Source organism: Qipengyuania sp. S6317L1 (assembly GCF_023015615.1).
GTDB lineage: Bacteria > Pseudomonadota > Alphaproteobacteria > Sphingomonadales > Sphingomonadaceae > Erythrobacter.
Window position 1 is genome coordinate 456,066 of record NZ_JALKAJ010000005.1, and the last position, 57,100, is coordinate 513,165.

Sequence of the window (57,100 nt, forward strand, 5' to 3'; positions counted from 1 at the left end):
CCCTATCGCGGGTTCCTGCCTTCGACTGGTCGCCTGATCGAATATTCGCCAAGCGTCGAGGGGTGGAGTGACGATGGCGAAGTTGCTGGCAAACCGCGCCGCGGTGTTGCGCGTGGAAACGGCGGCGTACGTGTGGATGACGGCGTGTTCGAAGGGGGCGAGGTCTCCATGTTCTATGACCCGATGATCGCCAAGCTCATCACCTGGGCACCGACACGCGAAGAGGCGGCAGACCTTCAGATCGAAGCGCTAGATTCGTTCCGCATCAAAGGCCTTGGCCACAACGTCGATTTCCTTTCAGCCATCATGCAGCACGAACGTTTCCGTTCTGGCGAGCTCACCACAGGCTTTATCGCTGAAGAATATCCCGAAGGGTTCGAAGGCGCGCCAGCGAGCGAAGATCATTTGCGTCAGCTTGCCGCGCTTTTTGCAGGCGCAGAGTTCGACCGGCAGGTCCGTTCGCGGCAGATTTCAGGGCAATTGAATGGGAGCGCGAACCCTTCCTCGCATTGGATGGTAAAGATCGGCGGCCAAAGCTTCGATGTGACGCTCGAAGAGGGCGGTGCAACGGTCGACGGCCATCGGATCAACGGCACATGGGATTGGGCCGTGGGCAAGACTTTCGCCAATGTCACGGGCGATGCGATCAGCAATGGGGAAATGGTCGTTCAGGTTGAGCGTGTGGGCGTGCGCTGGCGCATCACTACGCGCGGCGCAAGCCATGAGGCGCTCGTCTTGCCTGCAAGGCTTACCGCGCACGAAGGCCATATGATCGAGAAAGAACCGCCTGATCTTTCCAAGATGCTCATTTGTCCGATGCCTGGCATGCTTGTGAAACTGCACGTGAGCGAAGGTGAAACGGTTCAGCCCGGACAGCCACTCGCCACGGTTGAGGCGATGAAGATGGAGAACATCCTGCGCGCTGAAAAAGAGGCCACGATTGCCAAGATTAACGCGGCTGAAGGCGAAAGCCTGGCGGTCGATGCGGTGATCCTCGAACTCGAGTAATCGGCGAGCCGAGGCTCCTACAGTTTGATAAAATAGAACCCGGTTGGCGTAAGATGTTAACCGCGTATCGAAATATCTTGCGCCAAATCCTTCCCGAATTGGTCAAAAGACACAGTTTTGCACGAACGAACTAGCTAGAATTGCCTAATTGATGGAGACTTGCCCCTGCGACTCGGTGGGGCGAGTGGAAGTCCAACCCTCTAGGAGGACGGTTTCATGGCTAGAAAAGGGACAGGGTTTTTCGACCGCAAGGGGCATTTTTTCAAAACGGCCCGTGAGGCAACGGCTAGCGATTTTGCCGGTTTGCTCGGACAAATCGGCGAAGGTGAGAGCCTGGCACCGGGTATAGCTCTTCTGCTTTTGGACAAGCGTGAAGAGATCGAGCGGCTGTTTGCTGAACACGATGCGATGATCGAAGACGAAAACGCCTTGGCGCTCGGTATTTCGGAGAAGGTGACGCAACTGCCGCGCCCGGTAAGCTGAACTTAAAGGTTCGCGTCAAAATCTGTCGTTGAACCCATATTGGCTACGTTCACGCCCCGTGGCAGCGAATCCGTGCGCAAGGGTCCGAAGCAAAAGCAGAATCTCTTGTGCTGGCTAATTATTGGATCGTTAGGCGCAGCTTCGACACGGGCGTATGAACCTAAAGATACGCTGCGAAATGGGCCAAAAAGCTGCACACCCGTTCTGGATTGCGCGGCCGCGGTCATGCTCAACTGTTGTTCCTTAAACAGAGGGCTGCTTTCTTGAAATCTGAAGATAGCGAGCTGGCACTAGCTGCATGATCGGGATTGACTGATCGCGTCATGCAAGCTCCTTATCCAGAAATGCGGCAACATCAGAAAGCTCGACATCGCGCGCCATGTAGGCCTCGCCAAGCCCTTTCAAAAGAAGAAATGGGAGCGTGCCCGAGCCTTCCATCTTTTTGTCATGGCGCATGTGATCGACCAGTGTCTCACCATTGCATGTAAGGCCAAGGGCTGTGATCTGCTTTGGCAGTCCGCTTGCACCGATTGCTGTGGCTGCGCGGCTTGCATCGGTATCTGAAATTTCGCCCCGGCGGGCCGAATAGCGCGCGGCCAGCACCATGCCCAGTGCGACAGCTTCACCGTGGAGCAGGCGATCGGAAAAACCCGTCTCCGCCTCCAGCGCGTGTCCGAAAGTATGACCGAGGTTGAGGAGTGCACGAACACCCGAAGTCTCGCGCTCATCCTCTGCCACGATGCGTGCTTTGGCGCGGATGCTGGTGGCGATGGCGTATTCAAGCGGCTCAGGTTCACGATCGAGGACTGCGCGAGAGTTGGCCTCGAGCCATGCAAAAAACTCGGCATCGCCTAAAAGGCCGTATTTGATGACCTCTGCGTAACCTGCTCGCATTTCGCGATCTGGCAAGGTGGCAAGGCTGTCGGTGTCGGCAAGCACGAGTGAAGGTTGGTGAAAGGCGCCGATCATGTTTTTGCCGGCGCTCGTGTTAATTGCGGTTTTTCCGCCCACCGAACTGTCGACTTGGGAAAGCAGCGTGGTGGGCAATTGCACGAAACCGCACCCGCGTTTGAGGATCGCGCTGGCAAACCCGACGAGATCGCCCACTACTCCGCCACCAAGTGCAAACACATGGTCAGAGCGCGTGATGCCCAGGGAAAGCAGCCAATCGGTGAGCCTTTCCAAACTGGCCCAACTCTTCGACGCTTCGCCCGAGGCAACATCGTACCATGCAACCTCAAGACCCGCAGCGCCAAGCGATGCCTCGATCCGGGCACCATGATGGGCGCGTGCATTCACGTCAGCGACAATGGGAACAGGGCGCGAGGCGTGACTTTCCAGAAATGGCGCGGCCAGCTGCGCTATATCGTCCAGAAGCCCTGCGCCCACCAGCACATCGTAGGAACGTCCACCCAGCTCAACCCGGATGGTTTCAGGCGTGTTTACAGCCATTTATCAATCGCTTTCAGAATGGACCACGCGGTTTCAGCATGGGGAGTGTTTGCGCTTGTGACCTTCACTTGCGCCTGGGAATAATACGGCTCACGCGCTTCATACAGATTGGTCAGGATTTCTTTCGGGTCGCCGTTTTGAAGCAAAGGGCGCGTGTCGCGGCGTGAGGTGCGCTCAACGAGGATGTCGATGTCCGAGTGAATCCACACCGCGATGGCATTGTCGAGGATCACCGCGCGGGTTTCATCATCGACAAACGCGCCTCCGCCTGTGGCGATGACCCCGCCGGTCTCCCCAATGAGGCGGGTGATGACGCGGCGTTCGCCATCGCGAAAATAGCTCTCTCCGAACTCTTTGAATATTTCCGAGATTGAACGCTGCGCAGCTTTTTCGATCTCCTCATCGGCATCGACAAAGCCGCAGCCGAGCAATTCGGCGAGTTTGCGTCCAACCGTCGATTTGCCGACCCCCATAAGACCGACGAGCACGATCGGCCTGTCGAGCCGTTTGGCTATCCGGGCTATCTCAGCTGTGTCTAATGGCGTTTCTTCACTCATTCGCGTCTCAGGCATCGCTATTTTTAAGCGTCTGGTTTCAACTTCTCTGTTCCATGCGGGCCTAGACTTGGGGTAGGGCTCACGCAATATGTCTGACGATGCAAATACATTGGGTGCGCCATCTTCTCCCCGAACCAAACGCAAGCTCGCGCTTTATCTATGCGCTGGGGCGGTCGTGATCTTGACCCTTGCTTATTTCGACGGCGGTGAAGAGCCATTGCGCCCGATTGAACAGTCCGTCTCACTTGCCTCCCTTGCGGTGGCGCGGTCATGACGCGGTCAATGAACCGGAAAATAGCGCTGCAATTGTCGGGCGTGGCGGCATTTGCGATGGCAGGAGCGTTTGGCGGCGCTGTTTTGGGCGGCTTCGCAATGGCGCAAGATGCACCCGAATCGCTGTTACCACCGGGCTTTGATGATCCGGTTCCCGCCCCTGCGCCTGCACCACCGCCCAGCGTTGGGCCTCCCGCAGGTCCAGCCCCCGCGGCCCCTGCGCCGCAAGCGGCTCCGTCTGCACCGGGTTCTGCGCCGGTCGTTCAGGCGATACCCGATGTGCCCCGGCTATCCGCTGAAGAGGCAGCCGGACTTCCAAGCCTTGAAGAACTGGAGGAGCTCACCACCGACGAGCTTGACGATCTTCTCGGGCTCAAGCCGCAATATGACATTCCCCCTGCCGCACGGCGCTCGCTTGCACGGGTGGGGGTTTTGTCACCTGCCGAAGGCGGGCTTGCGACAGGCGCGTTGGCCAAGCAACCCAGCGCGCTTGTCCGCGCTATCCTTGCCGGGACAAAGGCGCCGCTGGTTTCGCGTTGGGGGCACATTCTGGTCCGTCGCGCCTTGGTCAGCCGCTACGCAGCGCCTGAAGGGATGAATCCGGTCGAATTTGCGGCGCTTAGAGCCGGTGTCCTCAATGCCATCGGCGAATTCGGTCTGGCGCGGGCACTGGTTCAGGATATCGACACGGGCAATTGGAATGCCGGCCTGACCGATCAGGCTCTTGTCGCTTACATTGGTGCGGGCGATGTGGTGGGCTCATGCCCGGCAGTGCGCCTCCAAGGGGCCGATCGCGACGATCCGCAATGGGTCATGCTGCGGGCGATCTGCAACGCGTATGCGGGCGAGGGCGCCTTATCCTCGCGACAGCTCAATACCGCGCAAAACGAAGAGGTCGCGCCTGAGATCGATCTTCTGCTTGCGCAGCGCTACGCAGGCGCCGCCGGGCGCGGCCGGGGCGGGACCACGGTTTCGTGGGAAGGGGTTGAGGGCATCACTCCGTGGCGTTTCAGTCTCGCCAATTCGGTGGGTGAAACCATTCCCGAAGAACTTCTATCGAGCGCTGTGAACAGTCGTTCAGGGGGCTATTATCGCCTCGCCGGAGCCGCGAGTGCCGCAGTGCCATTGGACCAGCGCGTCGATTTTGCCGACTATGCGGCGACGCGGGGTGTGTTTTCGTCCAAAGCCTTGGTCAGCCTCTATTCCGAACTTTACAATAACGAGGGTTTAGGCGGTCCAGCAGCGCAGCGTGCATCGCGGCTTCGCGATGCGTATGTCGTTCTTGACCCGCAGGCTCGCATTACCGCCATGCGCGGGCTGTGGGGTGATCTTGACGGGGAAAGCGGCACGCAATTTGCCGGACATATCCTCACCGCATACGCCGCTGCACGCATCCCGCCGTCGGTCGACGCACTCGGCGATGCCGATCAACTCATCGCCTCCATGCTTGCAGCCGGGCTTGAGCGTGATGCTGCGGCCTGGAGCCCGTTTGTCGAAGAAGGCACTCTTGGTTGGGGTCTCATTGCGCTCGCGGACCCATCAGGCGGTGCGGCCAGTGTCGGGGCCGTCGATGAGTTCTTGAGCGACGATGATAGCGATGGGCAGCGCAAATCGGCTTTCCTGATCGCGGGGCTGGGTGCGCTTGGCCGTTTGCCCGCCGGTGATCTCAATGGCTATGGGGCGCAGGTCGGTGTTGATTTTGCCCGGCAGACCCGCTGGACCCGGATGATTGATCGCGCAGCGGAAGTAAAGAATCCGGCAATGGTCGCGCTGCTTGCCGGCCTTGGTATGCAAGGTGACGAATGGTCACAGATGACGCCTGTGCACCTTTACCACCTCGTCTCGGCCCTTAATCGCGTGGGACTTGAGGCCGAGGCTAGAATGATCGCCGCAGAGGCGGTCGCGCGCGGCTAATCGCGTGTCGGCGGCGACCCGCGATTTCCTCGATATGCTCGCAGCAGAGCGGGGAGCATCGGCCAATACCCTTGCCGCCTACGCCCGTGATCTGGATGGAGCAGAGGAGCTTTTGGGCGATCTGGCGAAGGCTCCGCGCGCTTCGGTCGCCAAGCTGGCAGACGCATGGAGCGATCTTGCACCCTCGACCATTGCTCGCAAAGCGTCCGCGCTCCGCCAGTTTTTCGGTTTTGCCGTTGACGAAGGCTGGCGTGAGGATGACCCCTCGGGCGCATTGCCGGCACCGCGAACCCGCCGCCCGCTTCCTAAGGTGTTGAGCCACGAAGCGGTAGATGCACTGTTCAAACGTGCCGAGCTTGAGGCAGCAGCCGGTAAGCCCACCGCAATCCGCCAATTGGCGCTCCTCGAATTGCTATATGGATCGGGCCTTCGCGCAACCGAACTGGTGAGCCTGCCGCTCAATGCAGTCCCGCGCGATGCGCCGCTTCTCACCGTCATGGGGAAGGGCGGCCAGGCGCGCATGGTCCCCATCAGCGAGCGCGCCAGGCAAGCGATCTTCACATGGCTGGAAGTGCGACCGAAAGATCCGGCCTCGCGTTTCCTTTTCCCTTCGCGCGGGGGCAAGCCGTTGACGCGCGTGCGCTTGTTTCAGATGCTAAAAGAGCTAGCCGTGCGCGCCAATCTCGATCCTTCCGGCATCAGCCCTCACGTTCTGCGCCACGCCTTTGCAACGCATCTTCTTGAGGGCGGGGCGGATCTGCGCGTTTTGCAAACGATGCTTGGCCATGCCGATATTGCGACAACGCAAATATACACCCATGTCGATGCCGCCCGTCTTGTGGAGTTGGTCAACACGCGCCACCCTCTTGCGAACAGGCCTCTTGCGAACAGGCCTCTTGCGAACAGGCCTCTTGCGAACAGGCCTCTTGCCCAACGCAGCGCAAAGCCCTAGCGAAAATCCATGATTTCTTACCTCGAATTTGAAAAACCCATCGCCAGCCTCGAGCAGCGCATCAAGGAAATGCGCACGCTTGAGAGCGACGACGGCGTCGATGTGGCCTCAGAGATTGAGCGGCTTGAGTCGAAAAGTGATGCACTGCTCGCATCGACTTATGCCTCGCTTTCCCCCTGGCAAAAAACCCAGGTGGCGCGCCATCCGCAGCGCCCTCACTTCCGCGATTACATCGAGCACGCTTTTACCGATTTCATGCCACTTGGCGGTGATCGCACTTATGCCGACGATGAAGCAATCATGGGCGGCTTTGCCAAGCTGGGAGATCGCCGTGTGATGGTGATCGGCCATGAGAAGGGCAACGACACGCAAAGCCGCATCAAGCATAATTTCGGGATGGGCAAACCCGAAGGTTACCGCAAGGCGATCCGTTTGATGGAGCTTGCCGGGCGCTTTGGTCTGCCGGTGGTGACGCTTGTCGATACATCGGGCGCTTTCCCTGGCATCGAGGCGGAAGAACGAGGACAGGCGGAAGCGATCGCGCGCTCGACCGAGGCGTGCCTTGCGCTTCCTACGCCCATGGTCTCGATTATTGTAGGTGAGGGCGGTTCAGGCGGCGCCGTGGCGCTTGCAAGCGCAGAGCGGGTCCTGATGCTCGAACACGCGGTTTATTCGGTGATTTCACCGGAAGGCTGCGCGTCGATTTTGTGGCGCACTTCCGAAAAGGCTGCCGATGCAGCGCAGGCCATGAGAATAACCGCGCAGCACCTCAAACGCCTTGGTGTGATTGACAGAATTGTAAAAGAACCTGTCGGCGGCGCGCATCGAGATGTTGCAGGGACGGCTGCAACACTCGGAAGGGTTGTCGGCGAAGAGCTTGATAAACTTGGAAAAATGGAAAGCACGGAAATTTTGGCTCTGCGAGAGAAACGCTTTTTGGAACTGGGCGGCTGATCAATTGTCTGTGAGGTAGGGGCTGTCATGGCCGCTACGGGTGTGCTTCATTTGTGAGCGACATTCGGTTTCAGAATTCAGGAGAGCCTCATGACCAATTTTCTTCGCAAGACAAAACTCGCAGGGGTTGCTTCGATCAGCCTCGCGCTGACCGCATGTGCGACCACGCCCATTCCGGGACAGACCGAGGCAATCACACAGAGCGAAGCGCAACAAGGTGCGCAATATCACCCGCAGCTTGTTGCGGAATTTGGCGGCGAGATGTCGGGGCCACTTGCGCAATATGTCGAAGAAGTGGGGAAGAATGTCGCAGTCCAATCAGGGCTTGGCGGCGCTCGTGACAGTTTCGACGTCACCCTTCTCAACAGTCCGGTGAACAACGCTTTCGCCGTGCCCGGCGGCTATGTTTACACCACGCGGCAACTTGTCGCGTTGATGGAGAGCGAGGCTGAACTTGCCGGTGTTCTTGCCCACGAAGTCGGCCACGTGACCGCGCGTCACTCCGAACGACGCATGCGAAGAGCGCAGCGCAATCAGCTGCTTGGCGGACTTGGCGCGATTTTGTCGGGCGTGCTTCTGGGCGACAGCCAGCTTGGAAATCTGATCACGCGCGGGGCCGTTACTGCGCCGCAATTCCTCAACCTTGCTTATTCTCGCGAACATGAGGAAGAATCGGACCGGCTCGGCATCGATTACATGAGCCGCGCTGGCTATGATCCAAAAGCGATGGGCGACCTGCTCGAACGGCTTGCGCGCCAGAACGAGCTTGATGCGCGTCTGCAAGGACGGTCCAGCGCGAGCCCGCCGGTTTGGGCAAGTAGCCACCCCGAGCCAGCAGCAAGGGTCAGGCTGGCGGATGCCTATGCGGAAGGAAAGCCGGGAACCGTCAGCAATCGCGACGCCTTTCTCGACCAGATCGACGGTATGATTTATGGCGACGATCCTGAACAGGGCCTCGTGGAAGGACGTGATTTCCTTCATCCGAACCTGCGTTTGCGCTTCACGGCGCCCGAGGGTTTCTACATGCTCAACGGCACAAGAGCGGTGAGCATCAATGGTGAAGGAGGACAGGCACAATTCACGACAGCGCAGTATTCCGGAGATCTGCAGCAATATATTATGCAAGCGTTCTCGGCTCTGGGCGGTGAAGACAATAGCCTCCAACCACAGCGAATCGAACGAACGCGCGTGAACGGGCTTGATGCAGCTTATGGACAAGCGCGGTTGAGCAATGGCCAGTCACAGGTTGATGTGACTGTTTTTGCTTATGAGTTTGCCAACGATCGAGCCTATCATTTCGTGACGTTTACGCCAGCTGGCGGGACGAACCCGTTCACAAGCATGTATCAGTCCGTAAGGACGCTCTCGTCGACCGAAGCAGCGCAGGTCATTCCGCGCACGCTTCGGGTTGTGACAGTGCAACGCGGTGATACCGTCTCGGGACTTGCAAGGCAGATGGCTTATGAAAACGCACGTGAAGAACGTTTCCGTGTGCTCAATGGCCTTGATGCGACAGAGCCGCTGCGTGCTGGCGACCGGGTGAAACTGGTGGTTCGGTCGCGATAAGCGACCGGGCCTTCGCCCTGATTCAAATCTGAAACGCGCAAAAGAAAAGCGGCGGGGAAATCCCCGCCGCTCTCTTTTTCGCTGGTAAGCGAGGTCGGTTTAGGAAACCGTACCAGTGCGCATACCTTCTTCGACGTCGCCGAAGGTGTTCGAGATGGTGCCGCCAAGTGCGCCCATTGCGGTGATTGCAGCGACAGCGATAAGAGCAGCGATCAGGCCGTACTCAATTGCAGTTGCGCCTTCTTCGTTGCGTGCAAGCTTGTTGATGAATTGCATTTCTAGTCTCCTGGTTTTGGTCTTCGGTACCCGTGTCCAGCTGAGTGGTTCAGTCGGACGATTTGTGGAATTAAGTGTTAGCTCTTTACAAAACCCTAATTTGCTTCAGTCGTTCTGGGCCTCAGCCCATCACAGCCACACTTTCCTCCACCACATAGTCCCACGTATTGCTGGTAATTTCCGCTACGCCATTCACCGCAGCGATCATTGCAATCACGATAAGACTACAGATCAGCCCGTACTCAACGGCGGTGGCCCCGGAATTGTCGTTCCCAATGTGCTTAAGGAAGCTGGTCAATTTCATGTGGTCACCCGTTAAAACGCTTCTGACAGCGCCTAAAATTGCGCCAACGCGTTAAAAAAAGACTAAGAGAGCTGCCCGAAGTGGAAAAAAAACCGACATGACAGCCGATCCGATATACGTAGTGGCAGGAGCATTGAGCAGCGGCGAAGACCGTTTCCTTATGCATCTAAGGCCCGAAGAAAAAGCGCATGGCGGCCTATGGGAATTTCCGGGGGGGAAGGTGGAACCCACTGAAATACCGGTAGAAGCCCTCATAAGGGAACTTCACGAGGAGCTTGGTATAGTTGTTGAAGCTTCTGCCTGTGAGCCCGCAGGTTTTGCTGAAGATCGCCGCCAATCGGGGCAGCGTCCGATTGTCATTCTGCTTTACACTATTACCGATTGGATCGGCGAACCGCGCGCATTGGAGGGCGGAGCGGTGAAGTGGTTTTCGCAATCGGAGATAATGGAACTTGCAAAACCACCACTGGATGAAAGCCTGTCCGCGCGCCTGTTTCGTGCGTGAACCTCGCAAAAGGAGGCTTCTCACAAGGGATCATCAAAATTTTTGGCTAATTGAGCGCTTTTTCCCGAAAGAGGGTGTTGCCAAGTGTGAAAGGTCGCCGTATGTGCCGCATCTCTCGCGCGCCAGTAGCTCAGCTGGATAGAGTACCTGACTACGAATCAGGCGGCCGGAGGTTCGAATCCTTCCTGGCGCGCCAAGAAAACCCATCCCCGCAAAACGGGGGTGGGTTTTTTTGTTTGTGCGCACGTGCGTGCGGGATCGTCCAACGCGGAACCTTTGGCGGCCGTGGCGGTAGATATGGTGAAATTAACGCTACCCCCACGGAGTTACCATGAGCGACCAAGCCAAGATCCTGACCCGCATCGAAGAAGACCACAACCGCCAACGCGAATTGCTGGACAAAATCGCCGAGACATCAGGCGACAGCGAAGAGCGTCGCAAACTGTTTGAAGAGCTCAACGCAGAGCTAAAAAGCCACGCGGCAGCCGAAGAACAATCGCTTTACGCGGAAATGATCGCAGAGCCTGATGCCAATGACGAAACCCGTCACTCCGTTGCCGAGCACCATGAAATTGACGAAATGCTCAATGATCTTGCTGCGACCGACATGAGCTCGCCGGGATGGTTGTTGAAGTTCAAGGAGTTCGACCACCGCTATCGTCACCATATCAACGAAGAAGAGGAAGACCACTTCCCTGACTTCGAAGAACTGATCGACGAAGAAACCGACGCCAAGCTTACCAAGACGTTTGAAGAGCGCAAAAAGGTCGAAAAGGAAGAGGCCGAGATCACGCCGGTCGCGGCGGATGACGCCAAGGAATAAATCCACCAAAGCCGTACTAGGCCACGAAAAGCCCTCCGCTCACGCGGGGGGCTTTTTTATGTCGAGCATTTCGGCCCGTGCCTGACCGGGTTCTGCGCCCAACCAATCTTCGTGCAATTTTCAGCTTTTTGCCTATATCAATGGAAGGGGGCAGCCTATCTCGGTTGCAATCGATACATCGCCTCGAAGAGATTGGGCTTCACGTGCAAACTTTGCACGGAACGATCTGAGCGCGCAGCGATTTTTACCCTTGGGATGTCGAAAGGAAGTATAACGGGCCGCAAGCCGGGTCGACTTGCTTGCCAGGAATATGCCGCTTGTCGGCAACAAAAAGGTAATGCCATGAACTACATGAACCCGCACGATGCGGCTGATTTTGATCCGGAGAATCCATTGAGCAAACCCGATGTGCCCGAAGATGTTCAAGAAGCTGTGCGTACGTTGTTGCGCTGGGCGGGCGATGATCCCAGTCGTGAAGGATTGATCGACACACCCAAGCGCGTCGGCCGCGCGTGGCTGGAATACTGCCGCGGCAATCAGGAAGATCCTGCCATTCACCTCTCGCGCATTTTCGAAGAGGTGGGCGGTTATGAAGAGATCGTGCTTCTCAAAGACATCCCGTTCCAATCGCATTGTGAACACCACATGGCGCCGATCACAGGCAAAGCACACATCGCTTACTTGCCCGATCAAAAGGTCGTCGGCATTTCAAAGCTTGCCCGCGTGCTTCACGGCTATGCCAACCGCTTGCAGGTGCAAGAGCGTCTGACGGCTGAGGTTGCCGAGTGCATCTGGAACAATCTTGAACCACGCGGTGTCGCGGTGGTGATTGAAGCTGAACACGGCTGCATGACAGGTCGAGGTGTGAAAGTGCACGAGGTCGAAATGTTGACCAGCCGCATGATGGGCTGTTTTCTCGATGACGCGGCAAGCCGCAAGGAAGTGCTGGGGCTGATGGGTTATTGAGGCGCGGGGGCTTCGGCTTCGATCAACTCGTCGATCCACGTGATCCGGGCTTCTAATTGAAGCTGGGCGCCCCTGGTCGCCAACGCTCCCATTGTATCTGCATCTTTTTCGCATCGTCGCATTTGCAGCTTGGTCTGTTCCAGCCCTTGTTCTGATAGGCTTCGCCATCTCCGCAATAGTTCAAGTCTCTGATCCCGTGTGAGGTTGCCAAACGCAAAAGCTCTTGTGCGCATCGGATCTGTGTTTGCGGCAAGAGAGGTTGGATTGCTATCTTCGACCCACCGCTTCATTTCATCTGCGCCTGCTGCTGTTAAGCTCAGAAGGATAGTTCCCCTGCGATCTTCTGGCCTTGCGTCCTCACGCAGCAACCCATCCTTGGTAAGGCGTTTTACCAGCGGATAGACTGCGCCTGCGCTTGCACTCCAGCTGTGAGTGGCGGCTGCCTCGAACTCTTTTCGTATTCGGTAGGCGCTTAGCGGCTGCCGACGCGCGATCACGCTCAGAACCGCTCCCTCCAACTCGGTGAGCATTTGTTTTCGTTTCATCTTCGACACTGGCGATATAGTACGATTAGCACTAAATAGTTCGAATCGAATTATTCGCAATCACCTGAGAGTGCGCTGGATGAGAGCTTGGCTGCAAACCAAAACCGGCATGATCTGCGCGTGGGCCGCTGCATTTGCCCCGCTGTTCTTCGTGTCGGACTTGGCCGAGCTGCTTTGGCTGACATTCACAGCTGCAGCCCTGATTTTTATCAAAGCTTCACGCCAGTCGACCTTTCAGTGGGTTTACAAAAGCATCCCGATCTCAGTGGCGATTGGCAGCGCAGCGGGATTTTTGGTCTTTGCCCTCGATTTTCCTCTCACGCCGATACTGGAGAAAGCGACCTCGTCGAAGCTTGATCTATCGCAGCTTGAGGGACTTCATGGTGGCACAGGCCTTTATTTCGAGTGGATGCTCAAGGGCATTTTGCTTGGCGGAATTCTCGAAGAAGTTTTCTTTCGGGGTTTTCTTGTTGGCTGGGGCTCCGATCTTTTCGGCAAGAAGTGGGTATGGCCCGTCGCGATCATTGTCGCGGTCCTGTTTGGCCTTGGTCATTCCAATCAAGCACTCGTTGGCCAGATATTGACCGGAATCGCGGGATTGGTTTTTGGCTTCACATACGTCGCGTGTGGCTGCAAATTGCTGCCAGCTATTATTGCTCACGCGACGGCGAACGCTTTGACGATCACAAAGATCTACCTCTTTGGATTTGGCTAAGCGCGCTCTTCGGATTGATGGTTTCGAAAAAGGCCGCCAATAAGACAGGCATGAGCTACGACGATATAGAACCCGTCCTTTCCGCTGATCAACTGGTCGATTTCTTTTGCGAGGCATTCCCGGATCAGGACCGGTCCGCACACGATTTTGTCGAGATAAAGTCGGGCTTCTTGAGGCTGCGCCAACCGGCAGAGCATTCCATGCTGCGTCCTGGCGGCATTATCTCCGGTCCCACACAAATGGCGGTGGCCGACCGCGCTGCCTATGCGGTGATTTTGGCGCATATCGGAATTGTCCCGATGGCAGTGACGTCCAATCTCAATATGAGTTTTCTTCGCGGCGTAGAGGCGCGCGACTTTTTCGCAGACGCCTCGCTCATCAAGCTGGGTCGCAGGCTGGCGACAGTCGATGTGCGGCTTTGGCAGGATGACCCTGCGCGCGTTGCGGCGCAATCGACCGTGACCTACGCGCTGCCTGATCGTTAAGGGACAGTCCAAAAAAGAAAGGGCGCCTCAATCGAGACACCCTTCCTCAAAATACCAAAGTCGACGAATTACATCTGGCCGAGCATATGCTCCGCGCTCGACACCTTGAAATCGCCGGGCTCTTCAATGTTCAATTGGGTGACGGTGCCATCTTCGATCACCATGGAAAAACGCTGGCCACGCTTGCCCAGGCCAAAGCCTGAGCCGTCCATCGTCAGCCCCACTGCTTCAACGAATTCTGCATTACCATCAGCGAGCATAGTGATGTCGTCAGACCCTGCCGCCTCGTTCCAAGCGCCCATGACGAACGCATCGTTGACCGCCGTGCCGACGATCTCATCGACGCCTTTGGCTTTGAGATCATCGGCCTTCTCGACAAAGCCGGGAAGGTGCTTGGCAGAACAGGTTGGGGTAAAGGCGCCGGGCACAGAGAACAAAGCGACTTTCTTACCGGCAAAATATTCCGAGGCTTTGACGGGTTGAGGGCCGTCCGGGGTGGCTTTCACCATGTTCACTTCTGGCACTTTATCGCCGACTGAAATTGTCATCACTGTCTCCTGTATCGATCTCGCACGGGGCATACGGACTCGCCCTTAGAAGGGCGTTCCGCTTTGGGTTCCGAGCCAATATAGGGCCTTGCGACAAACTCACAAACTGTGATTTTTCAAGGGCCAACTTGGTTGATTTCGCTTTACCTCACATATTGAATTTCGGGTAAATCAGCGCAGCGATCCTCAAGGGCGTGATGGACCACACGATGCCCTTGGAAATGACAAATGACACAACAAATACGCGCCGCAGCCGGTGAAGGCTCAAGCCCGGTCAAAGGCAATGCACGGCCATGGGGAGCGGTTGCCGGGTTCGTTCTGGCCGCTGCTTTGTCCAGTTCGCCAGCAAGCGCGAAAAGCGAATTTGAGGATGCCCATTCGCTGCGGAGCCTCGACATTATGCTTATGGTGACATCGCTGAGATGCCGCACCGGGGCGCACGATTTTCGCAGCGACTACCACCGTTTCTCCGCTGCGAATCTGGAACATCTGAACGATGCGGGCAGCACCTTGAAGCGCAGCCTTGCTAATAGTTTTGGCGAGCGTAATCCGGCACGCGCGCTTGATCGCATGGGCGTTAAAATCGCCAACAGTTATGGCGACGGACATCCTTGGCTGTCTTGTGCCGAGCTAAAGCAGGTGGCGCAGGACCTTTCGCGTGCGAGCGATGCGCAAAGCTTGGTTAGAAGCGCACGTTATTTGTTGGGTGCGGCGCGTCAGCACTCCCACGACAACGCGCAAGTCGCGACGAAGAAGGGAGGCGAGGTCGCACCGCAGATCGCCCGAAGCAGCGAGAATGTTCGGCTGTCCTACGATATGAGCGCGCAGTGGGAGATCCGGCCCTAGCGGCGAACGAGCGGTGGCCTCGAAGGCGCTTCATATCAAGATATAAAGAAAACTTTATATTGTGATTGCCCGTGAGCGGGTTGGCGGCTATGGACGCGCCAGCTTTAGGCGTGTCAGGCGTGATGCCACGCAGCGCCTCCCATGAGACGACAGGAGATGGCCCGTGGCCACCGCAGTGCAATCCCACGAATATGTGATCAAAGATATCGGCCTTGCTCAATTTGGCCGCGATGAAATCGCAATTGCTGAAACTGAAATGCCGGGCTTGATGGCTCTGCGCGAGGAATACGGCGCTGCGCAGCCATTGAAGGGCGCGCGCGTCACCGGTTCGCTCCACATGACCATTCAGACCGCTGTCCTGATCGAGACCCTGGTGGCTCTGGGCGCTGAGGTGCGCTGGGCGACCTGCAACATATTCTCGACCCAGGATCACGCAGCCGCTGCGATTGCCGATCAAGGCATCCCGGTGTTTGCCATCAAAGGTGAAACGCTCGGAGATTACTGGGACTATGTCGGCCGCATTTTCGATTGGTCGAGCGAAGCCGACCCGGAGCTGACCGCGAACATGATCCTCGACGACGGCGGAGATGCAACGATGTTTGCGCTATGGGGCGCCCGCATTGAAGCCGGCGAAGAAATGCCAGCGCCCGCGAACGCCGAGGAAATCGAATTTCAGCGCGCTCTCAAAGCATTCGTTGCGGCAAAGCCCGGATATCTCACCAAGTCGGTGCAGACCATCAAGGGCGTTTCGGAAGAAACCACCACGGGCGTTATGCGCCTTTACCAGATCGCGAAGGCGGGCAAGCTTCCGTTCCCGGCGATCAACGTCAATGACAGCGTGACCAAATCCAAGTTCGACAACCTTTATGGTTGTAAGGAAAGCCTCGTCGATGCCATCCGCCGTGCAACCGACGTGATGCTTGCCGGTAAAGTCGCCTGCGTTGCTGGATATGGCGATGTGGGCAAGGGTTCTGCCGCGTCTCTGCGTGATGGCGGGGCGCGTGTCATGGTGACCGAAATCGACCCGATCTGCGCGCTTCAGGCGGCGATGGATGGCTATGAGGTCGTCTCGATGGAGGAAGCGAGCAAGCGTGCCGACATCTTCGTGACCGCGACCGGCAATGAAGACGTCATCACCGGCGAGCACATGAAGAACATGAAGAACATGGCCATCGTGTGCAACATCGGTCACTTCGATTCCGAGATCCAGATTTCCGCGCTCGACAATTACGACTGGAAAGAAATCAAGGAAGGCACCGATATGGTGACCATGCCCGACGGCAACAGCTTGCTGATCCTTGCGAAGGGCCGTCTGGTGAACCTGGGCTGTGCCACGGGTCACCCGAGCTTTGTGATGAGTGCAAGCTTCACCAACCAGACGCTTGCCCAGATTGAGCTTTTCACAAAGGCCGACGAATACAAGAACGATGTGTATGTCCTGCCAAAGCATCTCGACGAGAAGGTCGCTGCTTTGCACCTCGAAAAGCTGGGTGTTCATTTGAGCAAGCTCAGCCAGACACAGGCTGACTACATTGGCGTGCCGAAAGACGGTCCGTTCAAACCGGATCACTATCGCTACTGATTGGTGTAATTAGTCCTTTGCCGGCCATTCGCCGCGAAATTGGAGCCCCCGGTCGTCATAGGGATCAAACCCTGTGCAATTCAGGGGGTTTTTGCGTGTGCGACCCGTTGCACTTGGCGCTTCGCACGCATAGCTGAGAGAGATGGAATTAAGTCCGCTCGCTTTAGTGATTATCGCGCTCGTGCTCGCCGCGTGGACGGTGGCGGCGGCGGTGATCATGCTTCGGGCGAACGCGCAGACAAATCGGGCAAAAGCGCTCAAGGGTTCGCTGCGCCGGATGAGGCATCTGGTTGATGTCTCACCTGCAATCCCTTTGCTGGTGCGCACCGATGGCCGGATTGAGGCGCCTGAGCGTCTGGCGCGGTGGCTGGGGCTGGAGGCGATCCCGGCCTATCTGTCGCAGCTCGTAGGCGAAGAAGGGACGAACTCGGAAAGAAAAGGCCTTTCGAAAGCGCAGGCGGACGAGTTGTGGGAAAAAGCGCGCGCAACACAAAAGAGTGCAGCGCCCTTTTCCATGACGATCACGCCGCCCGGCTCCAAACGCAGCCTTTCGCTTCAAGGCTCGCTCGCCGATCCTGCCGTATCGCCCGGCGGTGCAGTCATTGTGTGGGTGTTCGATTTCACATCAAGTGAAAGCGAGCTTTCCAAGCTGCGCTCAGATGCGGCGCATGCAAAATCAGACTTCGCGGCGCTCAGCGGTCTGATCGCCTCGGCTCCGACGCCTATGTGGATCCGCGATCCCGATATGAACCTGCGCCTTGCCAATGAAGCCTATGTCGAGGCTGTTGGCGCGGAGAGTATGGAAGCGGTGATCGAAGGCCAGATCGAGCTTTTGGAAGCCCGCGATGGTCGAACGCCTGCAGAGCTTGCGCGCGATGCCTTCACTGCCAAACGCCAGCTCGATCGCATCGACGGCGTGACCATTGATGGCGAGCGGCGATCCATGCGCGTGACCGACCTGCCTTTGGGTGACGATGGCGTTGCCGGCTATGCGATTGACGTCGAGGAACAACAGCAAGTTGCGCGCGATTTCCGCGCCTTCCGCGATGCCCAGCGCGCGATGCTCGACCAACTTTCCATTGGCGTGGCGCAATTTGCCTCTGATGAGACTTTGAATTTCGCCAACCGGCCTTTCCGCAGGCTGTTCGGCTTGTTCTCCAGCGATTCTCTTGAAGGAAAGCTCGCCTTTGACCGCCTGCTCTCCGATGCGAGGGAGCGCGGCCAGACGCCTGAAGTGCGTGATTTTCCTGAATGGCGCGAAGAGCACCGCGCGTGGTTCGATGCACAGGACACCCTGGAGGAATACTGGCCGCTCCCCGGTGGGACCCATCTTCGCATCGTCGCTCAACCTCTGCCAGACGGCGGCCTCGTGATGATTGCCGAAGACCGGACCGAGCAACTTGCTCTTTCCGCTACAAGGGACACGCTGCTGCGCACCCGGACGGCAACGCTCGACAGCCTGTTCGAAGCGCTCGCGATATTCGCGCCAGATGGCTCTGTGCAGATATGGAACCGGACGTTCGCGGGCACTTGGGGGATCAGTTCGGATCTTCTCGACACCCACCCAAGCGCCGAGGGGTTGTTTGAAGCCATTGCCGCAAATCTTACAAACCCCAAAGAGGTCGAAAGCCTTGGTGCAGTGGTGCGTGCAGCCACTCTCGACCGGCGCGAGAAGAAGGGGCAGGTCATGCTCACAGATGGGCGAACACTGCGCTTTGCCGGCGTGCCTCTTCCTGACGGCAACGGGCTTTTGACGGTGCTCGACATCACCGATTCGCAAAAAGCAGAAGCCGCCTTGCGCGAACGGGCGATTGCGCTTGAAGAGGCGGACGCGGTCAAAGCGCGTTTCCTTGCCAATATGTCCTACGAGTTCCGCACACCGCTTACCACGATCGGCGGGTTTGCCGAGCTTTTGTCGAGCGGGGCAGCGGGCGACCTGAGCGAGCAGGCAGGCGAATATGTTGATGCCATCCTCACCTCTGTTGCACGGTTGACCGAGCAGGTGGAGAACGTCCTCGACCTGTCTCAGACCGAAGCGGGGTTGATGCCGATTGCAAAAGAGCCGGTGGACCTCCTTTCCTTCATGGCCGAGCTTGTGCGCAAACGTGAAACTGCGATTGTGAAAGCGGGGCTTGGCCTGGACCTCAAAGGGCGCCGTGGGCGAACCGTGGACGCGGACCCGCGTCAGCTCGGCCGGGCGATTGGCAATCTCATCGACAATGCGATTGAGGGAACGCCGGAAGGCGGACAGATCACAATCGAACTGCCCAAGCCGTCGCGCGATGACGAATGGCGCGGGCAGGTTGTTATCCGCGACAATGGCAATGGCATGACGCCCGAACAATTGCAGCGCGCGATGGGCGCTCTTCCAGAAGGAGAGGAGCCGGGTGACAGCGCAGGGGAGGGCACCGGTCTGGGCATTCGCCTCGCGCATCAACTCGTTGCAGCGCACGGCGGAACGCTTGAACTGGACAGCCAAGAGGGCGTGGGCACGATTGCGGTGATCACATTACCGTGAGCGCCGCCACCCTGATAGAATTGCCTGACCTCAATGCGATGTCCAACCTAGGGCAGCGCATCGCAGAAAGCCTTCGTGAAGGCGATGTGATCGCGCTCGAAGGAGGGTTGGGCGCAGGCAAGACCACTCTGGCGCGTGCGATCCTTTCGGGATTGGGTCACGAGGGCGAGGTCCCTTCGCCGACGTTTACCATCATCGAAACCTATGACGCACCGCCCCTTCGTGTTGCCGTCGCCCATGCGGACTTTTACCGACTCGACGACCCCTCCGAGGCGATCGAGATCGGGCTGGACGACTATCGCGAAGGCGCGGTTTTGCTTGCGGAATGGCCCGATCACGCCGGTGGGTTTGCGCATGAGGCGGCGTGTTTGTCGATCCTGTTGGAAACGCAAGGGAAGGGGCGCGTCGCTGTTGTGAAAGCGGGCGCAGATTGGCTAGGACGTATGCCATGAGCGAATTGCCTGACGGACTTGTCGAATTTGTAGAAGGCGCGGGCTGGGGGGCAGCTGCTGTAGAGCCCATTCCCGGTGATGCGTCCTTTCGCCGCTACTTCCGGTTGCGCAGGGCTTCGGGCGAAACCGCGATGCTGATGCATGCGCCGCCGCCCGAAGAGGACCCTCAACCTTTCATACTGGTCGCGGGCTGGCTGGGCGCAAACGGCATGCGCGCTCCTGAACTCCTCGCCCAAAACCCGCGCGAAGGCTGGCTGCTTACAGAAGATTTCGGCAACGACCGTATGCGCGAATGGGTGGATGCCAATCCGGCAGACGAGTTGCCTGCTTACGAAGCGGCAATTGATGCATTGGTTGCGCTCCATATGCGTCCTGCCGGACCGTTTTCACCCTACGATCTGCCGACATATCTGCGCGAGGCTGCGCTGCTGACCGAGTGGTATGCTCCCGCTCATGGGCTTGATGTCGATGTCGCACGATACAATGCGGCGTGGGAAAAGGCCCTTGCGCCTCTGATTGATCGCCAAGCTTCTCCCGTTACTGTCTTGCGCGACTATCACGCGGAAAACATCATGCTCTTGGACAAGAAAGCGACAGCTCCTCAAGGTCTGATCGATTTTCAGGACGCGCTTGTCGGCCACCGCGCCTACGATCTCGTCTCGCTTCTTCAGGACGCCAGGCGCGACGTGTCCCCCGAACTCGAAGAGGCGATGTTGGCGCGCTACATCGAACAAACGGGAGCAGACGATGATTTTCGTGCTGACTATGCCCGGCTTGGCGCTCAACGAAACGCCAAGATCGTCGGAATTTTCGTGCGCCTCTTCAAGCGCGATGAAAAGCCCAAATACCTTACCATGATCCCGCGTGTCTGGGCGGCGATGGAGCGCGATTTGCAGCATCCTGCCCTGGAGCCCGTGGCCAGATGGTTCGATACCAACATCCCTGACGGACTACGCGCCGCACACGGCGGCAATATCGCATGAGCAAGCTTGCAAGCGACACCGCCATGGTCATGGCCGCCGGCATGGGCAAGCGCATGCGCCCGCTCACTGCGACAATGCCAAAACCGATGGTGCGTGTAGCTGGCAAACCGCTCATCGACCATGCGCTCGACCGGCTTGCCGAAAGCGGCGTGACAAATGCGATCGTTAATGTCCACTATCTGGCTGATGCGCTTGAGGCGCACGTGCTTGATCGCAAAGCGCCCAGGGTGACAATCTCCGATGAGCGCGATCAGCTTCTGGAAACGGGCGGCGGTCTTATCAAGGCAGCGGACCTGCTGCCTGACACGTTCTTTTGCCTCAATGCCGACAACATCTGGCTCGACGGGCCAAAATCGGCCTTTCATGATCTTTCCGCTCGTTGGGATGCGGACAAGATGGACGCGCTGCTTTTGCTGGTGGGCCACGCGCGGGCCGAGAATTTCAAGGGCAAAGGCGACTTTCACATGGACGGTGAAGGGCGGCTCAAGCGTCGTCAGTCAGGCAGGATTGCACCCTTTATCTATACCGGTATTCAACTGCTCTCGAAACGCCTGCTTCGCGATGCGCCGGAGGGCAAGTTTTCGACCAACATCCTATGGAATCGTGCGATGGAGGAGGGGAGGCTTTACGGCGTTTCCTTCACCGGCATGTGGTTCGAAGTCGGCACGCCCGATGCCATCGCCCACACTGAGGATGCACTGAAACGTGGCTGAAGAAAGCCACCCCAATATCTACTCGATCGCCGCGCACCGCGGTTTTGCCGATGCGCTCGTGGCGGGGATTGTGCCGCGCTATTCTGATGGCGAATTGGGCCTCGCAAAGCTCACCCTTCTGGTTCCCAGCTCAAGGGCTGCGCGCACGATTTCAGAGGCATTCATTCGTCACACAGGTGCACACGGCAAGGCGGGCATGCTCATGCCGCGCATGGTCACGATCGGCGACCTTGATTTGGACGAGGCTTTGGGCGCGCTGCTCGATCCTTTGGGTGCTTCCGATATTCCCCCTTCGATTGAACCCACCAAACGCTGGCTTGAGATAGCAAAGCTGATCGAGGTTGAGCGCGCGGAACTGGGCGAAAAGCCAATGCCGGGCGCGGCTCGTCTTCGCATGGCGCGCGATCTTGCAAGGACGATGGATCGCCTGCTGGTCGAGCAAAAGGACCCAGCTGATCTCATCGCTGAGCCGGTTCTGAAGATGCTCGATGACCTCTCGAAGCATTGGCAGGACAGCCTTCGAATCTTTGCGAAGGTGCAGGCCCGCTGGCGCTCTCGGCTCGATGAAATGGGGGCGGTCGATGCGGCAACCCGGCGCAATAGGTTGTTCGAAAGGGCTGCGAAGAAGTGGCGCGCGAACCCTCCTGAAACTCCCGTCGTGGCAGCCGGGGTCACCAGCGCCTCGCCTGCGCTTGCGCGAATGTTGCGGGCGGTGGCTTATCTTCCCAATGGTGCGGTGATCCTGCCCGACCTCGACCTTACCCTGTCGGACGAAGCGTGGGACGAGCTTGGCCGCGCAGGCGCCGCGCCCGAACCGGGCGGAGAGATATTCGCCAAGAAGGATGCGCTCACCCATCCGCAATATCACTTGAAGCTGCTGCTCGAGCGCATGGGCATCGCGCGCGAAGAGGTCAGGCCTTGGCACCGCTCGGGCATGAGCGCCGCCGAGCCAGCAAGGTCGCGGGCGATCAGCTCGCTGTTCCTCCCGCCGCAAGCGAGCAAATCTTGGGTTAAGCTCGAAAAGAGCCAGCGCCGCCTCGATAAAGTGCGCCTGATGACGAGCGCCACCGCAGAGGATGAGGCGCAGGCGATTGCCATCCTTGTGCGAGAGGCGCTTGAGGAACCCGAAAAGCGCGTTGCGGTCATCAGCGCAGATCGAAGTCTTGCGCGGCGTGTTGCACAAAACCTGCACCGCTGGAATATCGAGGCAAACGACACCGCAGGCCGCGCTTTGTCACTCACCGCCGCCGGTCGAATGTTTGGCCTTCTTGCCGACCTTGTGACCCACGGGCCAACGCCTGCCCAAGTGATCGGAGCGCTCGCCCACCCGCTGGTGCACCGCGATGATCCGGACGAGCGCCGGGCTTGGCTCAGAGCTTTGCGCAAGTTCGACCGGGAGCTTCGCGGACCCACCCCTGCGCCGGGTCTCGGCCCGTTGCGCGAAATTGCGCAAAAGGCTGGCGTGGCTGAGTGGTGGGAGAGGGTTGAGGCGATCCTTTCGACCCTCACTGACTTGCCCGACGAGATGGCCTTGGCGGACGCGCTCGATTGGCTGTCTGAGGCAGGGGAGGCGCTCGCTGGCGAGGCGCTGTGGGCGCGCGAGGATGGCCGGGCGCTTTCGCAAATGGTCGAAGATTTGCGGCTCCATGCACGCGCAGTCGGCACCGTTGCTGCACCGAGTGATCTTGCCGGCATCGTGCGCGATTGCATGGATGAGATCGCGGTACGTCCACCCTATGGAGGGCACCCGCGCGTCGCGATCTACGGTCTGCTTGAGTCGCGCCTCGCACGCGCTGACCTCGTTATTTGCGCAGGTCTTAATGAGGGAAGCTGGCCGCAAGCGCCGGGGTCCGAGGCGCTGCTCGCCCCTGCAATATTGCGCGCCCTTGGTGTACCCGGAGCAGAGTTTCGCATAGGCCTTGCCGCGCACGATTTGGCAGGCGCTATGGGAGCGCCCGAAGTCGTGCTCAGCCGCGCTCAGCGTGATGCAGAGGGGCCAACATTGCCATCGCGTTTTCTCCTTCGGGTAGAGGCGCTTTTGGGCGAGCTTGCCAGGGACGCGCGCGAGGAGCGCATGGAACGCCTGCAAGCCCGGCTCGACCGCGCGCCTGAACCAGCGCCTCCCTATCCAAGGCCCAAGCCGCTCCCTTCCGCTGAGCAGCGCAAGGTCGACATTAAGGTCACCGCTTTGGATCGTTTGTTGGGCGATCCCTACCAGTTCTACGCCGCCGAGATTTTGGGCCTTAGAAAGCTTGAGCCGCTTGCTGCTGATCCCTTTGGCGATCCGGCGCTGCGCGGCACTTTGGTGCACGACATTCTTGATGCTTGGCACACGGCGAGGGTGAGCGATCCGGCCCTCAAAATCGTGCCCTTTGCGACCCAAAAGTTTGAAGAAGCGCAGGTTCATCCGCTCTTTAAAGGCCTGTGGCAACCGCGCCTTCTGGCAGCGATGGAGCGATTTGAGCAGTGTATTGATAAGGCGGCTCTTGAGGGGCGTCAGGTCGTCGCAACCGAGGCAAATGGGGCGATGATGGTGCATGGTGTCAAAGTGCGCGGGCGTGTTGATCGGATTGATCGCATGCCCGATGGCACGCATGCTATCGTTGATTACAAAACTGGCGGCCCGCCGTCTGCGTCTCAAGTGGAGAAGGGTTTCGCGCTCCAGATGGGCCTGCTCGGCCTAATTGCGCGCGATGGAAGTTTCGAGGCCGATGGCCTAATTTTTGGGGAGACGCAGCGCTACGAATATTGGTCGCTCGCAAGAAAGAAGGGCGAGTTTGGCTACAGTGATCAGCCGATGAAAGTCGGCAGTAAAAAGTCCGGCCTCACACCTGACAGGTTTCTTCCAGCCCATGAAGAGTTTCTCGCTGAAGCTATCTCAGATTACATTGCGGGCTCTGAACCGTTCACAGCGAAGGAGAAACCGGACTACAAGGGTTACACCGACTATGATCAACTGATGCGGCTTGAAGAATGGATCGTGCAGTTGAGCGAGCCCAATGCCGAACAGCGCGGGGAGGGCGACCAATGAGCGGCGCGGTCTATCCCCTCAAGGACAATCAACTCGGCGCTGCAAACCCGCGCGACAATGTTTGGCTGTCGGCCTCTGCCGGCACCGGCAAAACGCAGGTTCTGTCTGCGCGCGTGCTGCGACTGCTCCTCACCCCCGGTGTCGATCCATCGCATATCCTGTGCCTCACCTTCACTAAAGCGGGCGCTGCCGAAATGGCAACGCGCATCAACTCTGTGCTCGCGCGCTGGGTGAGGCTCGATGATGTCACCTTGATGCAGGAATTGGGCTATCTTGGTGCAGATAAGAGCACCGCATCACGCGACCACGCGCGAACCCTGTTTGCAAGCGTGCTCGATTGCCCGGGTGGCGGTCTTCGGATCGATACAATCCACGCCTTCTCGCAGTGGCTGCTCGCCAACTTCCCCGAAGAAGCAGAGCTACCCCCCGGCGCGCGGCCAATGGAAGATCGCGAGCGCGAGCTTCTGGCTCGCGAAGTGCTGGCCGAAATGCTGGGCGAGGGTGACGCAACGCTCACTGCCAATGTCGAGAACTTCGCGCGCGCCAAGCATCCCGATGCCCTTCGCTCGTGGCTGATGCGTTGCACTGGTGCGGCGGATATGTGGCTTGGGACCGATGGCTGGCAATCGCCGATGGCGACGCGGGTCAAGCGCCTGATCGATATGCCCAGCGATGCGGATGAAAGGTGGGCAGAGGAGGTGCTTCATCCCGACACTTTCCCGGATCATCAATTGGCTACGCTTAAACAGGCATTGAACGAGTGGGGCAAACCTTCAGGACAGGCGGCCGTTGAGGGTATCGAGAAATGGCTCGATACCGAACCGGATCAGCGCGGGGATGCGGTCAGTTCGCTCATTGGGGGGATTCTCAATGGAGAGGGACTTCCAAACGGTAAACTGCGATATGCGAAAAAACATGACGAGCAATTTGTCGAGCGCCAGCAAGAGGTATCGGACACCCTTGCGATCTTTAGCGAACGCCGCGCGCTCCTCAACCTCGCCGAGTTCCTCACCAGCGCGCTCGAAATGGGCCGGGCATTTTGGGAACGGTGGGAAGCGGCTAAATTGCGCGAGGGCTATCTCGATTTCGACGATCTCATCCGGCGCGCAGCCGAGCTTTTGGGCGACAAGGACGCCTCGGCATGGATACGCTACAAGCTTGATCGCAGCTTTGACCACATCCTTATTGACGAAGCGCAGGACACCAACGCTTCACAATGGAAGATTATCGACGCGCTGATCGACGATTTCTTCTCAGGCGAAGGTGCAAGCGGCGACAAAATTCGCACGATCTTCACCGTAGGCGACTATAAACAGGCGATCTTTGGCTTTCAGGGGACAAGCCCAGAAAACTTTGACCGCGCCAAACTGAAGGTCAAGAAGCGCATTGACGATGCCAAGGCGACCGCGCTCGAAATGCGCGATAACCGCCGCTTGCCAACGTGGAATGACCTTGATCTTGGGCGCTCTTTCCGGACCGCTATGCCCGTGCTCGATTTCGTCAATCGTACGATGGGGGCGATTGGGCACGCCGAATTCGGGCTCACCGAACCTTCTAAGCCTCACAAAGGCGATGATCGGCCCGGATTGGTGACATTGTGGAACCCGGTGAAGGCGGAGACTTCTGACGGAGAGGCGGAGGAACACGACCGCGATTACAATCGTGACAGCGATGATGATCATGCCGACAAGCGCGAGCAGGATTGGCTGCCTGCGCATGACACGCGAATGGCCGAGAAGATCGCGCAGCAGGTGAGCCGCTGGGTTGATCCGAGCAATCCCGAACACGAACCCTTTGTGCTCGAGAAGGGCGAGCGCCGCCATGCAACCGCAGGCGATGTGATGGTGCTTGTGCGAAAGCGCAGAGACATCGCGCGCCAGATTGTCGCCAAGCTCCATGCCAAAGGTGTCGCGGTGGCGGGGGTCGACCGGTTGAGGCTTGGCGAGCCGCTTGCGGTCAAAGACCTGATGGCCGCGCTCCGCTTTGCATCTCAGCCTCTGGATGACCTCTCGCTTGCCAATTTGCTCGCATCGCCGCTCATTGGATGGGATCAGGACGACCTGTTGCAATATGTGCCGCGCGAACAGGGGAAGCGGTTGTGGGACCATCTTCGGGGGCACGAGGATCCGCGCGTTCAACAGACCGCCGAGAAGCTTAAAGACCTGCTCGCCCGCGCCGATTATGACACGCCGCAGGACCTGCTCGCTTGGCTTTTGACCGGGCCCTGGGCTGCGCGCCGCGAATTGGTGGCGCGGCTAGGGCGAGAGGCGAACGATCCGATTGATGAGCTTCTCAATTCCGCCTTCGCCTATCAAAGCGCGCACACGCCAAGCCTTGCAGGGTTTATCGAGTGGTTCGATGCCAGCACCGCTGAGCTTAAGCGCGATGCGGATGACGCTGAGGGGCTAGTGCGGGTGATGACCGTGCACGGCTCGAAAGGTTTGCAGGCGCCGATTGTGATCCTTGCCGATGCGACCGATGACCTTGGCAAGCCGGGCGATCTCGCATTGCCTGATGATCCCTTGCAGAAGGGAGGCAAGGATCTGCGCGAGGTGCCGCTGCCTTCGTTCAAAAAGGATGAGCTGGTCGGCCCTGCTGCAGACGCATTAGAGAAAGCCAAGGCGGATGCGATTCAAGAGCATTGGCGGCTTCTTTATGTGGCAATCACGCGGGCGGAAGAGGCGCTGTTTATCGGCGGGTCACTCGGTCCAAAGGCCGCGAAGAAGGGCCCGCCTGACGATTCGTGGTATGCGAGACTAGAGCCCGTTTTCGATACACCGCTGCAAACCGACGACATATGGGTTTCTCGGCGTGAGTTCGGCGTGCGCGCTGACGCACTCGTATCTGTGGATGAAACGCGCGGCGAAGAAGCGCATCCGGAGCCGCCTTCATGGCTGACGACACCAATTGGCCCAGAGCCCAAACCACCGCGTCCGCTTGCCCCAAGTTCCGCTGGCGAGGAGCAGGGTAGCGATCCTCCGCTCGAGCCCGAATACGCCAAGGTGGCCGCACGGCGGGGCACTGTGATCCACGCATTGCTTGAGCGTCTGCCCGATGTGCGCCCTGACGAACGGCGCGACGCGGCGAAGGATTGGCTGGAACGAAGAGCAGGGGATCTGGATGAGGTTGTCCGTACCGAAATGCTCGAAAGCGCGCTTTCTGTCCTTGATAACCCGCAGTTTTCGGACGTTTTCTCTGCCCAAGCGCTTGCTGAAGTGCCGCTTGCAGCAACGGTCGATGGCGTCGTGATCGCGGGCACTGCTGACCGGCTGCTGGTCACGCCGGAAGCCGTCACGGTGGTTGACTTCAAGACCACGCGGCGTCCACCCGAAAGTCTCGAAACTGTTCCAGCGGCCACTGTGAAGCAAATGGCGGCCTATGTTTCGGCACTCGAAGCGATCTATCCCGGAAGAACCATTCGGGCAGGTGTCTTGTACACCCAGACGCCGGAACTGTTCGAGCTGTCATCCAATATGATTGACACACACAAGCGCCAGTTTGACGAGGCACAGGATAAGTTTGCGCCGCTTGATATTGAGTGAGGCGCGATAGCGACTAGATTGAACGCAACACGAAATCACGAGGAGAGCCACTATGGCCACCGTCAATGTTACCGATGCAAGTTTTGAGGCCGATGTTCTTGGCAGCGACAAACCCGTTCTGGTCGATTTTTGGGCCGATTGGTGCGGTCCGTGCAAGATGATTGCGCCAGCTCTTGAAGAGATCAGCGAAGAGCTGGGCGACAGCGTCACAATCGCCAAGATGGATATCATGGAAAATACCGGCGTCCCAGCCGACATGGGCGTGCAGTCGATCCCGCTCATGGTTCTGTTCAAGAACGGTGAGCCGGTCGCGCGCAAGGTTGGCGCTGCACCAAAAAGCCAGCTTAAAGAGTGGCTTCAAAGCGAAATTTAAGGGTTAAGGGGTCCGGTCGAGCCAGTGCGCTTGGCCGGGCCTTATCAGTCCAGCCGTCCTTCGAGACGTTTGGCAAACGCTTCCCACAAATCCGGGTGTGATGCGCCAATCATTCCGGTGCGATCGTGTTCGTCCACGCGATATTCGCTTCCATCGATGCGCGCTGCTCTTCCGCCCGCCTCGTTGAGCCACAAGACCCCCGCTGCATGATCCCAGGCGAGTGTGCGCTTGAACACCGAGATGTCGTTCTCACCCAGGGCAAGGCGCGGATATTGCTCCGCAGCGCATCGTGGGATGTCGACGAGCGTGTAGTGCGGGGTGATCTTTTCATCCATTTCTGCGCGTTGCTCGGCATTGAGGAAAAGCGTGCTTATTCCCGCCACAGGAGGGGTTTGTCCCGTGGTCTGGGCGGTGATCCGCTCCCCGTTGACGTATGCGCCATCGCCTTTGCGCGCGTGGCACAAGCGGTCCTTGATCGGGTCATAAAGCCAGCCTGCCACCGCGATACCTGCATCGGCCAACGCTACGATAATACCGAAAGGCTCCTTGCCTTTGGTAAAGTTTGCGGTGCCATCCAACGGGTCGATGATCCAGCACGCCTCCGAGAGCTTGTCGAGCACGGTTGGATCGGCTGCTACAGCTTCCTCGCCTACCACGGCCACATCTGGCGCCAGCTTGGTCAGCGCTTCGCTGAGAAATTCCTCAATCTCGCGGTCAACCACGGTGACCGGGTCGCCCTCTCCCTTCATTTCGATTTCATCCTCGGCCAGCATGCGGAAACGCGGCATCATCGAGCGTTCGGCAGCAAAGCGAAGAAGGTCGCGAATTTCGGCGTCGAGTGGGGAGAATTCGGTCATTTGCGGCCCTTATGAGCGGTAGTCGGCGTTGATTGAAATATAGCCGTGGGTGAGGTCGCAGGTCCAAACGGTGGCCGCGCCACCGCCCATGCCAAGGTCAACGGCAAGGTCGATCTCCTGACCTTTCAAATGTTCTGCCACGGGAGATTCATCGTAGTTTTCGAGCGGCAGGCCATCGCGCGCTGCCCATATTCCGCCAAACGCGATGGAGAGCCTGTCACGATCAGCCGGTTCGCCCGCCTTGCCCACCGCCATCACCACGCGGCCCCAATTGGCGTCTTCTCCCGCAATTGCGGTCTTGACGAGCGGCGAGTTCGCAATGGCGAGACCCACGCGGCGTGCGCTGTCATCATTGGCCGCGCCAGAAACGCGAACGGTGATGAATTTGGACGCCCCTTCGCCGTCGCGCACCACCGCCTGGGCTAGCGCGCGGCACACATCGCGAAGCGCCGCAGCAAAGGCATCTGCGCCCGGGCTGTCCCATCCCGTGATGCGCCGATGGCCGGCTTTGCCGGTTGCAAAGGCCAACACTGTGTCGCTCGTCGAGGTGTCTCCATCGACGGTTATGCAGGAAAAAGTCTGAAGGTTTGCTGCACTCAAAAGCTCTTGCAGAAAAGCCGGCTCTACATCGGCGTCAGTGAAAACATAACCCAGCATGGTCGCCATGTCAGGCGCGATCATGCCGGAGCCCTTGATGATCCCGCACAGTTCCACGCGATGTTCGCCAATCATGGCCGAGGCATTGGCGCCCTTGTTGAAGGTGTCGGTGGTGTTGATTGCAGCAGCAGCATCCTCCCACCCGCAAGGCTCTGCACCAAGTGCATTGGCGACGCCTTCGCGCGCCTTGTCCTTGGGTAGCGGCACGCCGATCACCCCGGTGGAAGAAACGAGAACCTCGCTCGTCTTGCATTCAAGCGCTTTAGCAACCTGCGATTGGATAGCTTCAACCGCCTCGCGCCCACGGTGTCCGGTAAAGGCATTGGAATTGCCGGCATTGACGATCAAGGCGCGTGCCGAACCTGATTTCACCTGTTCGCGGCCAAGTTCAACCTCTGAGGACGCGCAAGCCGACTGGGTGAAAACACCCGCAACGCTTGTCCCCTCATCAAGCTCCACGAAAGTCAGATCGCACCGATCCCACTCCTTGTACCGCGCCCGCGCCACGCGCAGGATCACACCGTCAATTGCGGGCATGTCGGGAAAGGGCAGGGCAAGGGGAGAAGTTGCAAGGTCCATAACGCTTGCGCCCTAGTCGCCTTTTATCGAGGCTGCAATCAGGCAGAAGGAGCACAAAGTCACCATTTATTCACCATAATTGCGCAAAGGATCTGGCTGCCGCTTGCATGGCGGTGGACGAAGCTGCCTAAAACGCCTATTTGAGCGCCCATAATGATCAAACGCCATCTCCTGACGCTGTTCGTGCTGTTGAGCGGTCTTGCCGCTTTGCAAGCGCCCGTGCATGCGTCATGCGGAGAGGCTACGGCAGCACATGCCGGCGCTTTGCATGGCAGTTGTGACGTAACGGACGCGGGTCACAGTTCCTGCGCATTCGTGGCAGAAGCGCGCGCCAAAGCGCAAGAGGAAGACGGTGAGGGGCCGAACGCCCACGAGCCTGCACGTGCGCCAGCGGCGCTCGTTCCATATATTTTCGGGGTCGATCGCGCGCTGGAATAGCGTCTTTTAGCGTTTCCAACCCCCCAAAGTCCGCAGCGTTTCCGCGCGCGGCAACCCGCATACATTACCAGCTCAATGCTCACGGTCTGCCCACATGGCGGTCCTCTGCAAAGGCAAGATATAACAAGGCTTTAGACGTTCCATGTTCAACACAATCGTAAAATCAGTCTTCGGCTCTTCCAACGACCGCTATGTCAAGAAGATCAGCAAGATCGTCGACAAGATCAACGCGCTCGAACCCATGATCGAAGGGCTCTCCGACGAGGCTTTGAAAGCGCAAACGAACAAGTTTCGCGAGCAGTTGGAAGCGGGCACCGCGCGCGATGATATCCTGCCCGAAGCCTTTGCCACCGTGCGCGAGGCGTCTAAGCGCGTGTTTGGCATGCGCCATTTCGATGTGCAGATGATTGGTGGAATCGTGCTTCAGCGAGGCGAAATCGCTGAAATGCGCACGGGTGAGGGTAAGACCCTGATGGCGACGCTGGCGTGTTACCTGAATGCGCTAGATGGCAAGGGGGTTCATGTTATCACCGTCAACGATTACCTTGCCCGGCGTGACGCTGCCGATATGGGTCGCCTCTACAATTGGCTTGGCCTGACGGTAGGCGTGATCGTCCCCAACATGATGGAGGCCGACAAGCGCGAGGCTTATAACGCCGACATCACTTACGGCACGAACAATGAATTCGGCTTCGATTACCTTCGCGACAATATGAAGCACGAAAAGTCGCAGCTGGTGCAGCGGCCCTTCAACTACGCGATTGTCGATGAGGTCGACTCGATCCTCATTGATGAAGCGCGTACGCCACTGATCATCTCTGGCCCGACCGAGGACAAGTCCGACCTTTACGTAAAACTCGATGAGGTCGCTAAATTGATCCCGGAGGATTGGTACGACAAGGATGAGAAGACCAAGAACATTCAGCTCAACGAAGAAGGGCTGGACAAGGTTGAAGCGCTCCTGATGGAAAAGGGGCTGCTTGAGACGGACAACCTTTACGACGTTGAAAACACGCAGGTTGTCCACCACCTCGACCAGGCCTTGAAAGCGGTCCATATGTTCAAGCGCGATGATCACTACATCGTGAAGGACGACAAGGTCGTGATCATTGATGAATTCACCGGCCGGATGATGGAAGGGCGACGTTGGTCCAATGGTCTTCACCAGGCGGTCGAGGCGAAAGAAGGCGTTAAGATCGAGCCTGAGAACCAGACCATGGCCTCGATCACCTTCCAGAACTATTTCCGCATGTATCCAAAGCTTGCCGGCATGACCGGTACGGCGGCGACCGAGGCAGCGGAATTCTGGGACATCTACAAGGTTAACGTGGTCGAAATTCCGACCAATCTTCCCGTCGCGCGGATCGACGAGGAAGACGAGTTTTACAAGAATACGATGGACAAGTTCGCCGCGATTGCGAAAGCAATCAAGGAGAAGAACGAAATCGGTCAGCCCATCCTTGTGGGTACTGTTTCGATCGAGAAGTCCGAATTGCTTTCGCAGTTCCTCGATAAAGAGGGCGTAGCGCACGAAGTCCTGAATGCCCGTCAACACGAGCGTGAAGCGCATATCGTGGCGCAGGCAGGCCGCATTGGCGCTGTGACTATCGCCACCAACATGGCGGGTCGCGGTACCGATATTCAGCTCGGCGGCAACGTCGATTTCCGCATCGAAGACGAGCTTGGCAATATGGAAGAGGGTCCTGAAAAAGACGCCGCCATCACCAAGATCCGCGAGGAAGTGGCTGCTGAAAAGGCCAAGGTGCTCGAAGCAGGCGGGCTTTTCGTGCTCGGCACAGAGCGCCACGAAAGCCGTCGCATCGACAACCAGCTTCGCGGACGCTCAGGGCGTCAGGGGGACCCGGGTCTTTCGCGCTTCTACCTGTGCCTCGAAGACGATCTACTGCGCATCTTTGGCCCGGACACCTTGTTCGCCAAGATGATGAATTCAAACCTTGAGGACGGTGAGGCAATCGGCTCGAAGTGGCTGTCGAAAGCCATTGAAACCGCACAGAAAAAGGTTGAGGGCCGCAATTACGATCAGCGTAAGAGCGTTGTTCAATACGATGATGTGATGAACGACCAGCGCAAGGTTATTTACGAACAGCGCGGCGAAATTCAGGAGTCCGAGACGGTCGACGATGTTGTCCTCGACATGCGCCACGACACGCTGTCGTCGATTATCTACTCGAACTGCCCCGCCGGCACCTATCCAGAGCAATGGAATGTCGAAGGGCTTAAGGAGAAGATCGACGAGGTCTTCGGCCTCAATCCGCCAATTGAACAATGGCTCGAGGAAGACGAGGTCGAGCAGGAGATCATCGAAGAGCGTATCAAGGCCGAAGTTGACGTTCTTATGGAAGAGAAGATCGCCAAGGCAGAAGGTGTGAACTGGGCCGCGCTCGAAAAGCAGGTTCTGCTTGAGCGCCTGGACTACCACTGGAAGGAGCACCTTGCGACCCTCGATGCGCTGCGTCAGGTGATCTGGATGCGTTCGGTCGCGCAGAAGAACCCGATCAACGAATACAAGCAGGAGGCGTTTGGCCTGTTTGAATCGATGCTCGACAACTTGCGTGAGGATGTGACCAAGATTCTGGTTACGTCAGAGATTCGTATGGCCCCACCGCCAGAGGCGCTGCCAGAGCTGCCCGAATTCCTGACCCACCATATCGACCCGCTGACCGGTGAAGATAACTCGAACGATGGCGATGGTTCGGAAAATCGTCTCGATATGATCGGCTCACTCGCGCCGTCGACCACGCCAGAGGCCGGCTCGGGCGGGGCGATCACCGAGAATCCCTATGCGCACCTGAACCTGTCCCGCAATGCGCTATGCCCATGCGGGTCGGGCAAAAAATACAAACACTGTCACGGCGCAGCAGGAATTCCTCCGGTCGCGGCTCCTGTCTAAGACGGGATTGGCGCAGTCGTGCCGATAATCGCCCTGCTGGTTCTGGGGTTTTTCCTCACCGCGCTCCTTTACGCGAGCGTGGGCTTTGGCGGAGGATCGACCTATTCGGCGCTGCTGGCACTTGCGGGGACGGATCACCGTATCCTCCCGCTGATATCGCTGGCGTGCAATATCGTCGTGGTGGCGGGCGCCTCGTGGAGGTTCGCTCGTGCCGGGGTGACGCCGTGGAAAGGTGCTTTGCTGCTGACCGCTCTGGCAGCTCCAGCGGCGTTTGTCGGTGGTCTTATCCCGATCGACCGCGCTAGCTTTCTGCTGCTCTTGGGCGCGAGCCTCGTACTGACCGCGCTCACCATGCTGATCCCGGTGTCCGAAGTGGAAGGCGAGGGCGCTCCCGCTCGCTTCACCAAGGCGATGCCTTTCGCCGCGGCTCCCATCGGCTTTCTCGCGGGGCTGGTGGGTATTGGCGGAGGAATTTTTCTTGCGCCTCTGCTCCACCTCACCCGCTGGAAGGGTGCGCGCGAAATTGCCGCCACTGCAAGCCTTTTTATACTGGTAAACTCGGCCTTCGGTCTCGCGGGCCAACTGGCCAAGAACGGCCCCGCCATGTTTGGCGGCGCAATGGCCGAGGCCCTGCCGCTGCTACTCGCCGTAGTCATCGGCGGCCAGATCGGGAGCCTCATGGCCTTGCGCGTTCTGCCAGTGAAATGGATCCGATGGCTGACTGCCGTTTTGGTGTTTGTTGTGGGGCTGCGGTTGCTTAGCTCTTGAAGTGCACAAGCTGCGCTATTGTCATTTCTTTCTCGAATAGTACTCCTGCTGCACAGTCCACGGGAGTGTTGAGGTATGAAAGTCGTATCGGGCGTCGTCTCAAGCGTAGCATTTATTGCGCTTTCGGCATGTGGAGGGGGAGGAGGCTCGCCTGCGCCCACACCGACCCCCACACCCGTTGCCACTGCATCGCCAACTCCAACGCCAACTCCGGCGCCGTCGCCAATTCCTCCTCGTTCGTCCATGGCGGAATATGAATTCGCCTTCATGCCGAGCGAAGATCGCGGCTTTGGCGGTTTTCGCCTTGCGGTGACCAATAGGCTGACGGGCGCAACGCTACCCGACGGCAATCCAGAAATCTCGTCATCTGTAGGACTTGAAGAGGACGACGGCCCGCGCAGCTCCGATGGCATCGGCTTCTCTGGCTACTTTGGTTACGAGGCAGCGACGGGCAGCAGTAGATACCTGGACAAGGCCAACAATTCGAATGTGTTCGATGCCTCCGGGGCGTTTCTTGTGAGCCAGCCAAGTTTTCTTCGCTGGATCCTCCCGATGGGTGCCTTTAGCCCTGACCCGGAGTCCTTGACTTGGAGCATGGCAAACGCTTTCGGCCAGAAAACGCCCGAGTTCTATTCGGTGGTTATGCTCGATCGTCCCAGTGATACCTTAGTGCGAAACACGTGGACAATTCTTGGCGGGTCTCCGACCGTGGAAGAAGATTTGCCGCCAAGCGGTGTGGAGCAGCAGACCGCACGCTTACTGCTGGAATCGGATGAACCGGGCGATGGAAGCTATCTGCTCGTGGCCGAAGGTCCGCTGACGATCAATTACGATGATGGCAAGATCACTGGGACCTTCAGTCTGCAACCAGGGACCGATTCGCTTGCGAAGCCCATCACGGTCGAAATTGACGCTGATTTCAATTTGAGCCCTGTCTCCTTCTCAACGCCGCCCGGCCAAATTCTGGGCGACATTACCGGCGTCGAGGGTGCGGGCCGTATTGGCGGTGCGTTCTTTGGTCCTTACGGTCGGGAAATCGCTATTTCTGTTCAGTTCGAAACGAGCAGCGGCCAATCCTTCTACGGCGACCTTGAAGCGCGCCGGGACTAGGCCGGGGGGCGGTCCTTGCGCCGACGTGGTTACGTCCAAATCAGCGATGTGAAGGAAAATGGCTCCCCGAGTTGGATTCGAACCAACGACCAAGTGATTAACAGTCACCTACTCTACCGCTGAGCTATCGGGGAGCAGCTTCCCAAGCGGTATAAAGGGAAGCGAGGACGCGCCTATATGGGGGTGTGCGAAGCTTGGCAAGAGGGTGTGTTTGCTTTTTTGCGCATTCCCGCACTTTCTCTTAAAAATCGGCCGATTGATCGCGGCCTTGGACCCTAATCCACCGCGAATTGCTCTGATACAATCCGCTCCGCCAATGACTGACCCGGATCAAACAAGAGCTCGAGCTCGTTCGCATGGTCAATCTCGACGATGACCTCGGCAATGTCGCGCAGTTCCTTCTGGTCGGCAACCGCGGCCACAGGGCGCTTCTTGGGCTCAAGCACACGCAGGGTGATGCGCATTTCGGCAGGCAAAATAGCGCCGCGCCAACGGCGAGGGCGAAACGGGCTGATCGGGGTGAGCGCGAGCAATCGGCTATCGAGAGGAAGGATGGGACCGTTGGCGGAAAGGTTATATGCGGTCGACCCTGCCGGGGTCGATACTAGGATGCCATCGCCCACCAATTCCTCGATACGAACACGGCTGCCCACGGTAACTTCGATCTTGGCGGTCTGGCGGGTTTCACGAAGCAGCGATAGTTCATTGATCGCGCACAACTTGTGCATCTCACCATCCTGAGTAACTGCGGTTACTCGAAGGGGAGAGATTGTCTTGCCACGCGCTTTTTCAAGTCGCCGCATGACGTTGGCGCGGGCATCGTAACGGTTCATCAGGAAACCGACAGTGCCCCTGTTCATGCCATAGGCCGGTACGATCCGGCGCATATCAATCATGCGATGCAGGGTGTGAAGCATGTAGCCGTCGCCGCCCAGAACGACTACGGCATCGGCCTTGTCCAAGGGTACCCAGTCGCGCTGCTGCGAAAGGTGGGCAAATGCCTCCTGCGCGCGGTCGGCATCCGAGGCGACGAGCGCAATTTTTTCAAACGCGCCTTTGATGTCATGGCCATCCAGCGGGCTGTCAGTCGTTGTCGCGTTATCCATTATCCGTGCCGTTTCATCCCGCGCTCTGTGCAAGAATTTCATCTGCCGCCTTGCCATCATGCGCACATCAGCCGAGGCTACACGATAGTTGTGCGGCGCGCCCCCCAAAATTTTCGGCGCTAGTGAGTTATCCTGATGTTCCAAAATCGGTCGCAATGCAATTGGGGAGCGCAATCAAGGGACTAAGGAGCTAAGGGTAGTGCGATGGCAAATTCGAAGTCATCCAAAAGTACACCGGGAAAGGCTGCAAGGAGTAAGGCAGGGATGGGGCACCCATCATCATTGCGAGGGCCCGTCGCGGGCGAATTTCCGGGAGTAAAGCCTGGCGCGCTCGACGCCGATTTGCTCAGTGCGCTCGATCGGCGTGAGATCGAGGTGCTTTTCCAGCCGCAATTTTCGTGTGCGACGGGCGCGCTTGTTGGCGCGGAGGCACTGGCCCGCTGGCAGCATCCGACCCTGGGCGAAATCGGCGCACGTGATCTGTTTGCGATCGCCGAACGCGCCGCATTGGTTGCGCCTTTGTCACGCCATGTGGTGGCGCGGGCGCTGGAGGATGCCGGGCGCTGGCCTGCGGAACTGACGGTTTCGCTTAACATCACGCCCGAAGAATTGGGCGATCCGCGCTTTGCCGCCGATTTTGCGAGCGTCATTGCCAAGAGCGACATTGAGCCCCGGCGCCTGATGCTCGAGATCACTGAGGATGTGCTTTTGCGCAATCTGGAACAAGCATCGTCAGCGCTTCGTGCGTTGCGAAAGCTTGGGTTCCGAACTGCGCTTGACGATTTTGGCGCAGGTTTTTGCAACTTTCGATACCTGCGCGAACTGCCGTTGGACGCGATCAAGCTCGACAAAATCATGGTCGATGATGTGCCGGGCGATGCCAAAGCCCTCGCTGTGCTGCGCGCGATTATGCAGCTGGGCAAGGCGCTTGATCTCGACATCTACGCCGAAGGGATCGAGAACGATGTCCAGCGGGCCGCCATCACATCGGAAGGGTGCGACTATTGGCAGGGTTTCCTGCGCGCCGAACCGATGAAAAGCGATGAAGTGCTGACCCTCGCTGCAACCGCGCGCGGGCGCGGGCACGGATAATCGTCACGTCGCTTTCTTGCGCTTGTGCTTGCGCACAATACCGCCAAGACCCTTGGTAAGCTGAAACAACCCGTTGAGGCGGCTTTCAGGACTTCCCCAGGCGCGATTGATGACGAGCTTCATATCGGGGCGCAGCTTTGCGGTGTCGGCATTGCTTTGATTGAGCCTATCGACATAGGCGACAAGGCCCGGGCCATCGGGGAAGTCGTCCTTGTGGAAGGTAACCAGTGTTCCGCGAGCACCAACGTCGATTTTTGCGATGTTGGCTTCAATGGCTTGGTGCTTGATCTCTATCAGCTTGACGAGGTTTTGCGTGGGGGCAGGAAGGTCGCCGAAGCGGTCGATCATCTCGGCCGCCATTGCCTCGATCTCGGCCTTGTCCTGAGCCTGATTGAGGCGGCGGTAGAGCGCCATGCGCACAGCGAGGTCGGGCACGTAATCCTCGGGGATCATGATGGGCGCGTCCACCGTGATCTGGGGCGAGAAGGCGTCTTGTGCTTTCTCCAAGCCCATTTCGCCAGCCTTGGCGGCCATGATCGCGTCCTCGAGCATGGACTGGTAGAGTTCAAAGCCAACCTCGCGGATGTGGCCGGATTGCTCATCGCCTAGCAGGTTGCCTGCGCCGCGAATGTCGAGGTCGTGGGAGGCGAGTTGGAAGCCTGCACCAAGCGAATCGAGGTCGGAAAGAACCTTGAGCCGTTTCTCTGCGATTTCGGAAAGCTGCACATCCTTCTCATAGGTGAGATAGGCATAGGCGCGCAGTTTCGAGCGACCTACGCGGCCTCTCAATTGATACAGTTGAGCAAGGCCAAAGCGGTCGGCGCGGTGGATAATGATCGTATTGGCAGATGGCAGGTCGAGACCGCTTTCAACGATTGTTGTCGAAAGAAGCACTTCATACTTGCCCTCGTAAAACGCGCTCATCCGCTCTTCGATTTCGCTCGCGCCCATTTGACCGTGTGCGGAAATCGGTTTCACCTCGGGCACATTTTCGGCAAGCCATTCTTCGACCGCTGCCATGTCAGAGATACGGGGCACGACTATAAAACTCTGCCCGCCGCGGTGGTGTTCGCGAAGCAGCGCCTCGCGCATCACCATATCGTCCCACTCCATCACATAGGTGCGAACCGCCAGACGGTCGACCGGAGGGGTTTGAATGGTTGAAAGCTCACGCAAGCCCGTCATCGCCATTTGCAACGTGCGCGGGATGGGTGTGGCGGTAAGGGTCAGCATGTGAACATCGGAGCGCAGCTGTTTCAGCTTCTCCTTGTGTGTCACGCCAAATCGCTGTTCCTCATCGACAATGACGAGGCCGAGGTTCTTGAACTCGGTGGATTTGGAAAGGATGGCGTGGGTGCCGACGATAACGTCGATGTTGCCACTAGCGAGGCCCTCGCGGGTTTCGGTTGTCTCTTTGGAAGAGACAAGGCGCGAGAGGCGGCCGACGTTCAGCGGGAAGCCAGCGAAGCGTTCCTTGAAATTCTGATAGTGCTGGCGTGCGAGCAGGGTCGTTGGGGCGACCACGGCGACTTGCTGGCCATTCATCGCAGCCACAAATGCAGCGCGCAGAGCTACTTCGGTTTTGCCAAAGCCCACGTCTCCGCAAACGAGGCGGTCCATCGGCTTGCCGCTCTCCAGATCGCGCAACACGTCGGCAATGGCCGCTTCCTGATCCTCGGTCTCTTCCCATGGGAAGCGGTCGACGAATTGGTTGAAGCTTGCGTCATCCGCCTCGAAGACGGGCGCTTTCTTGAGCGCGCGCTCGGCGGCGACTTTCATCAACTCACCGGCGATCGCGGTGATGCGCTCTTTCAGTTTCGCGCGGCGTTTCTGCCATGCTTCGCCGCCAAGCCGATCAAGCATGACCGCATCTTCGGATGATCCATAGCGGCTAAGCACGTCGATATTCTCGACCGGGATGAAAAGCTTGTCGCCGCCCTTGTATTCAAGCTGCACGCAGTCATGCTGGCTTTTGCCGACAGGGACCGGTTCGAGCCCCATGTATTTGCCGATGCCGTGCTCGACGTGGACGACAAGATCGCCTTTGGTCAGCGCCTGAAGTTCGGCCAGAAACGCATCGGAATCCTTGCGCTTCTTCTTGCGACGCACGAGCCGGTCGCCAAGCACATCCTGCTCGGTGAGGATTTCAAGTTCATCGCTCGCAAACCCAGTGTCGAGCGGCAGGACCATCGCGGCAATCTTGCCTTTGGAGGCTAGGCCTTGCGCCTCCTGCCAGCTCTCCGCGATCACACTGGGCGCGCCCGCTTCGTCGAGGATGGAAGCGATCCGTGCTCGGCTGCCTGTGGAATAGGCGGCGAACATCGCCTTCTTGCCAGACTTGGTGACCGCGCCAAAATGCTTGGCCGCCGCTTCGTAAATGTTGTCGCCGCGCGCGCGTTCGGGTGAAAAATCGCGCGCAGCCTTGAAACCGAAGTCGAGTGTATTGGGGGTCTCGGCCTGCGCAAAGACAGTCGCCTTGTGCGCCTTGGCTGAGGCTAGGGCAGTTTTGAATTCGTCCTCACCCAGATAAAGCGCATCCTTGGAAAGCGGGCGATAGCTGCCTGATTTTTCGCTTGCGATGCGCCGACGCTGATCGTGGTAATCGGTGATGTCCGTTAGGCGTTCTTCCGCCGCGCCAACCGCACTTGCGTCGATCACCACTACGTCATCTTTGCCAAGGTGGTCGAAAAGCGTCGCAAGCTTGTCTTCGAACAGCGGAAGCCAATGCTCCATGCCGGCAAGCCGCCTGCCATCGCTTACCGCTTCATAGAGCGGGTCCTGTGTCGCATTGGCTCCGAACAATTCGCGGTAACGCGAGCGGAAACGCTTGATGCTTTCGTCATCAATCAGCGCCTCTGATGCAGGCAGCAGCAGGTGGTCTTGCAAACGCCCGGTCGAACGCTGCGTACCGGGATCGAACAGGCGCAGGCTCTCAAGTTCGTCTCCGAAGAAATCGAGGCGCAGACCTTCATCGAGCGAGGACGGGAAAATATCGACGATAGAGCCGCGCACCGCAAATTCGCCGTGGTCGATCACGGTGTCGGTGCGTGAATAGCCTTGACGGGTGAGCAGCGCTGCCAAGCTGTCATGGCCGATGGTGGTGCCCACCTTGAACTCGCGCACGCTTTCACGGATGCGAAACGGAGTGAGGACGCGCTGGAGCACGGCGTTTGCGGTTGTCACTACCAATTGCGAGGACGACGAAGGCCGCTGCATACGGAAGAGTGCAGAAAGCCGTGCAGCGCTCACCGATAGAGCAGGGGAAGCCCGGTCATAGGGCAGGCAATCCCATGCGGGAAACTCAAGTACCTCGATCTCGGGTGCAAAGAAGCGCGCAGCCTCCGCCACTGATCGCATCGCCGCATCATCCGGCGCGATGAAAACCGCGCGATGCGTGGTTGCCCGTGCCAGATCCGCCATCACCAATGGCTGTGCACCGCGAGGGAGCGACGACAAGGTTAGCGAGGCATTAGCCGAGAGGATGCGTGAGAGGTCTGGCATATGGGATCAGCTCAATAGCAATTGGGCCCCGCGAAAGTTCCGGGGGGCCTTACGATAATTCGGTTTTTTTAAAGCTTAGCTTGGAATGTTGACGTAGTCGAGGCGCTGCATCTTCTCGATCATCTCGCCTTCAAATCGCTCTGGCACAGCCTGTGTCTTGAGGCCCCATGCCATGACGTCGACATCGTCCTCGGCCAGAAGATCTTCGAACCAATCCATCTCTTTTTCGCCCCATGTCTCATGGTAGCGATCAAAATAGCCGCCGATCATGTAATCGGCCTCGCGCGTGCCTCTGTGCCAGGCGCGAAATTTGGCGCGTGCCTTGCGGGTTTTTAATGTGGGCATATCGGACATGGGTTTCAGGTAAGACACTCGAAAGCTGTGTGCAAGGTCCCTATAACTACAGTGATGCGGCCCGATATTCTGAACCCTCTGTTTGCAGAAACCCAGACGCTTGATGGCGTGGGGCCAAAGCTTGCCAAGCCTTTGGAAAAGCTGGGCCTGACGCGGGTGCGCGATTTTCTTTATCATCTTCCGGAGCGTTTCGTGACGCGCCGTGCAATCACCAATCTTGATGAGGCGGGGGAGGGCGAGCAGGTGATCGTCGCACTGACGCCCACCGAACACCGCGCGTCGCGCAACCCGGGCAGGGGGCCTTTCCAGGTCCTGGCGCAAGACGAGATCGGCAATATTTGTGCGATCACATACTTTGGGCGCGCGTCATACACGGGCAAGAAACAGCTTCCGGTGGGCGAAAAGCGCTGGGTGGCGGGGCGGCTTGATCGCTATGGCGATATGCTTCAGATCGTGCACCCCGACCACGTCGAAGAGACGTCGGATGCCAATATGGGCCGCATGACGGAGCCGGTTTACCGTCTGTCGGAGGGGCTGACTCAGCCGCGGATCCTGTCGCTTGTTGAACAATCTTTAGCCAAGGCGCCGCCGCTCCCTGAATGGATCGAGCCGGGACAGTTCGAAAAAGAGGGTTGGCCGGATTGGGAGGAGGCCGTTCGCGAGGCTCACAAGGGCCCGAACGAAGCGGCGCGCAATCGCCTTGCCTATGATGAGCTTCTGGCGAACAGCCTCGCGCTACTCTTGGTGAAAGCAGACAGTCGCCGCCGCAAGGGGCAGGCTCTCAAAGGTGATGGAAGCCTTCGCGCAAAACTCGATCTGCCGTTCGAAATGACCGGCGCGCAAAAGCGTTCGGTTAGCGAGATCGAAGGCGATATGCAGCAGGAAGCACCGATGCTTCGGCTCCTCCAAGGCGATGTTGGCGCAGGCAAGACCGTGGTGGCGTTGCAAGCCATGCTGATCGCCAATGAGGCGGGCAAACAGGCAGCGCTCCTCGCGCCAACCGAAATCCTTGCACGCCAGCATTACGAGACGCTCCGCAAGATGGCGGCGCCCACCGGAATTGAGGTGGCTCTTCTCACGGGTCGCGCCAAAGGACGTGAGCGTGAGGGGCTTTTGATGAGCCTTATGCAAGGCGATATCGACATCCTCGTTGGCACGCACGCGATCTTTCAGGACAGTGTTGCCTACAAGGATCTGGGGCTTGTGGTGATCGACGAACAACACCGTTTCGGCGTGGCGCAGCGGCTTGCTTTGGCGGGCAAGGGCCGGCGCAGTCCGCACACGCTGGCCATGACCGCAACACCCATCCCGCGCAGTCTGACGCTCGCGCAATATGGCGAAATGGATGTGAGCCGCCTAGATGAATTGCCGCCCGGAAGACAGGCAATCGAGACGCTGGTTTTTCCGCAAGGTCGCCTCGATGAAATGATTGCCGCCGTCGGGCGCCACCTTGCAAGCGGAAGCCAGGCTTATTGGGTGTGCCCTATGGTGCGCGAGGCCAGTGGCTCGTTTGAAAGCACCGATATTGCTGCTGCTGAGGCGCGTTATGCCCAGCTTGCAGAGCATTTCGGCGATCAGGTAGTGATGGTCCACGGGCAACTCCACCCCGATATCAAAGACGCAAATATGCAGGCCTTCGCGAGCGGTAAGGCCAAGCTCCTGATCGCGACCACCGTTATCGAAGTTGGTGTTGATGTGCCGAGTGCCACTCTCATGGTGATCGAGCAGGCCGAACGATTTGGCCTTGCGCAGCTTCACCAATTGCGCGGGCGTGTGGGAAGGGGGTCGGAAAAGAGCCGCTGCGTGCTTTTGCGCGGTGACGAACTGTCAGAGACGGGCAAGAAACGCCTCACTTTCGTCAAAGAATCGCAGGATGGTTTTTATCTTGCTGAAAAGGATCTCGAACTGCGCGGCGGCGGCGAACTGCTCGGCACGCGCCAGTCAGGCGATGCAGCGTTCCGCATCGCCGATCTTGAGCAGGTGCAGAAGCTTCTTCCCGCAGCCCACGCCGATGCACGGCTGTTGATGGAGCGTGACGGCGGGCTCACTTCCAAAAGGGGAGAGGCCGCTCGAATTTTGCTCTATCTGTTTGAGCGCGATTGGGGCGTGCAGCTTCTTAGAGGCGGGTAAGAACGCCCCTAGGCTTTCGGCGCTTCTGCTCTTGCTGCCAGCTTTTCAGCCAGCCTGTTCGCAGCGCTTGATACCAGTTCCCAGCATTCATCAAAACTGCCCTGATCGCCGTAATACGGGTCATCGACAGAAGCCCCTTCGTGATCTTCGAGCACATCGAGAAGCATGGCGACTTTGGCCCGGCCATGGCGCGGCGCACGGGCTTCGATGCCGGCCAGATTGGCGCTGTCGAGTGCGAAGATGTGCGTGAACCGGTCAAAGTCCTGCTCGCATAGCTGTCGACCACGGCCACCAGAGATGTCCACGCCGTGCCTGCCCGCTGCTTTGATCGCTCTTGGATCGGGCGGTTCGCCGATATGATAGCCAGCAGTGCCTGCAGAATCGATTTCAATTTCAAGCCCGGCCTCAGCCGCAGCTTTGCGAAATGCCCCTTCGGCCATTGGTGATCGGCAAATATTGCCCAAACACACAAACAGGACCGACAGGCCGTTTTCATTCCCCCATTCCATGACCGCTTTCTAACAACAGCTTTACGCAATGCAATAAGGATTGGGCTAAGGTCGCGCCATTACGATGTAAATTCGTGTCCCTATTCCAGCACCTTAGCTTCAAAAAGACGTTGTATCAGAAAGGATCTCTTGCGTTATGCGCCTGACGTTCACCTTCGCTTTAAGGCGTGCGCCAAGAAGAGCCGTGCCAGACACCTTACGCTGGACGAACAGGGTTTCGATGGGAGGGAAGGCCCAGGTCGCCTTGTCCTGTGCGATTTCCCAACCTTCTTCGCGTAGCAGCGGCACAAACCCCCGGTCGCCAAAATCGAAAGGGGCATCCTCTCGCATTTCATTGATGACGATGTCGATCATACGGTTGACCCGCTCGGGGTGACGTTCAGCAACGATAGGCATCATGAAGCCTGCCTCGATTGTCGCCTTCAGAACCTCGTCGCGATTTCCGCTCAAGCCAGCTTCGAGCATTTTTCGATAACCATTGGCGACGCTGGGATCGACTGCGCGGCAGGCGCCAAAGTCGAGGAGGATAATCTCGTCTGTCGATGCCCGGTAGCGGAAGTTGGCAAAATTGGGATCGGTTTGCATGACACCGAATTCAAACAGCTCGCGCGCCACCAAACGCATCATCCGCTCGGTCACGGCGTTGATGCGCTCTTGCGACTGCGTCTCAAGCGTTTCGATGGCAGAGCCTTCTTCAAAACTCATCGCGAGGATTGATCCGCGCGTAAGCTCTTTGTGAAGGCGCGGGACGACAAATCCCGTCTCACCCTGCAACTGCTTTCGATAAAGCTCCATCTGCTCACCCTCGCGGGTGTAATCAGCCTCTTCATGGAGCTGTTTTTTTGCAGCGGAGAGCAGTTTTTCGACCTCAATTTCAGGCGGAGCAAAGCCGGCGATTTTCAGCAGCGTCATCACATTGTCGACATCGCTGTCGATGCTCTTGGCAACGCCGGGATATTGGACCTTGATCGCAAGCTCCTGACCATCGCGGGTAAGCGCCTTGTGCACCTGACCGATAGACGCTGCCGCAATCGGGCGCGGGTTGAACCATTTGAACTGGCGGCGCCAATCGTCACCCCATTCTTTTTTCAGAACGGTGTCGAGTTGCCTGGTCGGCATGAAATTGGCTTGATCGCGAAGGCGCGCTAGGATGTCGGACAGTTCCTTGGGAAGGAAATCGCCTGCGTCCAGGCTGATCATCTGCCCCATTTTCATCGCCGCTCCGCGCATATGGCTTAAGCGGTCGGTCATCCGGGTGACATTGCCCGGCGTAAGGATGAGGTCGCGCCGGTTGAGCCCTTCGCCGCTCGCCAGCCGCCGGACACCTTCTGCGGCCATGCCACCAGCAACGCCGCCTACGAGCCTGCCCATCGAGCCAAGGCGCGCCATGCGGCTTGCGGGAACTGCTCGTTCGCGAGATTTGTCCTTTGGGCCGTCCACGTTACACCTTTTGCACTTTCATCCGTCACGAAACGCAAAGGGTCCGGGAAGTATCCCGAACCCTTGTCGCGAAGGTAAAGTCCCGAAGGTAAACCTCCAAAAGGATTAGCGTTGCGTGTTACGCGATCGCGCGTCCGCCACCTTGAACATAATTCACGTAAATCCCGTGGACGAGACCTGGAATATAGAAGATCAGTGTGAGGATCAGGTTGATCAAAAAGTCGGTACCCAGTCCCTTTTTAAGCGCAACGCCAAGTGGGGGAAGAAGAACGGTGGCGATAAGGGTAATCAGTTCCATCATGAGTGAAATCTCCATTTAATTCTATTTTGGCGCCGCGTGTATCGCGTTGGCCTTCACTCAAACTATGCAGACGAAGCCTGATCGTTCCAATTTTTCACACAAACGCAATCCAAGGCGCTCAGCTTGCGACCTTGGTGAAGTTGGATTCCTTTGGTCCAAGATCTGACGCAGATCGCTATTCCAGCTTCATCCGCGGGAACCGTGAGGCGCCCGAAGCGCTCTTTGCTGCATGGACACAAAGACCTCTCTAACCAGAACCGCCCGCACACTAGGATACGCCGGACTTTTGCCGCAGATCCTGTGCCTTGGCCTGACAGTTTCGGGTCATGAATACGCCTATACTGCTATGGCAGGAGGCTTCGCCTACGCAGCTGCAATTTTTAGCTTTCTGGGCGGTATGTGGTGGGGGCAAGCGATTCAAAGCGGGCGCGCCGGGGCGGGCACGTATCTGATTGCCGTTTTGCCCAGCCTGATCGCTGTGGCGCTGTTCCTGCCTTGGAGCTTTGGCTGGGAATGGCCGGGTCCTGCGTTGCTGTTCCTCGGCTTCTTGATCCTCGGCTCACCTGCGGTAGACCGCGCTCTCGGCTATGCACAGAATGATTTCATGCGGTTGCGCATGATTCTTTCGACAGGGCTCGGCGGGCTGACCATCGCTTTGGGCTTCGCTTCGATGCAGCTTATGCAGAGGAGCCTTGCCGTATGAGTTTACATGGCGAGGCTCTTGAGTTTTAAGACCGTCCCGACCGTTTCGATTATTTAGGAGCCTTCATGCTCGCTCGTCTGATTGCCGCAGTTTCAATTTTGCTTGGTTCATCGTCCGCGCTCGCCGAACCCGTCAGCTATTTTCAGGTCGAAGGCGTCCAGTATGACGAAAGCGTGCCTGCTTATGAAGATCATGCAGGTTACGAGATTGGCGAAAGACCGGTCCGCATGGCCGAGATGGTTTCCTACCTCCGCGGACTTGCGGCAAAATCAGATCGGATTGTTGTTGAAACGATCGGTTATTCACATGAGCGGCGCCCGCTGCTTTCCCTGATCGTCACCAGCCCCGCAAACCACGCCAATCTTGAGAGTATTCGTCAAGCGCACCTGGCGCGGGCCGAAGGGCGCGCCGCGCCTGATGCAGCGCCGATGGTGCTGTGGCTGAATTTTGGCGTTCACGGAGCAGAAACCTCGGGCATGGAAGCGGCGGTGCCGGTGGTATATCACTTTGCTGCGGCACAAGGGGCAGCGGTTGAAAACCAGCTCGATAACGCGGTGATGATCTTCACCGTGCCGTTCAATCCCGATGGCCACACACGCAGGATCGACCACGTCGATACCTATTGGTCCTATGCAGACAATTCCGACCCCAACGACGCCGCGCATGACCTTTGGGTTGAAGCGCGGACCAATCATTACTGGTTCGATTTGAACCGCCAATGGCTTTTGCTCACGCAGCCCGAATCTCAAGCCTGGATCAAGCAATGGCACAAGTGGAAGCCGATGCTCTCGGTCGACTATCACGAGATGGGCTCGCACTCGCCCTATTACTTCCACCCGGGGGAAGAGAAGCGCAAAAACCCGCTGATCCCGGACCGCGCGCGCGAGCTTGCCTATGGCATTGCGGAACGGCACGCGGCTTATCTCGATGGCGAGAAACACCTCTACACCACCGAAGAACGCTTCGATAACTACTACATCGGAAAAGGTTCAACCTATCCGCAAATCAATGGCTCGCTCGGCATCCTTTTCGAAGCAGGCGCTGCGCGGGGAGGGGCCATCCAAACCGAGCGAGGCCTTGTCAAAACGGCCGAAAATGTGCGCACACAATTCCGCACCGCGCTTACCAGCATTCAGGGGGCGCTTGATCTGCGGCAGGAGATCACCGCTTATCAGCGCGATTTCTTTGCCCAGAATGCCCGTGCCGCGACGAGCGGGGGATGGGTCTTTACAGCCGATGGCGACCCGGAAAGAGCCGCGCGTTTCGTGCGACTTCTCAATATGCACGATATCGAGGTCAGCACCCTTGGTTCAAACGTGACCGCCGGCGGGCGCGACTTTACCGCTGGTACGAGCTACTTCGTCCCGATGTCCCAGACCAACAATCGAATGATCAAGGGCATTTTCGAGCGCGTGACGAGCTTTGAGGAAAACATCTTCTACGATGTGTCTGGATGGACCCTTCCGCTCACCTATGACCTTGATTACGCACAGGTCAGTCGCACACCTGCGTTGGCAGAGCGTGCCCTTGGTGCATTCAAAAGCGCGCCGTCGCCCGATGTAGCGCCCTATGGCTATGTGTTCGACTGGTCGCACACCTATGCCCCGCGCGCACTGAACCGCATCCTGTCAAAAGGCATCATGGCAAGAGCAGCGACGGAGGGCACAATTGTGCGCACCACCCGCGGCGAGGTCGAGCTTGGCCGCGGGGCGATCTTCGTACCGCTTGACCGCCAGGAAGTTTCGCAAGACGAAATCCATCCCGTGATGGAGACAATCGCTGCACAAGACGGCGTCCCGGTCTTTGCCGCCACTTCTGGGCTCACGCCGGTTCCGGGCAGGGACCTTGGCGCGTCGAACATCTTTCGTGCTTTGGAAAAACCCAAGGTCGTGCTCGCATATGGAGATGGCCTTGCATTTTACGATGCGGGCGAGGTGTGGTGGACGCTCGATTATGGTCACAAGATGCCGGTCACGCTGGTTCGCAAGGATGATCTGGGGCGTCTGGATTGGCGCGATTACACCCATCTCATCATGGTTGGTGGCAATCCTAAATTGCCAGAGGAGCTTACCAAAAGCCTGCAAGGCTGGATCAAGCAGGGCGGCACTCTGATTGCGACACGCGATTCCGCGCTCTGGGCTGAAAAGACCGTGCTGGGAAGCAACGAGAAGAAGGGCGAGGATGAAGTCAAGGATGCGGACAGCAACACCGAACAACCTGCGCCTGTGGAACGCCGCGATTTTGCAGAGATAGGACTTCGCGATGCCGAGCACGTGATCGGCGGCGCAATCTTTGCAACCGATCTCGATACGTCGCACCCGCTGGGGTTTGGTTATTCGGACCGCGACTTGCCAGTGCACCGCAATGTCGACTTCACACTGAAACGCCCGGAGAAGAACCCGTATGCCGTACCGGTTGAATACACTTCCGATCCGCTTCTTTCTGGATACTCGTCACAAAAGCGGTTGGATGAAATCGCTGGCACACCCTCGGTCGTGGCACAGCGATTGGAGGGGGGGACGGTAATCCTGATGGCCGACAACCCGGTTTTCCGTGGCACTTATGCAGGCACGGAGAAATTGCTGATGAATGCACTGTTCTTCTCGGGCTTGATTGATCGCCCGCGCGGAGACTATTCCGAAGAGTAATCCGATCACCTTGTAGAAAGAGGGTGCGCATAAGTGGGTTCTCGCGTGGTGGCATGCTGGCATTTGCTGGCTATAGATCAAGCATGACCGAACCTCATCCAGAGCAGCAATATCTCGACCTGATGCGCCAGATTTGGGAGCGTGGGAGCGAGCGTGTCGATCGCACCGGAATTGGTACACGCTCGATTGCGGGTGCAATGCTGCGGTATGATCTTAGCGATGGCGCAATGCCGCTCCTCACCACCAAGAGGGTCTATTGGAAGACCGCCACCCGGGAAATGCTCTGGTTTCTGACGGGTGAGACAAACATTCGCCCGCTTGTGCTCCAGGAGGTGAAGATCTGGAACGAGTGGCCCCATGCCCGCTACGTCAAAGAGACGGGCGAAGACATTGCGCTTGAAGACTTTGTCCAGCGGATTGCCGACAGCGAGGATTTTGCCGAAACGTGGGGAGACCTTGGCCCGGTTTACGGCAAGCAATGGGTCGACTGGCCGACCTATCTCGCGCGCGAAGACGGGCTGTTCGAGGCTGGCCCCGGCATTAATCAGATTGCCCACGTTGTCGAGAGCCTTCGCAACAATCCCGGCAGTCGCCGTCATATCATCGAAGGCTGGAACGTCGCCGAGCTCGACCAGATGGCGCTCCCGCCATGCCACAAGACCTACCAGTTTCACGTGGCGGATGGTCGGTTGAACTGCCTTCTTTATCAACGTTCCTGCGATGTCGCGTTGGGGCTGCCGTTTAACCTGTGGTCGGCGGCGCTTTTGAACCGGATGCTCGCGCAGCAGGCGAGCCTTGAGCCCGGCGAGCTTGTCTGGATGGGCGGGGACGTGCACCTCTACCTCAATCACGCGCATCTTATCGAAGAGCAGTTGAGTCGCTCGCCCAGCGGCAACCCGACTTTGGAAATCACCAGAAAGCCTGAAACAATTTTCGACTACAAAATCGAAGACTTTCGGGTCGATGATTACGCGCCTCAGCCTCCAATCAAGGCTCCTGTTGCGGTGTAATCCACTCGCCTTGACCCGGGTTTTGCGGGGGGCGTATCGCTGCTTCTCACGCTTTTTCTGGGAGAGCAAATATGGCCGATGCGGCCTCCAATCGCCCACCACTTGCACTCCACGTGCCAGAGCCCAAGTCGCGGCCAGGTGATCCGGTCGACTTTACCGAAATCAATGTTCCCGAGGCCGGAGCGCAGGCACGCCCCGATGAGGCGACAAAGCCTGATGAGATGAAAGACCTCGCCTATGACCTCGTCCGCGTGTTGGGCGATGATAACAAGGCGCACGGCCCCTGGGACCCCAAGCTTGATCCAGAGACGCTTCGCACGATGCTCGGCCATATGGCCATGGTGCGCGCGTTTGATGAACGCATGTTCCGCGGTCAACGTCAGGGCAAGACCAGCTTCTACATGAAGTGCACCGGCGAAGAGGCGACCAGCGTTGCTTCGTCAATGGCGCTTGCCAGCGATGATATGGTCTTCCCCAGCTATCGCCAGCAAGGCATTCTGATCGCGCGGGGTTATCCATTGATCGAGATGATCAACCAGATCTATTCGAACGCCGGCGACAAGCTGAAAGGTCGCCAGCTGCCGATCATGTATTCGAGCCGTGAGCACAGCTTCTTCTCGATCTCCGGCAATCTCGCGACGCAAACCCCGCAAGCCGTTGGCTGGGCCATGGCGAGCGCGATCAAGGGCGACAGTCGGATCGCCGCAACATGGGTGGGTGAGGGTTCAACCGCGGAAGGCGACTTCCACTCGGCCTGCACATTCGCCAGCGTTTATAACGCGCCGGTGATCCTCAACGTTATCAACAATCAATGGGCGATCTCTAGCTTCAGCGGCTTTGCGGGCGCTGAGCGCACGACCTTCGCCGCGCGCGCTCTTGGCTACGGCATCGCCGGCCTTCGCGTGGACGGGAACGATGCGCTTGCATGTTTTGCCGCGCAACAATGGGCTGCAAACCGGGCGAGGGCAAACCAGGGCCCAACGCTGATCGAATACTTCACCTACCGCGCCGAAGGGCACTCGACCTCTGACGATCCATCGGGATATCGCAGCGCGCAGGAGCGGGAGGAATGGCCGCTGGGCGATCCGGTGATGCGCCTCAAGAACCACCTGATCGCGATTGGCGAGTGGGACGAGGAACGCCAGCAGGCGATGGACCTGGCGTGCGCGGAAGAGGTGAAGAAAACCACCAAGGAAGCCGAAAAGAACGGCATTCTTGGTCACGGCCTCCACCACCCGTTTCACACCATGTTCGAAGACGTGTTCGAGGAACTGCCTTGGCACCTTCAGGAACAGGCCGAGCAAGCGACCCGTGAGCGCGAGATTAAATGGCCCGACAAACATCCCAAAGATACGGCAGGCAAAGGGGCTGGCCAATGAGCGCGCAAGCAGACACACAAGTCTCCAGCGAGGCAACCGCCGAACGCCGCATCAATATGATCGAGGCGATCAACGAAGCGCTCGACACGATGCTGGCGCGCGATCCCGATGTGATCGTGATGGGCGAAGATGTCGGCTATTTCGGCGGTGTTTTCCGTTGCACAGCCGGCCTTCAGGAAAAGCACGGCAAAACGCGCGTGTTCGACACTCCCATCAGCGAATGCGGCATCATCGGTGTTGCTGTGGGGATGGGCGCCTATGGCCTTCGCCCTGTGCCTGAAATCCAGTTCGCCGATTACATCTACCCTGGCATCGACCAGCTGATTTCCGAAGCGGCGCGCCTGCGCTATCGCTCGGCGACTGAATACATCGCGCCGATGACCGTGCGCTCGCCCTTTGGTGGCGGGATTTTTGGCGGGCAAACGCACTCGCAAAGCCCGGAAAGCATGTTTACCCATGTGTCCGGCCTGAAAACCGTGATCCCGGCCACCCCTTACGATGCGAAGGGCCTGCTGATTTCGGCAATTGAAGACAATGATCCGGTGATCTTCTTCGAGCCAAAGCGGATCTACAATGGTCCGTTTACAGGCTTTTATGACAAGCCGGTTGAACCATGGAAAAAGCACGATGCGAGCGTTGTTCCGGAAGGGTATTACAAAATCCCGCTGGGTAAAGCGCGCCAGGTGCAAGAGGGCGAGGCGCTAACGGTGCTTGCCTACGGCACCATGGTTCACGTCGCCGAAGCAGTGGCCAAGGAGAAGGGGGTGGATGCCGATATCCTCGACCTTCGCACGCTTGTCCCGCTCGACATCGAGGCGATTGAGGCTTCGGTCAAAAAGACAGGTCGCTGCCTGATCGTCCACGAAGCGACGCGCACTAGCGGCTTTGACGCGGAATTGTCGGCGCTCGTGACAGAGCGCTGTTTCTACCACCTCGAAGCTCCGGTCGAGCGCGTCACCGGCTTCGACACTCCCTATCCCCACAGCCTCGAATGGGCTTATTTCCCGGGCCCCGTTCGCATTGGCGAGGCAATGGACAAAATCCTCAAGGACTAACGCAACATGGCAAAGTTCACATTCAACATGCCCGATGTGGGCGAGGGCGTTGCAGAAGCCGAGATCGTCGAATGGATGGTCAAGGTAGGTGACACCGTGTCCGAGGACCAGCATCTGGTCGATGTCATGACCGACAAGGCGACGATAGATATCGAAAGCCCGGTCGACGGCAAAGTGCTCGAGGTCGCCGGCGAGGCTGGCGATGTGGTCGCGGTTGGCTCGATGCTGTTGGTCATCGAGGTCGAAGGCGAGGAAGTGCCTGAGGTGGAGATGGAAGAACAACCTGCGCCAGCTCCCGCTCCTGCACCGGCTCCAGAGCCAGCACCCGAACCTACGCCGGCACCAGAGCCTACGCCTGCTCCGACGCCTGCGCCTGCGGAAACCTCTAATGCGGCAAAGGTCCTTGCGTCTCCTGCTGTGCGACAGCGCGCCCGCGATCTTGGCATTGACTTGGCAGAGGTAAAGCCTGCCGATGATGGCCGTGTCCGTCACGGTGACCTCGATCAATTCCTCGCCTACAATGCGGGCGGCGGCTTCTCACCTGCTGGCGCCCGGCGCGAGGACGAAACAATCAAGGTCATCGGCCTTCGCAAGCGCATCGCCCAGAATATGAGCGCGGCCAAGCGCAACATCCCGCACTTCACCTATGTCGAAGAATGTGATGTAACGGCACTTGAAGCTCTGCGTGCTGATTTGAATACTGCGCGTGGCAGCAAGCCCAAGCTCACCATGCTCCCGCTGCTGATCTCAGCCTTCTGCAAGCTGCTGCCGAAGTACCCGATGATAAACGCACGCTTCGATGATGAGGCAGGCGTTGTGACGCGGCACGGATCGGTGCACCTCGGCATGGCGACCCAGACCGACAACGGACTGATGGTGCCAGTGATCCGCGATGCGCAGGCGCGCAATCTATGGCAGCTTGCAAGCGAGATTGGCCGCCTTGCCAATGCTGCGCGTGATGGTTCGGCGAAGTCTGAGGAGCTCTCTGGCTCCACGCTTACCGTCACCTCGCTCGGCCCACTCGGCGGCGTAGCGACCACGCCTGTGATCAATCGCCCCGAAGTAGCGATCATCGGCCCCAATCGCATCATCGAGCGTCCTATGTTCGTATCCGACGGGCAGGGCGGCGAGCGAATCGAGAAGCGTAAGCTGATGAACATCTCGATTTCCTGCGATCACCGGGTGGTCGATGGTTATGACGCGGCAAGCTTCATTCAGGAAGTGAAGCAGCTGATCGAGACGCCTGTTTTGCTCCTGTCGGATTGAGGATTAGGTTCGCTCCGGACGGTGGGGGCCTGTACAACGCAATCCACGGGTTGATGCCTGAATAGCCAGGCAGGACGACTTTGCACGGCCGATACTCAAGCTCGAGCGAAAGCTCGCGCACGAGGCGCTGACCGCTGTGCACGAATGGCTGAAATTGGGCGTTCCTTGTCTCATGGTGAGCGGCAAGAACGCGGTCGGAATGGCTTCGTTCAAAAAGAGCCACGCTCCGGTGATTGTGTGAATCACGGTGACTGCAGGCGGGGGATGGGCAGTCTCGGCAAGCTTAGGGCTGTGGATGATTTGCCCGCCGTCAAAAAGCTCATCGCGCAATTCCAGCAATTGGTCAAAGCAATCGGCCAAGATAGCGAAGCCGAAATCTAAGGCTTCGCTCGTCACCCCTGATGATCCGGATCAGGCGCTCGATAACGAGCTGGGGGACGGGAAACCTTCGACGGCTTAACCGACGCGCAAGGGCGCGATTACATCGAATGGTTGACCTTGGCCAAACGCGAATCTACGCGCGAAAAACGCATTGCAACGGCGGCAGAGTGGATCAGTGAAGGCAAGCGCCGGAACTGGAAAAATGAGAACTGCCGAGAAAAAATCGACGCACTTGAAAAAAGGTGCACAAGGCTTGTTGACAGGCAAAACTCACTGGCCTAGAGGCGCGTCTCCCAAGAGGCGCTAGCCGCTTAAATGCGCGGGTGTAGCTCAGTTGGTTAGAGTATCGGCCTGTCACGCCGAGGGTCGCGGGTTCGAGTCCCGTCACTCGCGCCACTTGGGACATTTTTCTTCAGTTTTTGCGGTCGGTGTTGCGCTGCGCGGCTCAACCGGAGAATCGTGTCCCTGCTCGCTCGGCAGAACGCGAGGTCAATCTCACTGTCGTCGGATAAAGCGCCAAGCGATCAGGACTGCGCGCTCCATCGAAAACAGATATTAGCGGGCATCTCGCCCAACAGAACTGTTCTCAGCGCTTCTGGCCCCACTTGCCGGTTTCCATCCAGATCAGGAAGTTTCCAAGAGGCAGGAGCCAGATCACACCAAGGAATATGTAGACGACCGTTTGTGCAAGCCAGTGCCAGCCGGTGAGAATGTCAGCGAGATAGACTGCGATCAAAATACCATAGACCATAAGGCCCAGAAACAGGCCGATGATGCCGACAGGTATTCTCCAGGTGGGGGTCTCGCGCATTAGTCCAATCCATACATCCGTGTTGGTGTGATCACCGCGTCCAGCGTTCTGTCATGCGGCTCAATCGGCAGTTCGTCACACAATTGCACATCCCAGGCCAAGCCAATGGCTTTCGCGTCAGGATGGGCGGCCAGCCAGCGATCGTAATGGCCGCCGCCTTGTCCAAGTCGCTCCATTCTTTGAGTGAAGCTTACCAGAGGTACGAAAACCACATCGGGTGAGATGAGGTTCGCGTCGCTTCCGGGTTGGACGAGGCCGAAAGGGCCTGCTTCCAGATCGTTTTCGGCGAAGGGATCGGTGTGTTCGCGAAACTCCATCGCAGCGGTTTCGCTGGCGAAGAAGGGGAGGGCGATTTTGTGGCCCGCCTCTTGAAAGAAGCGGGCGTAAGCGTTCGTCGGGGCTTCAAATTCGGTCGCGTGGTAAAGACCGATAGTGGCACCCGCTTCGATTATGGGAAGGATCGGGCGCGGCGGCACATTGAAAAGCAGTGCGCGCACCATGTCAGGCTGCGCGGCAACGTGCTCGCGGCGCGCTTTGCGAAGGGCTTTGCGAAGATCAGACTTTGTGATGGCGGTTTCCAGCATCAATCGGCGCGAGAGGCCGCAGGGGTGATCGTCCTCATGTAGCGAAGCGATACGACAAATCAAACGTCTGCCCGTAGTGTGCGCAGCCTGCCTGCCCGCCGAGCGAGGACGCGCCCGCAGATGCGGGTGCGAATGGCAAAGATGTAGCGGGACCACCATGGGCCGGACCATGAAATCCTCTGACGCCGAAAACGTCAGGTGGGCGCCGTATGCCCTAGACCCCAGGACGAACCCGTTATCTAAGGTAGGGACAGCTCCCGTGGATTGCTTATAGCCTCAGGGATGTTCGTTGGCTCGTGCCGGGCAGCCCCGCCACCATACTATTTAGGATGCCTTGGCCGACGCTTCAAGCACGCGCTTCGAGCGCGTCAGCGGTATTTTCTGCTCGGCGGGCGAGAGCCTCAAGCTTTTCCGCCAGCGCCTTGCTGTGCGCTGCATTGTCCTCGGGACTTCCAAACAGATCGTGCTGATGGCGCGCTTCCTCTTGAAGCTTCGCGATGTCGGCCTTCAATCTGGAGTTCTCCTTGCGCGCGTGCTCTTCGGCCTTTCGCACTGTGTCGATTTCAGCCTGAAGCTCGGCCTTGGCCTTGCTCGCCTGTTCCAGTTCTTCTGCGGTGTCGTCGGTCGCTTTGGACACCATGGCCTTGACGTTGCCTTGCGCGGTTTTGAGATTGGTCGAAACCTCGTCCAGTTCTTTTCGAAGCGCGTCCAGCTTGGTGCGCGCTTCGTCAAGTTCATCGGCCATGAAAAGCGCGGCAAACACCATATTGTCCGCCTCTTGAGGGGCGCGCGCTGTGCCAAGTTTGGCGTAGTTTTCGTCGATAAGTGCGCCGAACTTGCGAACTTTCTCCTCGTCCGCAGGATCGCAGGCGATCTGATAGGAGCGCGGGCCGATCTGGATCTTGACCTTATTCACCCTCAAGCTCCTCAATCAAAGTGTCGAGTTCGCCCAGTGTATCCGCGACCTCTTCACGCAACTTTTCATGGGCATTCACCAGTGCCATAACCCGCGCAGAGCCGGGGTTATCCTTGGTTGCAGGGGCATCGCCAGCGGCTTGCGCAGACGCATTGATGTCCCGCTGCGCAGCATCAATTCGCGCCATTGCGGCGTTGATCCGGGCCATTGCCTCGTCAATTCTCTTAG

Annotated in this window: 51 protein-coding genes and 3 tRNA genes (2 of these 54 only partly in view); 35 read left to right on the forward strand and 19 right to left on the reverse strand. The window is 58.3% G+C overall.

What is annotated here, in order from left to right; translation table 11 throughout:
- Together MWU38_RS13790 and MWU38_RS13795 are read left to right on the forward strand one after the other, a co-directional pair.
- Positions 1-1,008: the 3' end of an acetyl/propionyl/methylcrotonyl-CoA carboxylase subunit alpha gene (locus MWU38_RS13790; RefSeq protein WP_247272375.1), read on the forward strand. The gene continues 1,041 nt to the left of window position 1, outside the view; the window shows 1,008 of its 2,049 coding nt (coding positions 1,042-2,049); its start codon lies off the left edge, out of view; the stop codon is at positions 1,006-1,008.
- A 216-nt stretch (positions 1,009-1,224) separates the two neighbouring features.
- Complete coding sequence (locus MWU38_RS13795) at positions 1,225-1,491, forward strand: hypothetical protein (protein WP_247272376.1); 267 nt, start codon at positions 1,225-1,227, stop codon at positions 1,489-1,491.
- Between the two features lie 321 nt (positions 1,492-1,812).
- On the opposite strand, the gene aroB is transcribed toward MWU38_RS13795, so the two are convergent.
- Positions 1,813-2,943: a 3-dehydroquinate synthase gene (gene aroB, locus MWU38_RS13800; protein WP_247272377.1), complete on the reverse strand. Its 1,131-nt coding sequence runs from the start codon at positions 2,941-2,943 to the stop codon at positions 1,813-1,815.
- A complete protein-coding gene (locus tag MWU38_RS13805; protein ID WP_247272378.1) occupies positions 2,934-3,500 on the reverse strand; it encodes a shikimate kinase in 567 nt (188 codons plus the stop codon). Before MWU38_RS13805 ends, aroB begins: the two co-directional genes overlap by 10 nt.
- A 282-nt stretch (positions 3,501-3,782) precedes the next feature.
- On the opposite strand from MWU38_RS13805, the gene MWU38_RS13810 reads away from it, so the two are divergent.
- From MWU38_RS13810 to MWU38_RS13825, 4 genes are all read left to right on the forward strand, one after another.
- Complete coding sequence (locus MWU38_RS13810) at positions 3,783-5,687, forward strand: hypothetical protein (protein WP_247272379.1); 1,905 nt, start codon at positions 3,783-3,785, stop codon at positions 5,685-5,687.
- A 4-nt stretch (positions 5,688-5,691) separates the two neighbouring features.
- Positions 5,692-6,639 carry a tyrosine recombinase gene (locus MWU38_RS13815; RefSeq protein ID WP_348646908.1) on the forward strand — a complete coding sequence of 316 codons (948 nt, stop codon included), beginning with the start codon at positions 5,692-5,694 and terminating at the stop codon, positions 6,637-6,639.
- A gap of 9 nt (positions 6,640-6,648) precedes the next feature.
- On the forward strand, positions 6,649-7,593 hold the full coding sequence (locus MWU38_RS13820; protein ID WP_247272380.1) for an acetyl-CoA carboxylase carboxyltransferase subunit alpha: 945 nt from the start codon (positions 6,649-6,651) through the stop codon (positions 7,591-7,593).
- Positions 7,594-7,683: 90 nt separating this feature from the next.
- Positions 7,684-9,159, forward strand: coding sequence for a M48 family metalloprotease (locus MWU38_RS13825; RefSeq protein WP_247272381.1), 1,476 nt, complete (start codon positions 7,684-7,686; stop codon positions 9,157-9,159).
- Positions 9,160-9,258: 99 nt separating this feature from the next.
- Here the strand turns inward: MWU38_RS13825 and MWU38_RS13830 are convergent, their stop codons facing one another.
- Positions 9,259-9,435 carry a Flp family type IVb pilin gene (locus MWU38_RS13830; protein WP_247272382.1) on the reverse strand — a complete coding sequence of 59 codons (177 nt, stop codon included), beginning with the start codon at positions 9,433-9,435 and terminating at the stop codon, positions 9,259-9,261.
- A 121-nt stretch (positions 9,436-9,556) separates the two neighbouring features.
- Complete coding sequence (locus MWU38_RS13835; RefSeq protein ID WP_223070676.1) at positions 9,557-9,739, reverse strand: Flp family type IVb pilin; 183 nt, start codon at positions 9,737-9,739, stop codon at positions 9,557-9,559.
- A 97-nt stretch (positions 9,740-9,836) separates the two neighbouring features.
- On the opposite strand from MWU38_RS13835, the gene MWU38_RS13840 reads away from it, so the two are divergent.
- The 4 genes from MWU38_RS13840 to folE all read left to right on the forward strand — a co-directional run bounded on the left by MWU38_RS13840 (position 9,837) and on the right by folE (position 12,033).
- A complete protein-coding gene (locus MWU38_RS13840; RefSeq protein ID WP_247272383.1) occupies positions 9,837-10,244 on the forward strand; it encodes a (deoxy)nucleoside triphosphate pyrophosphohydrolase in 408 nt (135 codons plus the stop codon).
- Positions 10,245-10,363: 119 nt separating this feature from the next.
- Positions 10,364-10,440 (forward strand) — tRNA-Arg (locus MWU38_RS13845).
- Between the two features lie 135 nt (positions 10,441-10,575).
- Positions 10,576-11,067, forward strand: a complete 492-nt coding sequence (locus MWU38_RS13850) for a hemerythrin domain-containing protein (protein WP_247272384.1) — start codon at positions 10,576-10,578, stop codon at positions 11,065-11,067.
- A 351-nt stretch (positions 11,068-11,418) separates the two neighbouring features.
- Positions 11,419-12,033 (forward strand): GTP cyclohydrolase I FolE, encoded by a 615-nt coding sequence (gene folE / locus MWU38_RS13855; protein WP_247272606.1) that lies wholly within the window; start codon positions 11,419-11,421, stop codon positions 12,031-12,033.
- On the opposite strand, the gene MWU38_RS13860 is transcribed toward folE, so the two are convergent.
- Complete coding sequence (locus tag MWU38_RS13860; RefSeq protein ID WP_247272385.1) at positions 12,027-12,578, reverse strand: PadR family transcriptional regulator; 552 nt, start codon at positions 12,576-12,578, stop codon at positions 12,027-12,029. The two genes, folE and MWU38_RS13860, sit on opposite strands and share 7 nt — an antisense overlap.
- Between MWU38_RS13860 and MWU38_RS14995 the strand changes: the two genes are divergently transcribed.
- Both MWU38_RS14995 and MWU38_RS13870 read left to right on the forward strand, forming a co-directional pair.
- On the forward strand, positions 12,556-13,293 hold the full coding sequence (locus MWU38_RS14995; RefSeq protein ID WP_247272386.1) for a CPBP family intramembrane glutamic endopeptidase: 738 nt from the start codon (positions 12,556-12,558) through the stop codon (positions 13,291-13,293). The genes MWU38_RS13860 and MWU38_RS14995 overlap by 23 nt on opposite strands.
- Positions 13,294-13,343: 50 nt before the next feature.
- The gene (locus tag MWU38_RS13870; protein ID WP_247272387.1) at positions 13,344-13,778 is read left to right on the forward strand and encodes a PaaI family thioesterase; all 435 of its coding nucleotides are present in this window, start codon (positions 13,344-13,346) and stop codon (positions 13,776-13,778) included.
- A 68-nt stretch (positions 13,779-13,846) separates the two neighbouring features.
- Here the strand turns inward: MWU38_RS13870 and MWU38_RS13875 are convergent, their stop codons facing one another.
- A complete protein-coding gene (locus MWU38_RS13875; RefSeq protein ID WP_247272388.1) occupies positions 13,847-14,326 on the reverse strand; it encodes a peroxiredoxin in 480 nt (159 codons plus the stop codon).
- A 228-nt stretch (positions 14,327-14,554) separates the two neighbouring features.
- Here MWU38_RS13875 and MWU38_RS13880 point away from each other — a divergent pair, with 228 nt between their 5' ends.
- The 9 genes from MWU38_RS13880 (at position 14,555) to trxA (ending at position 28,366) form a co-directional block, all read left to right on the forward strand.
- Positions 14,555-15,172: an S-adenosyl-L-homocysteine hydrolase gene (locus tag MWU38_RS13880; RefSeq protein ID WP_247272389.1), complete on the forward strand. Its 618-nt coding sequence runs from the start codon at positions 14,555-14,557 to the stop codon at positions 15,170-15,172.
- Positions 15,173-15,335: 163 nt separating this feature from the next.
- A complete protein-coding gene (gene ahcY, locus MWU38_RS13885) occupies positions 15,336-16,754 on the forward strand; it encodes an adenosylhomocysteinase (RefSeq protein ID WP_247272390.1) in 1,419 nt (472 codons plus the stop codon).
- A gap of 142 nt (positions 16,755-16,896) precedes the next feature.
- Positions 16,897-19,272, forward strand: coding sequence for a PAS domain-containing sensor histidine kinase (locus MWU38_RS13890; protein ID WP_247272391.1), 2,376 nt, complete (start codon positions 16,897-16,899; stop codon positions 19,270-19,272).
- Positions 19,269-19,724 (forward strand): tRNA (adenosine(37)-N6)-threonylcarbamoyltransferase complex ATPase subunit type 1 TsaE, encoded by a 456-nt coding sequence (gene tsaE / locus MWU38_RS13895; RefSeq protein WP_348646909.1) that lies wholly within the window; start codon positions 19,269-19,271, stop codon positions 19,722-19,724. The genes MWU38_RS13890 and tsaE overlap by 4 nt, the downstream gene beginning before the upstream one ends.
- Positions 19,721-20,707 carry a phosphotransferase gene (locus MWU38_RS13900; protein WP_247272392.1) on the forward strand — a complete coding sequence of 329 codons (987 nt, stop codon included), beginning with the start codon at positions 19,721-19,723 and terminating at the stop codon, positions 20,705-20,707. The genes tsaE and MWU38_RS13900 overlap by 4 nt, the downstream gene beginning before the upstream one ends.
- Complete coding sequence (locus MWU38_RS13905; protein WP_247272393.1) at positions 20,704-21,420, forward strand: nucleotidyltransferase family protein; 717 nt, start codon at positions 20,704-20,706, stop codon at positions 21,418-21,420. The genes MWU38_RS13900 and MWU38_RS13905 overlap by 4 nt, the downstream gene beginning before the upstream one ends.
- Entirely contained in the window at positions 21,413-24,451 is a 3,039-nt protein-coding gene (locus tag MWU38_RS13910) for a PD-(D/E)XK nuclease family protein (protein ID WP_247272394.1), read from the forward strand. The genes MWU38_RS13905 and MWU38_RS13910 overlap by 8 nt, the downstream gene beginning before the upstream one ends.
- Positions 24,448-27,993: a double-strand break repair helicase AddA gene (gene addA, locus MWU38_RS13915; protein ID WP_247272395.1), complete on the forward strand. Its 3,546-nt coding sequence runs from the start codon at positions 24,448-24,450 to the stop codon at positions 27,991-27,993. Before MWU38_RS13910 ends, addA begins: the two co-directional genes overlap by 4 nt.
- Positions 27,994-28,045: 52 nt before the next feature.
- Positions 28,046-28,366: a thioredoxin gene (gene trxA / locus MWU38_RS13920; RefSeq protein ID WP_247272396.1), complete on the forward strand. Its 321-nt coding sequence runs from the start codon at positions 28,046-28,048 to the stop codon at positions 28,364-28,366.
- Positions 28,367-28,410: 44 nt separating this feature from the next.
- On the opposite strand, the gene MWU38_RS13925 is transcribed toward trxA, so the two are convergent.
- The gene (locus tag MWU38_RS13925) at positions 28,411-29,223 is read right to left on the reverse strand and encodes an inositol monophosphatase family protein (RefSeq protein WP_247272397.1); all 813 of its coding nucleotides are present in this window, start codon (positions 29,221-29,223) and stop codon (positions 28,411-28,413) included.
- Between the two features lie 9 nt (positions 29,224-29,232).
- Complete coding sequence (argJ, locus tag MWU38_RS13930; RefSeq protein ID WP_247272398.1) at positions 29,233-30,459, reverse strand: bifunctional glutamate N-acetyltransferase/amino-acid acetyltransferase ArgJ; 1,227 nt, start codon at positions 30,457-30,459, stop codon at positions 29,233-29,235.
- 153 nt (positions 30,460-30,612) lie between these two features.
- Here argJ and MWU38_RS13935 point away from each other — a divergent pair, with 153 nt between their 5' ends.
- The 4 genes from MWU38_RS13935 (at position 30,613) to MWU38_RS13950 (ending at position 35,686) form a co-directional block, all read left to right on the forward strand.
- Positions 30,613-30,897, forward strand: coding sequence for a hypothetical protein (locus MWU38_RS13935; protein ID WP_247272399.1), 285 nt, complete (start codon positions 30,613-30,615; stop codon positions 30,895-30,897).
- A 142-nt stretch (positions 30,898-31,039) separates the two neighbouring features.
- Complete coding sequence (secA, locus tag MWU38_RS13940) at positions 31,040-33,808, forward strand: preprotein translocase subunit SecA (RefSeq protein WP_247272400.1); 2,769 nt, start codon at positions 31,040-31,042, stop codon at positions 33,806-33,808.
- A gap of 24 nt (positions 33,809-33,832) precedes the next feature.
- Entirely contained in the window at positions 33,833-34,576 is a 744-nt protein-coding gene (locus tag MWU38_RS13945; RefSeq protein WP_247272608.1) for a sulfite exporter TauE/SafE family protein, read from the forward strand.
- A 243-nt stretch (positions 34,577-34,819) separates the two neighbouring features.
- Positions 34,820-35,686 carry a hypothetical protein gene (locus tag MWU38_RS13950; protein ID WP_247272401.1) on the forward strand — a complete coding sequence of 289 codons (867 nt, stop codon included), beginning with the start codon at positions 34,820-34,822 and terminating at the stop codon, positions 35,684-35,686.
- A gap of 59 nt (positions 35,687-35,745) precedes the next feature.
- Here MWU38_RS13950 and MWU38_RS13955 read toward each other — a convergent pair.
- Positions 35,746-35,820 (reverse strand) — tRNA-Asn (locus MWU38_RS13955).
- A gap of 141 nt (positions 35,821-35,961) precedes the next feature.
- Positions 35,962-36,792, reverse strand: a complete 831-nt coding sequence (locus tag MWU38_RS13960; protein WP_247272402.1) for an NAD kinase — start codon at positions 36,790-36,792, stop codon at positions 35,962-35,964.
- A gap of 264 nt (positions 36,793-37,056) precedes the next feature.
- Between MWU38_RS13960 and MWU38_RS13965 the strand changes: the two genes are divergently transcribed.
- The gene (locus MWU38_RS13965; RefSeq protein WP_247272403.1) at positions 37,057-37,884 is read left to right on the forward strand and encodes an EAL domain-containing protein; all 828 of its coding nucleotides are present in this window, start codon (positions 37,057-37,059) and stop codon (positions 37,882-37,884) included.
- Positions 37,885-37,887: 3 nt separating this feature from the next.
- On the opposite strand, the gene mfd is transcribed toward MWU38_RS13965, so the two are convergent.
- Positions 37,888-41,385 carry a transcription-repair coupling factor gene (mfd, locus tag MWU38_RS13970; RefSeq protein WP_247272404.1) on the reverse strand — a complete coding sequence of 1,166 codons (3,498 nt, stop codon included), beginning with the start codon at positions 41,383-41,385 and terminating at the stop codon, positions 37,888-37,890.
- Between the two features lie 75 nt (positions 41,386-41,460).
- Positions 41,461-41,739 carry a succinate dehydrogenase assembly factor 2 gene (locus MWU38_RS13975; protein ID WP_247272405.1) on the reverse strand — a complete coding sequence of 93 codons (279 nt, stop codon included), beginning with the start codon at positions 41,737-41,739 and terminating at the stop codon, positions 41,461-41,463.
- Between the two features lie 54 nt (positions 41,740-41,793).
- Here MWU38_RS13975 and recG point away from each other — a divergent pair, with 54 nt between their 5' ends.
- Entirely contained in the window at positions 41,794-43,869 is a 2,076-nt protein-coding gene (gene recG, locus MWU38_RS13980; protein WP_247272406.1) for an ATP-dependent DNA helicase RecG, read from the forward strand.
- Positions 43,870-43,877: 8 nt separating this feature from the next.
- Here the strand turns inward: recG and MWU38_RS13985 are convergent, their stop codons facing one another.
- From MWU38_RS13985 to MWU38_RS13995, 3 genes are all read right to left on the reverse strand, one after another.
- Positions 43,878-44,378 (reverse strand): low molecular weight protein-tyrosine-phosphatase, encoded by a 501-nt coding sequence (locus tag MWU38_RS13985; protein WP_247272407.1) that lies wholly within the window; start codon positions 44,376-44,378, stop codon positions 43,878-43,880.
- A gap of 99 nt (positions 44,379-44,477) precedes the next feature.
- Entirely contained in the window at positions 44,478-45,767 is a 1,290-nt protein-coding gene (locus tag MWU38_RS13990; RefSeq protein ID WP_247272609.1) for an AarF/ABC1/UbiB kinase family protein, read from the reverse strand.
- A 169-nt stretch (positions 45,768-45,936) separates the two neighbouring features.
- Complete coding sequence (locus MWU38_RS13995) at positions 45,937-46,119, reverse strand: YqaE/Pmp3 family membrane protein (RefSeq protein ID WP_348646910.1); 183 nt, start codon at positions 46,117-46,119, stop codon at positions 45,937-45,939.
- A gap of 229 nt (positions 46,120-46,348) precedes the next feature.
- On the opposite strand from MWU38_RS13995, the gene MWU38_RS14000 reads away from it, so the two are divergent.
- The 8 genes from MWU38_RS14000 to MWU38_RS14035 all read left to right on the forward strand — a co-directional run bounded on the left by MWU38_RS14000 (position 46,349) and on the right by MWU38_RS14035 (position 54,957).
- Positions 46,349-46,822 (forward strand): DUF3429 domain-containing protein, encoded by a 474-nt coding sequence (locus tag MWU38_RS14000; protein WP_247272408.1) that lies wholly within the window; start codon positions 46,349-46,351, stop codon positions 46,820-46,822.
- A 65-nt stretch (positions 46,823-46,887) separates the two neighbouring features.
- Positions 46,888-49,470, forward strand: a complete 2,583-nt coding sequence (locus MWU38_RS14005; protein WP_247272409.1) for a M14 family zinc carboxypeptidase — start codon at positions 46,888-46,890, stop codon at positions 49,468-49,470.
- Positions 49,471-49,553: 83 nt separating this feature from the next.
- A complete protein-coding gene (gene thyA, locus MWU38_RS14010; RefSeq protein WP_247272410.1) occupies positions 49,554-50,480 on the forward strand; it encodes a thymidylate synthase in 927 nt (308 codons plus the stop codon).
- A gap of 71 nt (positions 50,481-50,551) precedes the next feature.
- Complete coding sequence (locus tag MWU38_RS14015) at positions 50,552-51,859, forward strand: 3-methyl-2-oxobutanoate dehydrogenase (2-methylpropanoyl-transferring) subunit alpha (RefSeq protein WP_247272411.1); 1,308 nt, start codon at positions 50,552-50,554, stop codon at positions 51,857-51,859.
- Positions 51,856-52,914: an alpha-ketoacid dehydrogenase subunit beta gene (locus MWU38_RS14020; protein ID WP_247272412.1), complete on the forward strand. Its 1,059-nt coding sequence runs from the start codon at positions 51,856-51,858 to the stop codon at positions 52,912-52,914. The genes MWU38_RS14015 and MWU38_RS14020 overlap by 4 nt, the downstream gene beginning before the upstream one ends.
- 6 nt (positions 52,915-52,920) lie before the next feature.
- Positions 52,921-54,180, forward strand: a complete 1,260-nt coding sequence (locus MWU38_RS14025) for a dihydrolipoamide acetyltransferase family protein (RefSeq protein WP_247272413.1) — start codon at positions 52,921-52,923, stop codon at positions 54,178-54,180.
- Between the two features lie 144 nt (positions 54,181-54,324).
- A complete protein-coding gene (locus tag MWU38_RS14030; protein WP_247272414.1) occupies positions 54,325-54,561 on the forward strand; it encodes a hypothetical protein in 237 nt (78 codons plus the stop codon).
- A gap of 319 nt (positions 54,562-54,880) precedes the next feature.
- Positions 54,881-54,957, forward strand: a tRNA-Asp gene (locus MWU38_RS14035).
- 190 nt (positions 54,958-55,147) lie between these two features.
- Here MWU38_RS14035 and MWU38_RS14040 read toward each other — a convergent pair.
- From MWU38_RS14040 to MWU38_RS14055, 4 genes are all read right to left on the reverse strand, one after another.
- Positions 55,148-55,372, reverse strand: a complete 225-nt coding sequence (locus MWU38_RS14040; RefSeq protein ID WP_247272415.1) for a DUF2842 domain-containing protein — start codon at positions 55,370-55,372, stop codon at positions 55,148-55,150.
- A complete protein-coding gene (locus MWU38_RS14045; protein ID WP_247272416.1) occupies positions 55,372-55,956 on the reverse strand; it encodes a 5-formyltetrahydrofolate cyclo-ligase in 585 nt (194 codons plus the stop codon). The genes MWU38_RS14040 and MWU38_RS14045 overlap by 1 nt, the downstream gene beginning before the upstream one ends.
- 346 nt (positions 55,957-56,302) lie before the next feature.
- Positions 56,303-56,872, reverse strand: coding sequence for a cell division protein ZapA (gene zapA, locus MWU38_RS14050; RefSeq protein ID WP_247272417.1), 570 nt, complete (start codon positions 56,870-56,872; stop codon positions 56,303-56,305).
- Positions 56,865-57,100 carry the 3' portion of a hypothetical protein gene (locus tag MWU38_RS14055; protein WP_247272418.1) on the reverse strand. It continues 7 nt past the right edge of the window, so the window shows 236 of its 243 coding nt (coding positions 8-243); its start codon lies beyond the right edge, outside the window; the stop codon is at positions 56,865-56,867. Before MWU38_RS14055 ends, zapA begins: the two co-directional genes overlap by 8 nt.

Excerpts from the sequence above, each read along its gene's own strand:
- MWU38_RS13880 (WP_247272389.1), top strand. The coding sequence starts at position 14,555 with ATGACACAACAAATACGCGCCGCAGCCGGTGAAGGCTCAAGCCCGGTC.
- thyA (WP_247272410.1), top strand. The coding sequence starts at position 49,554 with ATGACCGAACCTCATCCAGAGCAGCAATATCTCGACCTGATGCGCCAG.
- MWU38_RS13925 (WP_247272397.1), bottom strand. The coding sequence starts at position 29,223 with ATGACCGAATTCTCCCCACTCGACGCCGAAATTCGCGACCTTCTTCGC.
- MWU38_RS13875 (WP_247272388.1), bottom strand. The coding sequence starts at position 14,326 with ATGACAATTTCAGTCGGCGATAAAGTGCCAGAAGTGAACATGGTGAAA.
- MWU38_RS13985 (WP_247272407.1), bottom strand. The coding sequence starts at position 44,378 with ATGGAATGGGGGAATGAAAACGGCCTGTCGGTCCTGTTTGTGTGTTTG.
- MWU38_RS13820 (WP_247272380.1), top strand. The coding sequence starts at position 6,649 with ATGATTTCTTACCTCGAATTTGAAAAACCCATCGCCAGCCTCGAGCAG.
- recG (WP_247272406.1), top strand. The coding sequence starts at position 41,794 with ATGCGGCCCGATATTCTGAACCCTCTGTTTGCAGAAACCCAGACGCTT.
- MWU38_RS14000 (WP_247272408.1), top strand. The coding sequence starts at position 46,349 with ATGGACACAAAGACCTCTCTAACCAGAACCGCCCGCACACTAGGATAC.
- MWU38_RS13975 (WP_247272405.1), bottom strand. The coding sequence starts at position 41,739 with ATGTCCGATATGCCCACATTAAAAACCCGCAAGGCACGCGCCAAATTT.
- MWU38_RS13830 (WP_247272382.1), bottom strand. The coding sequence starts at position 9,435 with ATGCAATTCATCAACAAGCTTGCACGCAACGAAGAAGGCGCAACTGCA.
- MWU38_RS13935 (WP_247272399.1), top strand. The coding sequence starts at position 30,613 with ATGATCAAACGCCATCTCCTGACGCTGTTCGTGCTGTTGAGCGGTCTT.
- MWU38_RS13805 (WP_247272378.1), bottom strand. The coding sequence starts at position 3,500 with ATGAGTGAAGAAACGCCATTAGACACAGCTGAGATAGCCCGGATAGCC.
- MWU38_RS13835 (WP_223070676.1), bottom strand. The coding sequence starts at position 9,739 with ATGAAATTGACCAGCTTCCTTAAGCACATTGGGAACGACAATTCCGGG.
- MWU38_RS13965 (WP_247272403.1), top strand. The coding sequence starts at position 37,057 with ATGGGGCACCCATCATCATTGCGAGGGCCCGTCGCGGGCGAATTTCCG.
- MWU38_RS13890 (WP_247272391.1), top strand. The coding sequence starts at position 16,897 with ATGGAATTAAGTCCGCTCGCTTTAGTGATTATCGCGCTCGTGCTCGCC.
- MWU38_RS14015 (WP_247272411.1), top strand. The coding sequence starts at position 50,552 with ATGGCCGATGCGGCCTCCAATCGCCCACCACTTGCACTCCACGTGCCA.
- MWU38_RS13795 (WP_247272376.1), top strand. The coding sequence starts at position 1,225 with ATGGCTAGAAAAGGGACAGGGTTTTTCGACCGCAAGGGGCATTTTTTC.
- MWU38_RS13950 (WP_247272401.1), top strand. The coding sequence starts at position 34,820 with ATGGCGGAATATGAATTCGCCTTCATGCCGAGCGAAGATCGCGGCTTT.
- MWU38_RS14005 (WP_247272409.1), top strand. The coding sequence starts at position 46,888 with ATGCTCGCTCGTCTGATTGCCGCAGTTTCAATTTTGCTTGGTTCATCG.
- argJ (WP_247272398.1), bottom strand. The coding sequence starts at position 30,459 with ATGGACCTTGCAACTTCTCCCCTTGCCCTGCCCTTTCCCGACATGCCC.
- MWU38_RS13905 (WP_247272393.1), top strand. The coding sequence starts at position 20,704 with ATGAGCAAGCTTGCAAGCGACACCGCCATGGTCATGGCCGCCGGCATG.
- MWU38_RS14025 (WP_247272413.1), top strand. The coding sequence starts at position 52,921 with ATGGCAAAGTTCACATTCAACATGCCCGATGTGGGCGAGGGCGTTGCA.
- MWU38_RS14040 (WP_247272415.1), bottom strand. The coding sequence starts at position 55,372 with ATGCGCGAGACCCCCACCTGGAGAATACCTGTCGGCATCATCGGCCTG.
- MWU38_RS13850 (WP_247272384.1), top strand. The coding sequence starts at position 10,576 with ATGAGCGACCAAGCCAAGATCCTGACCCGCATCGAAGAAGACCACAAC.
- secA (WP_247272400.1), top strand. The coding sequence starts at position 31,040 with ATGTTCAACACAATCGTAAAATCAGTCTTCGGCTCTTCCAACGACCGC.
- MWU38_RS13810 (WP_247272379.1), top strand. The coding sequence starts at position 3,783 with ATGAACCGGAAAATAGCGCTGCAATTGTCGGGCGTGGCGGCATTTGCG.
- mfd (WP_247272404.1), bottom strand. The coding sequence starts at position 41,385 with ATGCCAGACCTCTCACGCATCCTCTCGGCTAATGCCTCGCTAACCTTG.
- MWU38_RS13900 (WP_247272392.1), top strand. The coding sequence starts at position 19,721 with ATGAGCGAATTGCCTGACGGACTTGTCGAATTTGTAGAAGGCGCGGGC.
- MWU38_RS13870 (WP_247272387.1), top strand. The coding sequence starts at position 13,344 with ATGAGCTACGACGATATAGAACCCGTCCTTTCCGCTGATCAACTGGTC.
- folE (WP_247272606.1), top strand. The coding sequence starts at position 11,419 with ATGAACCCGCACGATGCGGCTGATTTTGATCCGGAGAATCCATTGAGC.
- addA (WP_247272395.1), top strand. The coding sequence starts at position 24,448 with ATGAGCGGCGCGGTCTATCCCCTCAAGGACAATCAACTCGGCGCTGCA.
- MWU38_RS13860 (WP_247272385.1), bottom strand. The coding sequence starts at position 12,578 with ATGAAACGAAAACAAATGCTCACCGAGTTGGAGGGAGCGGTTCTGAGC.
- MWU38_RS13825 (WP_247272381.1), top strand. The coding sequence starts at position 7,684 with ATGACCAATTTTCTTCGCAAGACAAAACTCGCAGGGGTTGCTTCGATC.
- MWU38_RS13840 (WP_247272383.1), top strand. The coding sequence starts at position 9,837 with ATGACAGCCGATCCGATATACGTAGTGGCAGGAGCATTGAGCAGCGGC.
- aroB (WP_247272377.1), bottom strand. The coding sequence starts at position 2,943 with ATGGCTGTAAACACGCCTGAAACCATCCGGGTTGAGCTGGGTGGACGT.
- MWU38_RS13995 (WP_348646910.1), bottom strand. The coding sequence starts at position 46,119 with ATGATGGAACTGATTACCCTTATCGCCACCGTTCTTCTTCCCCCACTT.
- MWU38_RS14045 (WP_247272416.1), bottom strand. The coding sequence starts at position 55,956 with ATGCTGGAAACCGCCATCACAAAGTCTGATCTTCGCAAAGCCCTTCGC.
- MWU38_RS14030 (WP_247272414.1), top strand. The coding sequence starts at position 54,325 with ATGGCTGAAATTGGGCGTTCCTTGTCTCATGGTGAGCGGCAAGAACGC.
- trxA (WP_247272396.1), top strand. The coding sequence starts at position 28,046 with ATGGCCACCGTCAATGTTACCGATGCAAGTTTTGAGGCCGATGTTCTT.
- MWU38_RS13990 (WP_247272609.1), bottom strand. The coding sequence starts at position 45,767 with ATGGCGCGCCTTGGCTCGATGGGCAGGCTCGTAGGCGGCGTTGCTGGT.
- MWU38_RS13960 (WP_247272402.1), bottom strand. The coding sequence starts at position 36,792 with ATGGATAACGCGACAACGACTGACAGCCCGCTGGATGGCCATGACATC.
- MWU38_RS14020 (WP_247272412.1), top strand. The coding sequence starts at position 51,856 with ATGAGCGCGCAAGCAGACACACAAGTCTCCAGCGAGGCAACCGCCGAA.